55 protein-coding genes and 1 pseudogene (1 of these 56 only partly in view) are annotated in these 56739 nt (G+C 60.3%); 32 read left to right on the top strand and 24 right to left on the bottom strand.

What is annotated here, in order from left to right; all coding sequences use genetic code 11:
* Positions 1-29, bottom strand: a pseudogene (locus ASD32_RS30360) (DDE-type integrase/transposase/recombinase); its annotated part reaches 73 nt to the left of the window's first position; the annotation flags it as partial.
* 172 nt (positions 30-201) lie between these two features.
* Here ASD32_RS30360 and ASD32_RS22345 point away from each other — a divergent pair.
* On the top strand, positions 202-1194 hold the full coding sequence (locus ASD32_RS22345) for a tripartite tricarboxylate transporter substrate binding protein (RefSeq protein WP_082546887.1): 993 nt from the start codon (positions 202-204) through the stop codon (positions 1192-1194).
* 41 nt (positions 1195-1235) lie between these two features.
* Here the strand turns inward: ASD32_RS22345 and ASD32_RS22340 are convergent, their stop codons facing one another.
* From ASD32_RS22340 to aroQ, 10 genes are all read right to left on the bottom strand, one after another.
* A complete protein-coding gene (locus tag ASD32_RS22340) occupies positions 1236-1553 on the bottom strand; it encodes a hypothetical protein (protein ID WP_156383295.1) in 318 nt (105 codons plus the stop codon).
* Positions 1554-1685: 132 nt separating this feature from the next.
* Positions 1686-2093 (bottom strand): EamA family transporter, encoded by a 408-nt coding sequence (locus ASD32_RS22335; protein ID WP_156383294.1) that lies wholly within the window; start codon positions 2091-2093, stop codon positions 1686-1688.
* Complete coding sequence (locus ASD32_RS22330; protein WP_060640235.1) at positions 2090-2854, bottom strand: SDR family NAD(P)-dependent oxidoreductase; 765 nt, start codon at positions 2852-2854, stop codon at positions 2090-2092. Before ASD32_RS22330 ends, ASD32_RS22335 begins: the two co-directional genes overlap by 4 nt.
* 10 nt (positions 2855-2864) lie before the next feature.
* Positions 2865-3680 carry a TIM barrel protein gene (locus ASD32_RS22325; protein ID WP_060640234.1) on the bottom strand — a complete coding sequence of 272 codons (816 nt, stop codon included), beginning with the start codon at positions 3678-3680 and terminating at the stop codon, positions 2865-2867.
* A complete protein-coding gene (locus ASD32_RS22320; protein ID WP_060640269.1) occupies positions 3677-5347 on the bottom strand; it encodes an FAD-dependent oxidoreductase in 1671 nt (556 codons plus the stop codon). Before ASD32_RS22320 ends, ASD32_RS22325 begins: the two co-directional genes overlap by 4 nt.
* A 71-nt stretch (positions 5348-5418) precedes the next feature.
* On the bottom strand, positions 5419-6402 hold the full coding sequence (locus ASD32_RS22315) for a Gfo/Idh/MocA family oxidoreductase (protein WP_060640233.1): 984 nt from the start codon (positions 6400-6402) through the stop codon (positions 5419-5421).
* Positions 6403-6428: 26 nt separating this feature from the next.
* Positions 6429-6881: a nuclear transport factor 2 family protein gene (locus ASD32_RS22310; RefSeq protein ID WP_060640232.1), complete on the bottom strand. Its 453-nt coding sequence runs from the start codon at positions 6879-6881 to the stop codon at positions 6429-6431.
* Between the two features lie 171 nt (positions 6882-7052).
* Positions 7053-7994: a LysR family transcriptional regulator gene (locus ASD32_RS22305; RefSeq protein WP_060640231.1), complete on the bottom strand. Its 942-nt coding sequence runs from the start codon at positions 7992-7994 to the stop codon at positions 7053-7055.
* Between the two features lie 69 nt (positions 7995-8063).
* The gene (locus tag ASD32_RS22300) at positions 8064-9119 is read right to left on the bottom strand and encodes a Gfo/Idh/MocA family oxidoreductase (RefSeq protein ID WP_060640230.1); all 1056 of its coding nucleotides are present in this window, start codon (positions 9117-9119) and stop codon (positions 8064-8066) included.
* 72 nt (positions 9120-9191) lie between these two features.
* The gene (gene aroQ, locus ASD32_RS22295) at positions 9192-9653 is read right to left on the bottom strand and encodes a type II 3-dehydroquinate dehydratase (protein ID WP_060640229.1); all 462 of its coding nucleotides are present in this window, start codon (positions 9651-9653) and stop codon (positions 9192-9194) included.
* 255 nt (positions 9654-9908) lie between these two features.
* Between aroQ and ASD32_RS22290 the strand changes: the two genes are divergently transcribed.
* The 9 genes from ASD32_RS22290 (at position 9909) to pcaQ (ending at position 20395) form a co-directional block, all read left to right on the top strand.
* A complete protein-coding gene (locus tag ASD32_RS22290; protein WP_060640228.1) occupies positions 9909-10898 on the top strand; it encodes a tripartite tricarboxylate transporter substrate binding protein in 990 nt (329 codons plus the stop codon).
* A 24-nt stretch (positions 10899-10922) separates the two neighbouring features.
* Positions 10923-11720, top strand: a complete 798-nt coding sequence (locus ASD32_RS22285; RefSeq protein WP_162252696.1) for a TIM barrel protein — start codon at positions 10923-10925, stop codon at positions 11718-11720.
* Positions 11721-12875, top strand: a complete 1155-nt coding sequence (locus ASD32_RS22280) for an MFS transporter (RefSeq protein WP_082546884.1) — start codon at positions 11721-11723, stop codon at positions 12873-12875.
* Positions 12876-12997: 122 nt separating this feature from the next.
* Positions 12998-14506 (top strand): aldehyde dehydrogenase family protein, encoded by a 1509-nt coding sequence (locus ASD32_RS22275; RefSeq protein WP_082546883.1) that lies wholly within the window; start codon positions 12998-13000, stop codon positions 14504-14506.
* 20 nt (positions 14507-14526) lie between these two features.
* On the top strand, positions 14527-14973 hold the full coding sequence (locus ASD32_RS22270) for a tripartite tricarboxylate transporter TctB family protein (RefSeq protein ID WP_082546882.1): 447 nt from the start codon (positions 14527-14529) through the stop codon (positions 14971-14973).
* Between the two features lie 31 nt (positions 14974-15004).
* Positions 15005-16498 (top strand): tripartite tricarboxylate transporter permease, encoded by a 1494-nt coding sequence (locus ASD32_RS22265; RefSeq protein ID WP_060640224.1) that lies wholly within the window; start codon positions 15005-15007, stop codon positions 16496-16498.
* Positions 16499-16657: 159 nt separating this feature from the next.
* The gene (locus ASD32_RS22260; protein ID WP_060640223.1) at positions 16658-18469 is read left to right on the top strand and encodes a thiamine pyrophosphate-binding protein; all 1812 of its coding nucleotides are present in this window, start codon (positions 16658-16660) and stop codon (positions 18467-18469) included.
* Entirely contained in the window at positions 18466-19452 is a 987-nt protein-coding gene (locus ASD32_RS22255; protein ID WP_060640222.1) for an ABC transporter substrate-binding protein, read from the top strand. The genes ASD32_RS22260 and ASD32_RS22255 overlap by 4 nt, the downstream gene beginning before the upstream one ends.
* Positions 19453-19459: 7 nt before the next feature.
* Complete coding sequence (gene pcaQ / locus ASD32_RS22250) at positions 19460-20395, top strand: pca operon transcription factor PcaQ (RefSeq protein WP_060640221.1); 936 nt, start codon at positions 19460-19462, stop codon at positions 20393-20395.
* Between the two features lie 79 nt (positions 20396-20474).
* Here the strand turns inward: pcaQ and ASD32_RS22245 are convergent, their stop codons facing one another.
* From ASD32_RS22245 to ASD32_RS22235, 3 genes are all read right to left on the bottom strand, one after another.
* Positions 20475-21629, bottom strand: coding sequence for an AGE family epimerase/isomerase (locus ASD32_RS22245; protein ID WP_060640220.1), 1155 nt, complete (start codon positions 21627-21629; stop codon positions 20475-20477).
* Between the two features lie 31 nt (positions 21630-21660).
* Positions 21661-22680: a LacI family DNA-binding transcriptional regulator gene (locus ASD32_RS22240; RefSeq protein ID WP_060640219.1), complete on the bottom strand. Its 1020-nt coding sequence runs from the start codon at positions 22678-22680 to the stop codon at positions 21661-21663.
* Between the two features lie 78 nt (positions 22681-22758).
* Positions 22759-24486, bottom strand: a complete 1728-nt coding sequence (locus ASD32_RS22235; RefSeq protein ID WP_060640218.1) for a class I mannose-6-phosphate isomerase — start codon at positions 24484-24486, stop codon at positions 22759-22761.
* A 283-nt stretch (positions 24487-24769) separates the two neighbouring features.
* On the opposite strand from ASD32_RS22235, the gene ASD32_RS22230 reads away from it, so the two are divergent.
* The 6 genes from ASD32_RS22230 (at position 24770) to ugpC (ending at position 31496) form a co-directional block, all read left to right on the top strand.
* Positions 24770-26053: a sugar ABC transporter substrate-binding protein gene (locus ASD32_RS22230; RefSeq protein WP_060640217.1), complete on the top strand. Its 1284-nt coding sequence runs from the start codon at positions 24770-24772 to the stop codon at positions 26051-26053.
* Between the two features lie 82 nt (positions 26054-26135).
* Complete coding sequence (locus tag ASD32_RS22225) at positions 26136-26984, top strand: sugar ABC transporter permease (RefSeq protein ID WP_060640216.1); 849 nt, start codon at positions 26136-26138, stop codon at positions 26982-26984.
* The gene (locus ASD32_RS22220) at positions 26981-27805 is read left to right on the top strand and encodes a carbohydrate ABC transporter permease (protein WP_060640215.1); all 825 of its coding nucleotides are present in this window, start codon (positions 26981-26983) and stop codon (positions 27803-27805) included. The genes ASD32_RS22225 and ASD32_RS22220 overlap by 4 nt, the downstream gene beginning before the upstream one ends.
* A gap of 9 nt (positions 27806-27814) precedes the next feature.
* On the top strand, positions 27815-28894 hold the full coding sequence (locus tag ASD32_RS22215) for a hypothetical protein (protein ID WP_060640214.1): 1080 nt from the start codon (positions 27815-27817) through the stop codon (positions 28892-28894).
* Entirely contained in the window at positions 28891-30381 is a 1491-nt protein-coding gene (locus tag ASD32_RS22210; RefSeq protein ID WP_060640213.1) for an FGGY family carbohydrate kinase, read from the top strand. Before ASD32_RS22215 ends, ASD32_RS22210 begins: the two co-directional genes overlap by 4 nt.
* Positions 30382-30446: 65 nt before the next feature.
* A complete protein-coding gene (gene ugpC / locus ASD32_RS22205; protein ID WP_060640212.1) occupies positions 30447-31496 on the top strand; it encodes a sn-glycerol-3-phosphate ABC transporter ATP-binding protein UgpC in 1050 nt (349 codons plus the stop codon).
* A gap of 195 nt (positions 31497-31691) precedes the next feature.
* Here the strand turns inward: ugpC and ASD32_RS22200 are convergent, their stop codons facing one another.
* A complete protein-coding gene (locus ASD32_RS22200; protein ID WP_060640211.1) occupies positions 31692-32915 on the bottom strand; it encodes a LysR substrate-binding domain-containing protein in 1224 nt (407 codons plus the stop codon).
* 110 nt (positions 32916-33025) lie between these two features.
* On the opposite strand from ASD32_RS22200, the gene ASD32_RS22195 reads away from it, so the two are divergent.
* The 10 genes from ASD32_RS22195 (at position 33026) to ASD32_RS22155 (ending at position 41374) form a co-directional block, all read left to right on the top strand.
* Complete coding sequence (locus ASD32_RS22195) at positions 33026-33760, top strand: PIG-L deacetylase family protein (protein ID WP_060640267.1); 735 nt, start codon at positions 33026-33028, stop codon at positions 33758-33760.
* Positions 33757-34431 carry a 4-carboxy-4-hydroxy-2-oxoadipate aldolase/oxaloacetate decarboxylase gene (locus ASD32_RS22190; RefSeq protein ID WP_060640210.1) on the top strand — a complete coding sequence of 225 codons (675 nt, stop codon included), beginning with the start codon at positions 33757-33759 and terminating at the stop codon, positions 34429-34431. The genes ASD32_RS22195 and ASD32_RS22190 overlap by 4 nt, the downstream gene beginning before the upstream one ends.
* A gap of 47 nt (positions 34432-34478) precedes the next feature.
* A complete protein-coding gene (locus tag ASD32_RS22185) occupies positions 34479-35363 on the top strand; it encodes a DUF1932 domain-containing protein (protein ID WP_060640209.1) in 885 nt (294 codons plus the stop codon).
* Between the two features lies 1 nt (position 35364).
* Positions 35365-36885, top strand: coding sequence for a tripartite tricarboxylate transporter permease (locus ASD32_RS22180; RefSeq protein ID WP_060640208.1), 1521 nt, complete (start codon positions 35365-35367; stop codon positions 36883-36885).
* Between the two features lie 28 nt (positions 36886-36913).
* The gene (locus ASD32_RS22175; protein WP_060640207.1) at positions 36914-37903 is read left to right on the top strand and encodes a tripartite tricarboxylate transporter substrate binding protein; all 990 of its coding nucleotides are present in this window, start codon (positions 36914-36916) and stop codon (positions 37901-37903) included.
* A complete protein-coding gene (locus tag ASD32_RS22170; protein WP_060640206.1) occupies positions 37900-38406 on the top strand; it encodes a tripartite tricarboxylate transporter TctB family protein in 507 nt (168 codons plus the stop codon). The genes ASD32_RS22175 and ASD32_RS22170 overlap by 4 nt, the downstream gene beginning before the upstream one ends.
* Positions 38407-38436: 30 nt before the next feature.
* Positions 38437-39504: a 4-oxalomesaconate tautomerase gene (locus ASD32_RS22165; protein ID WP_060640205.1), complete on the top strand. Its 1068-nt coding sequence runs from the start codon at positions 38437-38439 to the stop codon at positions 39502-39504.
* A 578-nt stretch (positions 39505-40082) separates the two neighbouring features.
* Positions 40083-40289, top strand: coding sequence for a hypothetical protein (locus ASD32_RS30355; protein WP_200953633.1), 207 nt, complete (start codon positions 40083-40085; stop codon positions 40287-40289).
* 10 nt (positions 40290-40299) lie between these two features.
* Positions 40300-40560, top strand: coding sequence for an isochorismatase family protein (locus ASD32_RS30350; RefSeq protein ID WP_200953632.1), 261 nt, complete (start codon positions 40300-40302; stop codon positions 40558-40560).
* Positions 40561-40582: 22 nt separating this feature from the next.
* Positions 40583-41374 (top strand): SDR family oxidoreductase, encoded by a 792-nt coding sequence (locus tag ASD32_RS22155; protein WP_060640204.1) that lies wholly within the window; start codon positions 40583-40585, stop codon positions 41372-41374.
* Positions 41375-42230: 856 nt separating this feature from the next.
* On the opposite strand, the gene ASD32_RS22150 is transcribed toward ASD32_RS22155, so the two are convergent.
* Positions 42231-43121 carry a LysR substrate-binding domain-containing protein gene (locus ASD32_RS22150; RefSeq protein WP_060640203.1) on the bottom strand — a complete coding sequence of 297 codons (891 nt, stop codon included), beginning with the start codon at positions 43119-43121 and terminating at the stop codon, positions 42231-42233.
* 37 nt (positions 43122-43158) lie between these two features.
* The gene (locus tag ASD32_RS22145; RefSeq protein ID WP_060640202.1) at positions 43159-44058 is read right to left on the bottom strand and encodes a LysR substrate-binding domain-containing protein; all 900 of its coding nucleotides are present in this window, start codon (positions 44056-44058) and stop codon (positions 43159-43161) included.
* Between the two features lie 109 nt (positions 44059-44167).
* Between ASD32_RS22145 and ASD32_RS22140 the strand changes: the two genes are divergently transcribed.
* The 6 genes from ASD32_RS22140 (at position 44168) to ASD32_RS22115 (ending at position 48292) form a co-directional block, all read left to right on the top strand.
* Positions 44168-44842, top strand: coding sequence for an isochorismatase family cysteine hydrolase (locus tag ASD32_RS22140; RefSeq protein WP_060640201.1), 675 nt, complete (start codon positions 44168-44170; stop codon positions 44840-44842).
* Positions 44839-45147 carry a GYD domain-containing protein gene (locus ASD32_RS22135; protein ID WP_060640200.1) on the top strand — a complete coding sequence of 103 codons (309 nt, stop codon included), beginning with the start codon at positions 44839-44841 and terminating at the stop codon, positions 45145-45147. Before ASD32_RS22140 ends, ASD32_RS22135 begins: the two co-directional genes overlap by 4 nt.
* Positions 45148-45259: 112 nt before the next feature.
* Positions 45260-46099 carry a transporter substrate-binding domain-containing protein gene (locus ASD32_RS22130; RefSeq protein ID WP_082546881.1) on the top strand — a complete coding sequence of 280 codons (840 nt, stop codon included), beginning with the start codon at positions 45260-45262 and terminating at the stop codon, positions 46097-46099.
* A 16-nt stretch (positions 46100-46115) separates the two neighbouring features.
* A complete protein-coding gene (locus tag ASD32_RS22125) occupies positions 46116-46793 on the top strand; it encodes an amino acid ABC transporter permease (RefSeq protein ID WP_060640199.1) in 678 nt (225 codons plus the stop codon).
* Positions 46794-46817: 24 nt separating this feature from the next.
* Positions 46818-47558 (top strand): amino acid ABC transporter ATP-binding protein, encoded by a 741-nt coding sequence (locus ASD32_RS22120; RefSeq protein WP_156383292.1) that lies wholly within the window; start codon positions 46818-46820, stop codon positions 47556-47558.
* Positions 47555-48292, top strand: a complete 738-nt coding sequence (locus tag ASD32_RS22115; protein WP_200953631.1) for an MBL fold metallo-hydrolase — start codon at positions 47555-47557, stop codon at positions 48290-48292. The genes ASD32_RS22120 and ASD32_RS22115 overlap by 4 nt, the downstream gene beginning before the upstream one ends.
* A gap of 267 nt (positions 48293-48559) precedes the next feature.
* Here ASD32_RS22115 and ASD32_RS22110 read toward each other — a convergent pair whose 3' ends face one another.
* From ASD32_RS22110 to ASD32_RS22080, 7 genes are all read right to left on the bottom strand, one after another.
* The gene (locus ASD32_RS22110) at positions 48560-49303 is read right to left on the bottom strand and encodes an ATP-binding cassette domain-containing protein (protein ID WP_060640197.1); all 744 of its coding nucleotides are present in this window, start codon (positions 49301-49303) and stop codon (positions 48560-48562) included.
* Between the two features lie 4 nt (positions 49304-49307).
* A complete protein-coding gene (locus ASD32_RS22105; protein ID WP_060640196.1) occupies positions 49308-50507 on the bottom strand; it encodes an alanine racemase in 1200 nt (399 codons plus the stop codon).
* Positions 50508-50521: 14 nt separating this feature from the next.
* Positions 50522-51499 carry an ABC transporter permease gene (locus tag ASD32_RS22100; RefSeq protein WP_060640195.1) on the bottom strand — a complete coding sequence of 326 codons (978 nt, stop codon included), beginning with the start codon at positions 51497-51499 and terminating at the stop codon, positions 50522-50524.
* Positions 51500-51613: 114 nt separating this feature from the next.
* Positions 51614-52684, bottom strand: a complete 1071-nt coding sequence (locus ASD32_RS22095; RefSeq protein WP_060640194.1) for a substrate-binding domain-containing protein — start codon at positions 52682-52684, stop codon at positions 51614-51616.
* 61 nt (positions 52685-52745) lie between these two features.
* On the bottom strand, positions 52746-53801 hold the full coding sequence (locus ASD32_RS22090) for a substrate-binding domain-containing protein (RefSeq protein ID WP_060640193.1): 1056 nt from the start codon (positions 53799-53801) through the stop codon (positions 52746-52748).
* A 41-nt stretch (positions 53802-53842) separates the two neighbouring features.
* A complete protein-coding gene (locus ASD32_RS22085; RefSeq protein WP_060640192.1) occupies positions 53843-55102 on the bottom strand; it encodes a M20/M25/M40 family metallo-hydrolase in 1260 nt (419 codons plus the stop codon).
* Entirely contained in the window at positions 55099-56313 is a 1215-nt protein-coding gene (locus tag ASD32_RS22080; protein WP_060640191.1) for an ROK family transcriptional regulator, read from the bottom strand. The genes ASD32_RS22085 and ASD32_RS22080 overlap by 4 nt, the downstream gene beginning before the upstream one ends.
* Positions 56314-56739: the final 426 nt, after the last annotated feature.

The raw sequence follows: 56739 nt of genomic DNA, 5'->3' as shown, positions 1-56739 counted from the left end.
CGCCACAACCCATGTTTCTTGCCGACAATGTGCGTAGAAGAAATGAATGTTGGCGCCAAGCATGTAGCGTTCAGCAGCTGAAGATAATTGGTATTAGACTTGTCACAACACCTGCGATCAACCTGATGTTAGCCGCGAGTTCCGGGAGGGCGAGATCTGCGAATTGATCAGCGTGGCCAGCAACCTTCAGGGAGGAGTAACATGCAGAAACGATCAGTGACACGACGGGGATTTCTGGGCGCCGCGGCGTTGCTCGCGGCGACGCTCGGTGCGCCTTCGATCCTACGGGCAAAAAGCTATGCTAGGCATCCCGTGCGGCTGTTTGTCGGAACGGCCGCTGCCGGCAGCAACGATCTCGTTGCGCGGTTGATCGCGCAGCCGCTCTCCGACATGCTTGGCCAGCCCGTCGCCGTGGAGAACCGACCGGGCGGCGCGACTACCATGTCTGTAGGCCTTGTCGGCAATGCGCGACCCGACGGGCACACGCTGCTCGTCTCCAGTTCGGCAGCGGTCGCGACTTATATCGCCAGCGCCACCAAGCCGCCGAACTTGGTCGATGACCTGTCGCCGATCGGGATGATCTGCGACGGAGCGTTCATCTACGCGGTACACAAGGACGTGTCGGCAAAGTCTACGGCGGAATTCATCGCCTTGCTCAAATCGGAGCCCGGCAAGGTCCGTTTTGGCGCCACTGGAACAGGCGGGGGAATCCATCTCTCAGGTGCGCTTTTCCAACAGAAGACGGGCACGGAAATGACTGTGATCCAGTATGCCAATGCAGGAATGCGTCTTACCGAGCTTCTCGCCAACCAGACGCAGCTCGGCATCGCTGGTGCCGCAGTCTTGGCGCAACAAGTCAAGTTGGGCGCCCTGCGACCGCTGTTCGTGGCCGGATCCGAGAGAACCGCCCTGTTTCCGGACGTGCCGACAGGCGCGGAGGAAGGCGTCAGCGGGCTGGATGGCATCAGCAACTGGTTCGGGCTGCACGGACCGAAGGACCTTGATCCGCAGATCGCAGCAGATCTGAATGGGATGCTGCAGAAGGCCCTGACGAATGCCAAGGTCCAGGACGGGTTTGCCGCCAGCGGTCTTTTTGCCGTTCCGGGCAAGCCGGACGATCTTGTCGCGCGGATGAAGAAGGACGTCGTGGTGATGACCGAAGTGGTCAACACCGGCGGTATCCGGATCGAGTAGGCTGAGGGTCGGCCGGCGCGTGCCGCCGGTCTAAGACTGCCTCAGGCGTGATCGGTCGAGCAGATAGAGCACGGAAGCAATGACGACAGCCGCGCCGAAGAGCATGTGCAGGCGCGGCTGTCGCCGAAGATAACCAGTCCGAACAGCAATCCCCAGACGAGCTTGAGATACTGGGCGGGTGCGACGAGTGCTGCGGGTGCCATCCTCAGCGATTGGACCATCAGGAATTGCGCCCCTGCCATCGCCGTGCCACCGAGAAGGACGACCGGCAGATCGGCCGGATCCGGCAGCGTGGCCGTCAGCACCAACCCCGGCAGTCCGACGAGAAAATGGCCGAGCGCGACGGCGCCGACCAACATGAAGCGCGATCCCCGATTGGCCGAGCTACGCAGCAGCAGCGTCACGGTGATGCTGACGAAGGCGCATAGAAGTGCCGCGGCATGTCCGAGCGACAGGGCATGTCTTACCGGATCGATGACAATCAGTATCCCTCAAAAACCCAGCGCGATCGCGCCCCATTCCTTTCCCAGGATTTTTTCGCCAAGCAGGGGCGCGCTGACCGCCGTTACCATCAGGGGCGCGCAGAAGATGATCGCGTAAACATCAGCCAGCGGCAGCACCGAATAGGCGTAGAAACTTGCCAGGGCGCCTGCCGCCGCCAGTGTTCCGCGTAAGGCGAGGCCGCGCGGGTCGCTGATCGCCGACCGGCTGGCCTGGGCGGAGATCACGAGCGCGAGAGCGACGAGCGACCCGGACACCACGGCCTGCATCGAAATCACCTGATAGACGGAATAGGTGCTGGCCAGCCACTTCGCGCATGCGTCATGGATCGAGAAGATTGACTGCGCGGCAAAGCCGACGAGCACGCCGCGCAGGGTGAGGGACATGACGATGCTCACGGCATGTACGATCCGCCGGTCACGTCGAGGATGGCGCCGGTGACGAACCCCGCCGCGTCGGAGGCAAGATAGGCGACTGCGGCCGCGATATCCTCAGGCTTGCCGATGCGCCCCATCGGCGTCTCGTTCAGCGCCGCCTGCAGCGTTGCCTCGTTGCCGGGCAGGGCGCGGTTCAGTTCGGTATCGACCCGCGACGGGGCAATGCAGTTGACCGTGATGCCCTCGGGGCCAACTTCGCCGGCTAGAATGCGCGACAGTCCGAAAAGGCCGGCTTTCGAGGCGGAATAATGGGCGTTGCCGAAGGTGCGCATGCGGCCGGAGCGCGAGGAGATGGTAATGATTCGCCCCCAGCCTGCGCGGCGCATGGCTGGAAGGCAGGCCTGCGCCATGAGCATCGGGCCAGTGAGGTTGACGGCAAGGGTAGCGTTCCAGATATCGAGCGGCATATCGGCGACGGTGGGATTGCGGCCGTTGACGCGCGGCAGGATGCCGGCGCTGTTGACCAAAATGTCGATCCGCCCAAAGTCGCGCTCGACTGCGGCGACCGCCTCCTTGATCGATTGCGGATCGGCCACGTCCAGCCGGTAGCCGCTCGCATCGATGCCGCTTGCGCGAAGGCGGGCAGCGCTTTCCTCCGCGCCTTCCCGGTTGATGTCGGCAAGCGCCACGCGGACACCGTCCAGCGAGAGCCGCTCTGCCGCCGCATAACCAAGACCGCGCGCCGCCCCGGTGATCAGGGCCACTTTTGCCGGTACTGTCATAATGTCTCCTTCACAGCCATGCGACCGAGGCCGCGCCGATCCTTGCGCGCTCGCGCACGGGAATGCCGGCAAGGGCGGCCACCGGAATTTCGAGCGACATCGCGGTGCCGAGCGGTAGGGCGGCAATGATTGCCGCCAGCGGAACGACGCCTTCGCCGGGCAGCAGCCGTGCACCGCGTGCCTCGTCCGCAAGATCTTTTTGCGCCGGCGACACGGCGGAGGCGTCGCAGATCTGAAGGTGGGAAACGATGCCCGGTTTGAGCGCCGCAATATCCGACGATCCCGCCCCGGTTCGCTGCACATGCAAGGCGTCGAGAACGATGCCGGCATTCTGCGCGCCAGATCGCTCGACGATGTCCACGGCTGCTGCAAGACTGCCGATGGAACGGAAAGCCATGAATTCCACGCCGACACGAAGGCCGAACTGTGCGGCCAGCGTGCAGATTTCCGCTAGTTTTCCGGCGTCGCCTTCCGGCGGGATATCGCCCGGCCCATGGTCCGGTTCGAAACCGAGACAGGAAATGCGTGAGGCGCCGAGCATGGCCGCGGTTTCAAGGGTCTGCTTCAGCGCCTCCGGCTCTGGCAGATGACCGAGAACCAAGGCTTCGACATCGAAGACAGTGACGTCCGTGTCGCGGCAGGCGGCGACGATCTCGCGGACAAGCGGCGCATTCCCCACGATATCTACCTTCAGCTTTCGCAACGCGCCGGAGCGCAGCGGCAGCCCGACGGCGCCGAAGCCCGCGTCGGCCGCGGCCTCGATCAGCGCAATCGGTCCCTCGTCGTTCATGCCAAGCTGTGCAAGCGATAGATGGGCAGGGTTCATGACGGGTCTCCTTCGGCGATGGCGTTAGCGGCGATCCAGGCGAAGACTAGGGCCGGCCCGAGCGTGATGCCTGGGCCGGGATAGGCGCCGCCCATGATTGAGTGCATGTCGTTGCCGATGGCGTAAAGGCCGGCGACCGGTGCATCGGCTTTGTTCAACACACGGGCGTTGGCGTCCGTGCGCAACCCGCGTGCCGTGCCGAGATCGCCGCTGTAGACCGCCACCGCGTAAAACGGTGCCAGATCGATCGGTGCAAGACAGGGATTTGGCACGATGGTGGGATCGCCCAGCGCCCGGTTGTGGCCACTGTCGCCCTTGCCGAAGTCGGGATCCCGGCCGTTGCGTGCCGCCGCTGCATGAGACGCGATCGTCTCCGCCAACTGTTCGGCCGGCAGACCCAGTTTTCCGGCCAGTGCGATGATTGTGGGTGCTTCGATCAGATAACCGTCGCGGACCAGTTTGCCATTGCCCAGATGGGCGGGGAACGGCCGCGCAAGCCCCAACCCATAGCGCTTCAGCGCCCGCGCGTCGCATATCAGCCAAGCGGTGGGTTCGCCCGGTGCCAAGGATTTCAGGCGGCTGAGGGCCGTGCCGAAGCGATGATAGGAATCGGCTTCGTTGGTAAAACGACGCCCGTGGCGGTCCACGGCGATGACCCCGGGCTTTGCGCGGTCTAGCACCAGATGAGCGATGCGGGCAATTTCCGATTGTCGCCGACGATGAATGGAGACCGGCGCGCGAAAGAAAGTGCTGGAGCCGGTCTCGGCCAGCCGGCCGCCGACCGACTGCGCCAGTGCGATGCCGCCACCATCGGACGAGGCGCTTGCCATGCTGAGATGGGGAACGCTCGGGTCTCGATGTGCAAGCGACATTTTCGCATTGCCTGAAAATCCGCCGGTTGCAAGAATCACGGCCCTGCGGGCGTGGAGATGACCCGCAACGCCATCGATGTCGATCTGCGCGCCGGTCACCCGCCCATCGCATAGGGTCAACCGACGGACACCGACGCCAAGGAGTAACGGTATTCGCTGCCTGAAAACGGCATTCGCCAGCTGTCCGACCAGAGCGCTACCCACCACCAGCCGAGTGCCCCGCCGCCAGCCGGTCAACCTGTCGCCGAGATAGCGAGCGAGCAGCGAAAGACCGCGCCGGGTTGCACCGACGGTCCGGCCGAAGCCGAGCAGGGTCTGCACGTCCGCCCGGTTGACCATCATCCCGCCGAAGACGAGATGGCTGGCCAGCGGTTGTCGAAGTTGGCGCAAACGATGTCCGAGCGCCCGGCCGTCGAAGATATCGACATCCAGGACCCGGCCCGTGTCCGAGGCGCCGACAAGCTCCGGATGGTAATCCGGCGCAATCACCCGGGGCGTGTATCGCAGCGCGCCGCACTTATGAAAGAACGCGAGTGCCGTACCGGCGTTGCGTGTAAAGGCTTCCCGCCGCGGCCGGTCGTCGGGGTCGGCCAGCGCATCGAGATAGGTCAGTACCTTGCCTTCATCGTCATCGCTCGTGTCCTTGTCATGCAACGGGATCCAGATGGCAGCGCCGGAGAGCGCGGACGTGCCGCCGAAGACAGGTTCCTTTTCGAGGATGACGACCTCCAGTCCCATCTCCTTTGCAGCGACGGCAGCGGCGAGCCCGGCAGCCCCCGCGCCGATGACGATCACATCGGTTTCCGAAGGGCAATAGGCCTGACCTTTTGCCTGCTTAGCGGCTGGCGCTGCGGGTCCAAGCATGGTCAAGCGACCCGCTGCGCCACCCGGCCGGCTGGCGGGATGGCCACGGCGCGGCAATCCTCGATCAGTTTTTGCACGTCGTAATTGTCCTCGACCGTGACCCAGAGCGGCGTACCGTTCTCGATCGCGTCGACGAAATGCTCCAGTTCCTTGATGAACTGGTTGACACCGGCGACGCCCGGAAGCGTGACATCCTCGCCGTTCTTGCGATATCCTGTGGCGGTCAGGACGATCGACCCCTCATCCGTTTCGGCCTCGATGCGGAGCCGGCCAGCGTCGGTAATCATCAGGCCGTCGTCGCAGATCGGCGGGTTCGGCGACCAGCTGCTGAGGACCGTTGCGGTGACACCGGACGGCGAAACGAGCGAGGTGAAGAAGAGATCCTCGGTCGGCGCCTCGAAATGCACGTTGTCGAGCTGTGCAAAACGCGGCGTCAGCTTTTCGCCGGCGAACCATGTGGCCAGATCGATCTGGTGAATGGCGTTAACGAGAAGCGCGCCGCCAATGACTGGCGCGCTGCGCCAGCCCGCCATTGAAGGCTTGCGAACGTTGGTCGACAAATGCACCCGCCGCAGATTGCCCATGCCGCGCAACGCGTCGAGAAAGCCCCTGATATGCGGGTTGGTTCGCAGAAGGTAGCCCGGCATGATAGTAACCGGCACGGTCCGGGCAAACTCGACCAGGGCCAGAGCCTCCGTCGTGTCCGGCGCCATCGGCTTTTCGCACATGACGTGCTTCCCCGCCAGCGCCAGACGGCGCGTCAGGTTGGGATGCAGGTGCGGCGGCAGGGCAAGCGTTGCGGCGTCGATGCTGTCGAAGTCCAACTCGTCGAGGGATCTCAAAGCCTTCGCACCGACCTTTTCCGCCTGTGCGCCGCAGCCGGCGCCTGGGTCGATCAGGGCGACGATATCATGGCCCATCTCTGCAAGTGCGTTGACATGCCGCGACCCGGCCCAGCCGAGCGATCCGATAACTGCAAATCTCATGGTCTTCTCCTCCTAAAACACGCCGCTCAGGAACGCGGCAAAGTAGACAGTTCAATCGACTGGAAGCGCCAGCCCTCGGTCAGCCGCACGAAAGCGGCCCTGCAATCGCCGACGGCGCGCAAGAGACCGGCGCCCTCGCGCCAGTCGGTCAGCAGGATGAAGGAAATGCCGTCGACATAATCGCCATCCGTGCCAGGGGTCAGGACGATGTCGGTCTGCTGGTGACGCACCAGCCCGCGGAACATTTCGCGCCGGCCCCTGGCTAAGTCGAGCAGGGCTTCGTGCCCGACCGTCGAACCGGCTGGGTTTGCCGTCTTGCCGGGAACCGCAGCGCTCGCGTTCAAGCGGGTGAAGGTGCCATTAGGTGCAAAAAGCTCCACCCATTTTTCGGCCTCTCCATGATTGAAGTAGTGACAGTATAGCGCGTAAAGGCGGTGGATCCGGCGCTCGTCCTCCGCCGGAATGAAGTCGTTCAACATGGATATACTCCGCAAGACGGCTGCCGCCTGCGGCCGACGCATCGCGTCGTCCGCCTACAATCGCCGTGGTCTCCTCTGCGACTATCTAGGCGGCGCGGATGGCGCGGGTCCAATAGTGTCTCGGTTTTCGTGCGAAACCGCGATTGCTTGGCGGGAAAGATACCGGGGTTACTAATCCACCAGTTTCGGCGCCAGTCCCTCGCGCGGGTTAACCATTGGCTCGACCTTGCGCAGCGCGCTGCGGATATGGAGCTTAATCAGTTCGACCAGTTCGTCCTCGTGGATCAGTGGAACCCGCCGCGAGGAATGAACGAGGTAAAGCGTGCGCACCAGCTGTCCGTCCTCGATCTTGCGCCCAGTCAGCTCGCCGCGCTGCAATTCGCCGATGACGCTGCCATAGGGCATGATGCTCACGGCCGAGCCCTCGACGACAAGCGATTTCATGATGCTAACCGAAGAGGCTTCAAAGCCGATGATAGGCTCGATGCCCAGTTTCTCCGCCGCCTGCGTCACCAATTGATGAACATGGTCACGCTCTCCGGCCAGAACCATGGGTTGCTTCAGGACGTCGCGCAGGGCGATAGGTCCGGTTTCTGATCCATCCGCGGTTACGAAAAGCAATTCCTCGTCGAACAGCGGGACCCGTGCCAGCCCCGGACGTTCGGTCACTTCATAGGCCAAGGCGAGATGGACCTCGTCGCGCTCGATCGCATCGATCAAAACGAAGGACATTTCCTCGACAACACTCAGGCTGACGCCCTGCATGTCGTCGCGGACCCGTACCATCAGCCCGGCACCGAACAACTTCCCGAGGCCCGGCGTCAGACCCAGCGTGATGCTTTCGGCGGCGGTGCTGGTATGGGCCATGACCTCCTGCTTGATAGAATCCACCTGCCGAAGCACATCGCGGGCGCGATCGTAGAGCAGCTTGCCTGCCTCGGTCGCGGTAACGCCGCGCGAATGGCGGATCAGAAGCGGCACGCCAAGCTCTTCCTCGAGCTGACGGATCTGCAGGCCGAGTGCCGGCTGCGCGACGTAGAGCTGTTCGGCCGCGCGGGTGATGTTTCCCGCTTCGACCGTCTGGGCGAAGTAGCGTAGCTGACGCAAATTCATGGCGCATCGTCTCCTCTGGGCGCGAGGATAAGCAAGCGGCGATGCCGGAGCAAGCCCCGTCAGAGGCGCTCAGGCAAGCAGGTCTGCGATGCGGATCGCCGTTCCGCGTTTTGCCGACAGGGAGACTGCGAGCGTTGCGGCAAGCGTGCCAAGTGCCGAATTGACACCGACCAGCGGCGGCTCCTCGCGCCGGATTACCCGAACGAAATGGGCCATCTGGAGTTCCATCGATTCCGCCTCCACATGATAAAGCTTGCGGCGGATGAAGGTCGCGTCGCGACCGCCATTGGGGGAATTGGTCCAGGTTTCCAGCGTCGGGACCGACAATGAGCCTTCCGTGCCGCAGATGACGTAGCAATCCTCCGGCTGCCAGGCAAAGCGCGAATCCTCCTGCGAGGTCATTTCCCAGCACCAGGGTGCGACGACATTGTCGGAGATGACGAATGTGCCGAGCGCGCCGCTTTCAAAGCGCAGGAGCACGGCCGCGGTGTCCTCCACCGCAAAGCCGCGGGAGACCGATGAGGTCATTGCCTGCACGGTGTCGATCTCGCCGCAGATTGCGCGCAGGCTGTCGACGTCGTGGATGGCATTGATCAGAAGCGTGCCGCCGCCGAGCGCCGGATCCGTCTTCCAGGCCTCCTTGTAGTATTCGTCGGGCTTGCGACGCAGCCACATGCCGTTGAGCGCCAGCACGCGGCCGAGGCCACCGGCCTGCACATGGGCAGCGGCGGCCGCGATGATCGGGTTGTGACGGCGGTGATGGCCGACGAGGGCGGGCAGGTCGGTGCCCTTAAGAGCGTCGCGCAGCCGCAGGCCGGCATCCAGCGTGTCGGCGACCGGCTTTTCGATCAGGGGTACGGCGCCGGCTTCGACGCAATCGATTGCGGCCGGCGCGTGATAGGCGTTAGGGGTGGAGATCACCACGCCGTCTGGTTTGACCGCAGCCAGCATGTGCTTGTGGTCGACAAAGGTGGGGATCCCTTTGGCCGCCAGCGTCTCGCGGGTCTCAGGATTGAATTCGGCGACGCCGGCAATCTCGATCTCCGGATTGCGCTCGGCTACAGCAAGGTGATGGCGGCCCATGATACCGGCGCCGATAAATGCGATCCTGACGGGAGTGCCCATATGTATCCTCCAAGGCAAAAGGCGACGTTACGCGTTTCAATCGCGGTGTCGCAGGCTGTCGAACCCACGTCTTCACTTGGGGAAGGGCGGGTTAAGCAGATTGTTCATCGCCTCGACGGCGACGATGTAGCCGGCAGCGCCAAAGCCGAAAATAACGCCCGTCGCAACCGGCCGGACATGCGACAGATGACGGAAAGCGCGGTCAGCATGGCGATAGGAATTGTTGAAATGCAGTTCGATGATCGGCACCGTCAGGATCCGCAATGCATCGGCAATGGCGATCGACGTGTGGGTATAGGCGGCTGGATTGATGATGACACCATCGATGACGCCATGGGCCTGCTGGATCCAGGTGACCAGTTCGCCTTCAAAATTCGACTGCCTGAAATCGATCTCCATGCCGAGAGGTTCGGCCTTGGCGCGCACGGCGGCTTCCACATCGGCGAGCGTCGAGCGACCGTACAGTTCCGGTTCGCGGACACCCAGCATATTCAGGTTTGGCCCGTTCAGGCACAGGATCTTCGGCTGGGTCATGGCATTCCTCCCTCTGTCGACTGATCGGGCGCAGGCCCGGCTTGACGGTCTTGATAGGCGGGGCTCCCAAAACCGTCCAGAGTTAAAAGCCGTTGTCTGTCATATGTTTTCCTTGCATCGGGCGCGGTCGGCGTGATGGCTTGCGATCCAAGACAAATTGCTTCGGTCTGTCGAAGACAATTGCTATTTGTCGTGGACATGGCTGATCGCCAGTATGACTGCAACCCGTCTTCGGGACCGTATCGGGAGGATACCATGGACAACACGATCACCCGCCGTCACCTGCTTTGTGGCCTTGCCGCCGGAGCCGGACTGCTTGCCATGCCGCGCCTGTCATTCGCCACAACATGGCCCGCCCGTCCAATCACGGCCATTCTCGGCTTTCCCGCGGGCGGCGGCCTGGACGCCTATGTTCGGCTCCTGTCGCCTTTCCTGTCCGAAAAGCTTGGCACGCCAATCCTTGTCGAGAACCGCACGGGCGCCAACGGCAATATCGCCACGCAGAAAGTGGTCGATGCCAAGCCCGACGGCTACACCGTGCTGTTCAGCACCGCCTCGGCAATGGCGGCGGCATCCTACGCCTTTCCGGATCTCGCCTTTAATCCGATCACGGATCTCGATCACATCACGCTTGCGACCCAGTCGAGCTATGTGCTGCTGGTCAGCAAGGAAACGCCGGCCAATACATGGGACGAGTTCGTGGCGCTGGCCAAGACAGAACCCGGCAAGCTGGTCCATGCCTGCGCCGGCGTCGGGTCGGTCAATCATTTGCTAGGCGAGCTGCTCTCGCTGCGCGCTGGCATCAAGCTGAACACGGTCCAGTACAAGGGCGGCGCGCCTGCGATGACCGATCTTCTCGCCAATCAGGCGCAGTGCACCTTCATCTCAGTCGGCCAGGCAGAGCCTTACGTGAAGGCAGGCCAGTTGAAGGCCATTCTCAATTGCGCGCCGCAGCGGGCGCCGCAATTGCCAGATGTCCCAGCATCGACGGAATTCGGCCTCGCGGATGTCGACCAGATGTCGTTCTGGATCAGCGCCTCGGCGCCGAAGGGGACGCCGTCGGAGGTCATCCAAGCGCTGCAGAAGGCCATCGCGGACTGCTATCAGAACAAAGATCTGACGGATCGCATGGCGGTTGCGGGCCTCATGCCGGTCGCCTCGGCGCCGCAGGATTTCCTGGTCAAGCTCAATGCCGACCACACGCTCTACGGCAAGATCATCAAAGACGCCAATCTTACCTTCTGAGGCCCCATGATCAGCGTTTCTCACATGACGGCGCTCAACGCCGAGCCGGAGCGAATGGTCGATGCGGCCGCCAGGGGCGGCTTCGAGGGCGTCGGGCTGCGGATCTTTCCGCCGCGCCACGCGCCGGACCAATATCCCGTCACCGGCGACTGGCCGCGCATTCGCAGCCTGCGGGCGCGGGCCGAGGATCAGGGCATCCGGATTTTCGAAGCGGAATCCTTCGGGATCGGGGCCGACTTCAAGCGCGACGATTTTGCCCGTGCGCTGGAGGCGGCGGCAGCGTTGAACGCGGGCGTGATTGTCTCTGCCGGAATCGACGACGATCTGGGACGGCTAGCGGAAAACTACGGCTGGCTCGCCGAGGCATCGGCTAGCCACGGCATTCGCATGGCAATGGAATTCATGCCGTATCGCGGCATGAAGACGCTCGCCGCTGCGCTGTCGGTTCATGCGAAGGTCAATCATCCTAATGCGCGGCTGCTGATCGACGCGGTCCACCTCAGTCGCAGCGGCGCCGGCATCGCCGACCTCGTCGCAATGCCCGATCGCTCGATCATCGGGCATTTCCATATCTGCGACGCGCCGGCAGCGATTCCCGAAACCGAGGCCGAAAAAATGGTAGAGAGCCGCGAGGCGCGGCTTTATCCGGGGCAGGGCGGCCTGCCGCTTCGAGACATGCTGGCGCTCCTGCCAAAGGATTGCTCTGTTTCGCTCGAAGCGCCGCATCGCGACCAGCAGGACTGGTCTGTCGAAGATCGCATAGCGGCGGCAGGACAGGTGACGCTCGACTTCCTGCGCACGACCGATCTCGCGGCGCAGTAGGTGCGAAGACCGGGACTTGTCCGGCGGCTGGCGCGTCCCGTGCTCGCCGTTGCCTTCCTGGCGCAGCTCATCGTGCCGCTGGCACGGATCGCGACCAGCTATCGGGCAACAGAAGGCGGGTTGTCACCGGCGCAGGTTCTCGTGCTTTCCTCCGCCTTCGCACTGCTGCCTGCATTTCTCGCCATCAGCATGGGACGGCACAATGATCGTCGTGGCGGCGGCACGGCCGCCATCGCTGGCGCGGTTTTGATGGCCGGCGGTTGCATCGCGATGACCCTCCCTATCGCCAACATGTTTTGGCTCATCATAGCGTCCGCCCTGTTGGGCATGGGCCAGACCCTGCAATTGACCGCGCTGCAGGCTGAAATCGGTGCGCTCCGTCTTCAAGCACATCGCGAGAGGATGGTGGGCGGTCTCATGCTCTGGCAGGCCGTCGGACAAGTCGGCGCGCCGCTGATGCTGAGCATCGTAGCTTTGGCGGGCGGCGAACTGTCGCGCAATCTTGCGCTAGTCGCTGCGGGTCTTGCCGTTGCCGGTGCCGTGACCAGTCTGCTGCTGTACAGAAATGCGGCTCTGCCCCGCCCGGTCGAAACACCGGCCTCTCTGCGTTCCATCATTCGTGTTCCTGGCCTGCCGTGGATCATCGTTGGCGGCAGCCTCTGCGTCGCGGTGCAGGATCTGACGCTGGTCTATCTACCGGTTGTCGGCAACGCACGGGATGTTCCTCCGCCAGTGATTGGGCTGGTTCTCACGCTGTTTGCCGCCGCGCAAATGCTGGCGCGCGCCGTTTACGCCCGCGCATCGCAGCGATGGGGCCAGAACGTCCTGATGTGGGGATCGGTGCTGGGAACCGGTCTTGCAACGGCAGCGCTGGCTTTGCCGCTCGGTGCCGTCGCCATCGCCGTCGCTCTGTCGATTTCCGGCGTCTGCCTTGGCTTTGCGATCACGGCATCCGTGGCGCTGACCATGCGCCTCGCCCCACCGGATGCTCGATCCACAAGCCTCGGGTTGCGGCTTGCGATCAACCGGGTCGGACAGTTCTCCATCCCCTTGATCGCCGGGCTGATCGCAACGGCGCAGGCCGGCGCCGTGTTTCTGCTTCTCGGACTTGCCGTAGCCGGGACCGGCGTCGCCGGCTTGCGGCAAAAGCGCTGACGCGGGCATTGTCGCTATCACGCACGTTGCCAGACCATTCCGCTATGGCTGTACCAAACAGGCAGTTTTGGACGAGGCTTCGCGACTGGCCTACCTCAGAAAGACTGACGAGGAGGAAACCAATGGGACATGTGACAGCGATCAAGGACGTGCCGGCAATCGACCCGGCTTCGGTCCTGCCAAAACGCCGTGGCCTCTTTTACGGCGGTGCCTGGCATGATGCGCAAGACGGCCGCACCTTCTGCGTGACCAGCCCTGGCAACGGCCAGTCGCTCGGCACGGTTGCGGACGCGTCCGAAGCCGATGTCGACGCCGCCGTTGCAGCAGCCCGAACTGCGTTTCCGGGGTGGCGGGACACGGCACCTCTGGAGCGCGCCCGGATGTTGCGTCGCATGGCGCAGGTCGTTCGCGATAATGCACGCGAACTGGCGCTGCTCGATGCGCTAGATTGCGGCAATCCGGCGGCCGCCATGGTCGGCGATGCGGCAATTGCCGCCGCGCAGATCGACTTCTTCGCCGGCCTTGTCACCGAAATGAAAGGCGCGTCGATCCCGATGGGCCCCGACCGCCTGAACACATCGGTTCGCGAGCCGCTCGGTGTCGTCGCTCGGATCGTTCCGTTCAACCATCCTTTCATGTTCGCCGCGGGAAAGTCGGCCGCACCTCTGGCCGCAGGCAACACGGTTGTCCTCAAACCGCCGGAACAGGCGCCGCTATCCGCGCTTCGCCTTGCCGAATTGCTTGAGGATGTCCTGCCGCCGGGGGTCTTCAATGTCGTCACAGGCGCCGGCCGTGAAACCGGTCAGGCGCTGGTCGCCCACCCGCACACCGACAGCGTGGCGCTGATCGGATCCGTCGGCGCAGGGCAGGGCGTGATGCGCAGTGCGGCCGAACGTGTGAAGCCGCTACTTCTGGAGCTGGGAGGCAAGAATGCCCTGATCGCCTTCCCCGATGCCGACCCCGGCGAAGTCGCCGATGCGATGATCGCAGGCATGAATTTCGCGTGGTGCGGACAATCCTGCGGATCGACCAGCCGGGCGTTTCTGCACCAAAGGCTGCATGATAGGGTCATCGAGGCGCTGTTGCAGAAGATCGGTCGTTTTCGTCCCGGCCGGCCCGAGGATTGGTCGACGACGATGGGTGCAATCATTTCTGCTCCGCAACACGCGCGTATCCTCCGCTATATCGAAACGGCGAAGGCCGAAGGCGCGACGCTGGTCACCGGCGGCAAGGTGCCTTCCGGCGACGACACCAAGGATGGTTTCTTCGTCGAGCCCACGGTCTTTACAGGGGTCACCCAGAACATGACCATTGCCCGAGAGGAAATCTTCGGGCCTGTCCTGTCGGTGCTGGCCTGGTCGGACGAAGCTGCGATGCTGCGGGACGTCAATGCGGTTGATGTGGGCCTGACATGCGCGATCTGGACCAACGATCTTGCCGCCGCGTTGCGCATCTCCGCGTGTGTCGATGTCGGCTATATCTGGGTCAACGAGGTCAGCCGCCACTTTCTCGGCGCTCCGTTTGGCGGCGTGAAACTGTCGGGGCTGGGGCGCGAGGAGTGCCTTGCGGAATTGTTGAGTTTCACGCGGGAAAAGAACATCCATATTCGTTACGGCAAGCGCGCCGTCTGACGGAAACGGGGAGGAACGACATGCAATCGAGACTGGAGACTATCCGCTGGGACGTGGTGGCCGGAGGGGCGATGATCGCCGTCGCCGTCGTCTTCCTCGGCATTGGTGCGCAATTGACGTTCGGGTCGCTGACCCGGATGGGCCCGGGCTTTTTGCCGGTCTGCGCCGCCATCGGCCTTGCCGCACTCGGTGGGGTCATCGTAATTGAGGGATTGAAGGGCACGTCCGCAGTGCCGGACTTTCCCAAATTGCGGCCTTTCCTCGTCGTCATCGCCTGCCCGATCGTATTTTCGATGATGATCGAATGGGCCGGAATGGTGCCCACCGTTCTCGTGACGGCCGTGATCGCCCGCATGGCTGAACCGGTCAAATGGGGCTGGGATCTGGTGCTGGTTCCCGTCGGGCTCGCCGCCATGGGCGTCTTCATCTTCATCGACTTCCTCGGAGTCGCAATCCCGGCCTTCTGACCGGACAGAAGCAGCATTGGGAGGAACACCTATGCAAGATACCATCCTTTACGGCTTCAGCCTGGCCGGGACATGGCAGAATCTCGGTTTCGCGCTTGTCGGCTGTCTGCTCGGCACGCTGATAGGCGTCCTGCCGGGCGTCGGGCCGCTCGCGACCATTTCCATGCTGTTGTCGATGACGATCTATCTCGATCCGCTGTCGTCGCTCGTCATGCTGGCTGGCATCTTTTATGGCGCCCAATATGGCGGCTCCACCACCGCGATCCTGTGCAATCTTCCCGGCGAGGCATCTGCCGTCGTCACGGTTCTCGACGGTCACCAGATGGCGCGAAAGGGCAGGGCCGGGTCGGCGCTGGCCATCGCGGCGCTTTCCTCCCTGTTTGCCGGCGTTTGCGCGACCGTCGTCATCGCGCTGTTCGCGCCGATCCTTTCGAGTTTCGCGCTGCGGTTCAACGCGCCCGAATATTTCGCCTTGATGCTTCTCGGACTGATGGCCGCGGTGGTTTTCTCCGGTGCGAAAATGTCCAAGGCGCTCGCCATGGCCTGTTTCGGGATCCTGCTCGGGTCTGTCGGCACGGATGTGGAGACCGGGGCGGCGCGCTTCACCTTCGGCCTGCCGGAGCTGAGCGAGGGGATCGGCATGGTGGCGCTGTCGATGGGCCTGTTCGGCCTGTCGGAGATCATCATGAACATCTCGAAATCTGACAGCCGCGAAGTCATGCAAGCCAAGATCGGCCGCCTCTGGCCGTCACGCGAAGAGGCCAAAAGGGCCGCTCCCGCGGCGGCACGCGGCACGGTGATCGGCTCGCTTCTCGGCGTCCTGCCCGGCGGCGGCGTGGTTCTGTCCACCTTTGTCGCCTACATGTTCGAGCAGAAGATATCCAAGACCCCGGAGATTTTCGGCAAGGGAGCCGTCGAAGGTCTGGCGGCGCCGGAGGCGGCCAACAACGCTGCAGCTCAGACGTCGTTCATTCCGCTGCTGACTCTCGGCATTCCCACCACGCCAACGCTGGCTCTGATGCTGGGCGCGATGGTCATGCAGGGTATCCAGCCGGGGCCGGAGGTCATGGTCGCCCGTCCGGATCTGTTTTGGGGCCTGATTGCCTCCATGCTGATCGGAAACGTCATGCTGGTGATCATTAACCTGCCGCTCATCGGGCTCTGGGTGCAATTGCTGCGGGTGCCCTATCGGATCCTGTTTCCGGTCATCCTGACGATTTGCTGCATCGGGGCCTATTCACTCGAATTTTCCGCGGTGGATCTGATGGCCTTGTCGGCGTTTGCCGGAGCCGGTGTGCTCTTAGTCGCCTTCGGATTTCCACCGGTGCCACTTCTGCTTGGCTACATCCTTGGGCCGCTTGCCGAAGAAAATTTGCGGCGCGCCATGGCGATCTCGGGCGGAGACGCGACGGTATTTTTCACCAGGCCGATCTCTTTGGCGATCATGTTGCTGATTGTAGCGCTGATCGCAGTCGTCGCCTTGCCGACATTCCGCCGCAACCGCGAGGTTTTCGACGAGCAATAGAAACGGCCGCCTACCCTTGCGGCAATGGGGCGTGATGCGCCCTTTCGCCGGCATGGCCAGCTCAAAGCAAACGCTACCGCTCGTCCAAGCCAACGGTATTTGATCTCGCCGCCTGCGCGGCGGACATACAAGACGAAGAGTTCAGAAGGAAAGCCTGATATGAAGGATTCGACCACAAGCCTGCAGGGATCGCCCGCCGATGTCGAACAGCCTGTTTTGCAGGATCGTTTCGACGCGATCTTCGGAAGCGACGTGATGGCCGACGCGATCCGTGCTCTGGATATCCGCTATGTCGCGCTGAATCCCGGCGCGAGCTACAGGGGCCTCCATGACAGCCTCGTCAACTATCTCGGCAACAAGGGGCCGCAGATGCTGCTCTGCCTGCACGAGGAACATGCCGTGGCGATCGCCCATGGCTGGGCCAAGGTGACCGGAAAGGCGATGGCGGCGATCGCGCACTCAAATGTCGGGCTGATGCATGCGACGATGGCCATCTTCAACGCCTGGTGCGACCGCATGCCGGTCGTGGTGCTTGGCGCCACCGGCCCGGTGGATGCCTCCAAGCGCCGGCCTTGGATCGAATGGATCCATACGTCCCGTGACCAAGGCGCACTAGTGCGCGACTATACCAAATGGGACGACCAGCCCGGCTCTGCGCTCGCCTCGCGGGAATCGATCCTGCGGGCCGACTGGATCGCCAACACCTCTCCCAAGGGCCCGGTCTATGTCAATCTCGACGCCGGACTTCAGGAGGCTGAACTCGTCAATCCGACATCGGAAATCGATGCGGCACGATATCGCCCCTCCGTCAGCGCCGGTGCCGATGCGTTACAACTGGCCGAAATCGCGGCGATCCTTTCGGGCGCCAGGACGCCGGTCATCCTCGCCGGTCGTGCCTCGCGCGACCCTGGAGCCTGGGCACTGCGGGTCGCCCTTGCGGAAAAGCTGGGCGCCAAGGTCGTCACCGACCTGAAGATCGGCGCCAGTTTCCCGACAGACCATCTGCTGCATGCGGGATCGCCCGGCATCTATGCCGTTCCGGAAGCCCGTACGGCGATCGCCGCGGCGGACGTCATCCTGTCGCTGGACTGGGTCGATCTCGGTGGCACTTTGGACGCCGCCTTCGAGGGTAGCTCGCCTACGGCCAGGATCATCCAGGTGTCGCAGGACCACATGCTGCATCGCGGCTGGAACATGGATTACCAGGCCCTTCCTGCCATCGACGTCATGCTTTCGGCCGATCCCGACCAGATCCTTGCCGGCCTCTGCGGAGCACTCGGTGCGGCATCCGCGACAGACACGACTCGGACGTCACAGCCCTTGCCGGACTATCCCGCCCTCACCGCCGGGCCGATCGTCATGGGACAACTTGCGCATGCGTTGGCTCGGGTGACGGCGCAGCACGATGTTTCTTTCGTTCATCTTCCTCTTGGCTGGGATGGTTCGTTCTGGCATTTCCGCCATCCACTGGATTTCCTCGGCTCCGACGGCGGCGGCGGTATAGGCGGCGGTCCCGGTATCGCGGTCGGCGCGGCGCTTGCCTTAAAGGACATGGACCGCTTGCCGGTCTGTATCGGGGGCGATGGCGATTTCCTCATGGGGGTGACCGCGATCTGGACCGCCGTGCATTATCGCATTCCTTTGCTCTACATTGTTGCCAATAACCAGTCCTTCTTCAACGACGAGGTTCATCAGGAACGCGTGGCGCGGATGCGTGGCCGGCCGGTAGAAAACAAGTGGATAGGTATGCGCATGGACGATCCGGAAATCAGCATAGTAGGTATAGCGCAAGCACAAGGCGCGGTAGGCTTTGGCCCGGTAAAGTCGGCAGATCAGCTTGTCGAAGTGTTTGTAAATGCCCTTGCCCATGTCGAGTCAGGGGGTGTGGCGGTCGTCGATGTTCGAGTGGAACCGGGCTACACGCCAGCGATGACTGCCTCGCTGAACCGCCATGCAGGAGAAAAGAAATGATACAGCTTTCCGTCGCCATCGGTGACTATGATCGCAACCGCCCGTTAATTGATGGCCATGCGAGGATTGATGGTGTCGATCCAATTATCATGACGCTAACGCCTGAGGAAATGTTCTTCCGCGCCATGCGGCACGAGGCATTCGACATCTGTGAATTGTCTTTGTCCTCGCACACGTTGCGCACCTCGCGAGGTGACGCGCCCTATGTCGCCATACCTGCCTTCGTGTCACGCGCATTTCGGCATACCGGCATCATCGTGCGCTCTGATAGTGGAATTACCGAACCCGCACAGCTCAAAGGACGTCGCGTCGGTATTCCTGAATGGCAATTGACCGCCAATGTCTGGATCCGCGCCTTGCTCCAAGACCAGTACGGTGTTGATCCGCAGGATATCAAATGGGTTCGAGGCGGTCTGGAGCAGCCAGGCCGTGTCGAAAAGGTCAAGCTGGACCTACCCGAAGGTGTTGAGATCGAGGAAATCGCTCCGGCCGATACTTTGCGTGATATGTTGGCAGACGGCCGTATCGACGCCTTCATGGGGCCGCGCGCTCCCACAAGCTTCGTGCCTTCTAATACAGCGCTACGCTGGATTTTCAACGATCCGACAGCCGAGGCGATGGCATATTACGATAAAACCAAGATCTTCCCGATCATGCACGTTATTGGGATACGTAAGACACTGGCCGAACAGCATCCCTGGTTGCCCATGGCAGTCTACAAGGCATTTGTGCAGTCAAAGCAGTTAGCCATCGAGCATCTTTCTGAGACATCCGCCACAAAGATCACTTTACCTTTTGTCGAAGAGCAGTTGCGCCGCGCGGTGTCTTTGATGGGGCAGGATTTTTGGCCCTACGGCATCGGCCCCAACAGGCACGTATTGGAATATTTCACGGCCGCCCACCACAAGCAGGGGCTGTCAAAGCGTCAAGTCGCGATAGAAGAGCTTTTCCATCCGTCAACTCTGGAGAACTATGTAATCTGAGATCCCGATGTTAGACGCCCGCGTGAAAATTCGACATTTGCAAACGTTCGTGGAGGTTGCCCGCCAGAAGAGCGTGGGCAGAGCTGCGCACAATTTGCATGTCAGCCAGCCTGCCGTCACCAAAACGATTAGAGAACTTGAGCTTCTGCTGGGGGTTGCCGTCTTTCAAAAGGACGGACGCGGCATAAGGATCACCCGACAAGGTGACGTTTTCTTAAGGCACGCGGGCGCCGCGCTGACCGCTGTTACGCAGGGACTGGATGCTGTTTCGCAAGAACGATTGAAAGAGGTGCCAGTGATCCGGATCGGCGCACTTCCAACCGTGTCCACTCAAATAATGCCGCACGTCGTACATTTGTTTCTCAAGAAGAAAATCCCGAGCCGCGTCACAGTTATCACGGGTGAAAATACGACGCTGTTGGAGCAGCTGCGTGTCGGGGATCTCGATCTAGTTGTCGGTCGTCTTGCGGGTACCAACAAGATGACCGGTTTCTCTTTCGAGCATCTTTACTCCGAGCAGGTGGCTTTTGCCGTCCGCAGCGAACATCCGTTGTTGGGCCGGAAGGCGTCACTGTTTTCCAGCCTGCCCGACTTTACGATCCTAATGCCGACGCGCGACTCGATCATCCGGCCTCTTGTCGACAATCTCCTGATTAGCAACGGCGTGGGCCGCCTCCCTGACCAGATCGAGACTCTCTCAGAAGCCTTCGGGAGAGCATTTGTCCAGATTACTGACGCGGTCTGGATCATTTCCGCCGGTGTGGTCGCCAGCGATATTAGAAGCGGCCTTTTAGCGAAGCTCCAGATCGATACACGCGAAACAAGAGGGCCAGTCGGGCTGACCACGCACGCCGATGTCATCCCCTCCCTGGCGGTCTCTATCCTGATCCAGACGATTCGAGAAGCCGTATCGATTGTTGATGCCGAGAAGCACGGAGTTTGAAGTTACACGGTAGAATACCAGGCTCAAGATGCGGTACGGGTTCGCGGTTCGATTGCTTTCAAGGCGATGAGTTTTTGCTTTAGAAACTTGTTACCTTGAATCCGTTGGTGCCTGCTAATACTTCGGGCATTAACGTCCAGAGGTGGTATAGCGAACTTGCCGGGATTGTCGCAGCACTGAATTGACCGTCGAGCAAAAAGCTGTCACGCCAACATCCTTTCGGAGCATGCGCAAGGTATGACGTGAAAAGCTCATTCTCGACTGAGGCGGCTTTATGAAGATAGGATGCATGTCCCGTCGCGCGATACTGCATGACGTGCGCTTTTAACAGTTCCGCTTGTGGCCAGAGGCGGCGGGTCGGTTTCAATGCCTTGCCTTCAAATGAGGCCTCGTCGACCAGAAACGAATTGCCGCTGTCTGCGCTGATGGCAAGGGCTGTCGACAGAAGATGCTCACAGAGCAGGTCTTCGTTATTTCCGCTGAGCTTTGCGTATCGGCGAAGCAGCCAGACCCATTCGGCCATATGGCCAGGGTCGAGCCGCTCTGATTGGTAATCGGCGGAAACCTCCCATGCAGATCCGAAAAATTCCCGAAGTGGTCCCGTTGAGGACGCCAGAAACTTTGTCTTGAACAGCTCGATGATCTTTTCTGCGCACTCGACGGCACGGGAAGACCCAGCAGTCTCCCAAAGGGCGAGGCAAGCCTCCAGATAATGCATATGGGGATTCTGGCGACGCGGCAGTGTGCCCAGATTGTCCTCCGCCCATCCACCTGACGGCGCCGCAAGCGTCCGGTCGATGGCGTCCATCGTTGTTTCGATGTGACCCAGATATTCCGGCCTGCCGCTTGCCTTGCTCAACCAAGCAAGCGCCAAAAGCACACAGGCATGATCATAAAGGTCACGGACCGGGTCGGTGATCGCACCAGTAAAGCGGTTGAATGCGCGCGCATAACCTTGGCTGCTGCCGCCTATCCAGGCCACGGCATGAAGCTGGCGAAACGCGGTTTCGGCTTTTTCAAGAGCACCCTTGGGCCCTGCACCCAGGAAGGATGCCTGTGCGAAAACATAAATTTGCCGCGCCGCCGTACGAGTGCGCACAATACCAGTCCGTTCCGGCGTGCCGTCCAGTTGCAACGCTTCGATGAAATGTCCGTTTTCGGCATCAAATGCGACATCTGCCCATACGGGAAGAGCATCTTCGATGAAAAATTTCGTCAGACGTTCAAGAGGCAAGTGGTATCTCCCTTGGCTTCAACCAAGTGGGTCATCGATTCTGCACGGCTGCGGTTGACGCACGGATGATCAGCTTCGGACGGATGAATATGGATTGCAACGATGCGTCGGGCTGGTTGATCCGGCGCAAAAGCAGTCGTGCAGATTCATTGCCGAGTGCGCGGGGCGTGACGGATATGGTCGTCATAGCCGGATCCCATTCCGCCGACATCGAGATATCGTCGAAGCCGACAATGGACACTTCGCGGCCCGGCTCCAGCAAAAGTTTGCGTAGACCGATCGTCACGCCGAACGCAACGATATCCTGATGACAGACGATTCCTGTGACATCCGGCCGCCGTTTCAGCACGCGCCGCACGGCCTCGGACCCCTCGGCAATGGTTGCACCGCATGGCTCGATGAGATCGTCGCCGACCTCGATCCCTTCTTCGGACAAAACTTGTCGCCAGCCGTTGATGCGGGCTTCGCGGGATGTCGAAGTCGATGTTCCGCCAATATAGGCGATCGTGCGATGGCCGAGTTCGATCAAATGTTGCGCCGCCGCCATACTGCCCTCGACGTTATCGACGCCGACGAAATCGAACAGGGCCGCTTTGGGCGGGCGCAGCACCATGACGCAATGCGACACGGCGGCCTTCCATTCGGCAAGCATCTTCGGCGTCGTATCAGGGGCGACGCAGAGGACAGCGCCTGCGCACATATTTTCGCGCAGCGACGTGCCGAAGCGTTGCTGTCGAACGAGATTGTCCTCGACATTGACGATCATCGGGAAGAAGCCGGCGTCCTCGAGCGTCTCGGCAGCGCCTGAAACGAGTTCCGCAAAGAAAGGATTGGACAATGAGCTGACGCCGATGCCGACCGTCGTCGATTGCCCCGCACGCAGGTTGGCAGCTGCGCGGTTGTAGACGTAGCCCAATGACTGCGCGACTTTCATCACCTGCTCGCGGGTCTCGGGCGATATGCGTCCAGCATTGCGCAAAACCTGCGACACCGTCGCCTTGGAAACGCCCGCGGCTTGCGCGATATCATCGATGTTGATGCGCTGGTTCATGACATCCGATCCATCTCCTCAAGCGTGACGCTCCGGCAATATCCCCGAATGATGGAGACATGCAAGCCGAGCAAAATTCTATGATCTGACCGACGCTCTAATTGTTGCATGAGGCCGGGTGGGATCGACAGGTCTGATCGTATAGGCCTCGACTCCGGCCGGTACGATGAACGTTTCCGCGTATCCTGCCCTAAAGGGCTTGAAAGTGCCCGCCGGGCTCTCGACGATGATCCCGTCACCTTCAACAAGGTTGAGAACATGCACGCTGCCCTCCGTGAAATGTTCTACTCTCTCCGTAAACCAGTGGCGTCGCGTTTCGATGAATTCAAGCGGGTGCAGTCCCGTCCGCTCTTCCCGAACACCATCTTTATCCGACAAAACCTCGATATGATCGATAACCTCGCGCTCGGCCCATGTAGTGTCCCGATCTTCTCGAAGAACTGCCTTGCCATGATCGATATGGACAGGGCGTGGTAGGCCATCGAGCCCAAGCCGTCCCCAGTCCCAGAGCTTGAAGGTGAAAATATAGGGTGTGGCGCTAATTTCGAGAACGACCGAACCGCTGCCCGAGCAATGGATCGTTCCGGCCGGTATGGAAAAGTGATCATGTTTGGCCGCTGGCCATTTGTTGACGAATTTTTCGACATCCAGCGGCAAACCGCCAGATTGCGCAGCTGTAAGTTCGGAAAAGAAATCGTCTGCGCGCACGCCGTCTTTCATGCCGAGATAGACGCAGGCATCCGGTCGGGCCTCTAGAATGTAATAGCTTTCATCTTGGGTGTAGGAAATTCCGAATTGATCACGGGCGTAACCGGCCAGCGGATGGACCTGAAGAGACAGATTCCCGCCGCCGATCGTGTCGAGAAAGTCGAAGCGGATGGGGAATTCAGGCCCGAAACGCGAATAAACACGTGCCCCGAGTAACTGTTCGGGTTGCCGAAGAACGAGATTGATCGACGGAATCTCGAACTCCATACCATCGAAATCAAGCACAAGGCTGTTTTCCTCGGGTACGCAGTCGAAACCCCAGGCATAATTGGCCGGGCCATCCGGCAACTCGAACTTGTCCTTCATCCAATTACCGCCCCAGACGCCAGGGTCGAAGTATGGCACAACGCGGAACGGGCGCGTGACGGTGTGCTGCAAGGCGGCACGCATCGTTTCGCCGTCAATCGATCGGGGATCGTCTGGTATGGTCGTGTCGAGGAACGTGTGCACGCGGTCGAAAAGCGACATTTTCCACCGATCGGCTGCACGCCACTCGATGAAATAGCCGCGCTTGTATTTGACCAGAATATCTTCGCGCGGGTTATCGATTGTCAAATTCCGCTGGCCGGCGCGCATACGCTTCTGGATCTCCCAACGGGGCATATCGGCATAAACGAGAAGAGCGCTCTCCAACACCAGCCCCGCACCGCAGCCTATAATGAGAACGCGCCTGCCACTGCCCTGTGCCTCAACCGCTTTTGCCTTGGCTTTCAGGATTTTCTCGGGATCGAAAAACTCCGACATCTGAAATGGTGCCATGTAACCGAACACACGATCGTCAGTCAGGAAGCGGTCAAGCATGGTGGAGAGTTTGGTTTCGGGCAGCATAAGTTCGGCAGCACGGATGACCAGTACGTTGTCCATAGCTGTTACAAACTGCTCCTCGATCTCCGCTAAATCGACGCCCGGATAGGTTTCCAGGCAGATCGCGACATCGGAAGTAGCGCTGAGAATTTCGTCCATGATTGACGGCCATCCGCGGACGACCGGCTTTTCGCCACTGTCGAATTTTACGCTTGGTCGTTTGTCGTAGCTCACCGTAGGTCCTCCCAAAATCCGGCACGAAGAAACCAATCGATACCCGTCTTATGGTATAACGATATATCAATTTGACGCAACATTTTTATCTCTCCCTACCCTCCATCGAATTGACATTCTCGTTTAAGTGCCCAGAAATTTCGGCAAAGCAGTGTCTATTATCAATAATCATGAAAAATTCTTATGACCAGCACTCAATATCCGGGTCTTTTCGTTTGACGCTACCAAAATATAGGTATATCGAAATATCAGCCCTATCGGTTGGGAGGCTTGGGAGGAAACCATGAAGCGTCGCAATTTTCTAATGGCCACGGGTGCAGCTTTGGCTGCACCCTATCTTTTGCGCAGTGCATATGCGCAATCCAGTTTTGACTGGAAGCAGCATTCCGGAAAGACGATCAGCGTCGCCATGGCCCGCCATCCTTGGCAGGAGGCAATCGAGCCGATGATCAACGAATTTCAGGACCTGACAGGCATCACAGTCAAGCTAACGAAATTGCCGGAAGCGCAGTATCTGACCAAGATCGTCGCAGATCTGACTGGGGGCGTGTTCAGTCAGGACGTCTTCATGACGCAATATTACGATGCGCCCTCCTATCAAGAGAAGGGCTGGACGCGCGATATCGCTCCCTATCTCGACAATGCAAAGCTGACTGACAAGGCCGCCTATGACTGGGATGACTTCTTCCCGGCGGCTCGCGACGTTTCGAAGATCGGCGGTAAATATGCAGACCGCGTCGCTATCACCGCCGAGGCGCAGACGCTCGTCTACAATACCGAATTGCTGAAAGCCGCCGGCGTTGAACCGCCAAAGACGGTTGCGGAAACCATCGCTGCGGCTGCCAAGATTTCTGAAGGCGGCACTGTCTCGGGCATGACCATGCGCGGCGGCAATGACAACTGGTGGCCGTTCTATGGTTTCGTGCGTTCTTTTGGTGGCGAATATGTCGATGGCAACCTGAAGCCTTTGATCAATTCGGGCGAAGCAAAACAGGCTCTCGAAGCCTATGTGAAACTGGCGAGTTATTGCCCCCCGGGAATGACCAGTTACGGCTGGGACGAGATCAATACCGCGATGCTTTCGGGTCAGGCAGCCATGTTCCTGGACTCGTCTGTAATCTACAGTCGTCTGCAGGACAAGGAATCGTCTACGATCGTCGGCAAGGTTGGCGTTGCGCCATTCGTCGAAGGTCCGGGCGGTCGCCATGGGCACTCCCATTTCTGGACAATTTCGCTCGCCAGCAACGCGCCTGAGCCGGAAGCCGGCTGGCTGTTCCTTCAATGGGCAACATCCAAGGACCTGCAGGCAAAGATCGCCATGAAGGGTGTCCTTGCTCCGCGCGCCTCTGCCTGGAAGCTCGAAGGATTGTCGAGCGTCTTCCCGGACGAGTTCCTGGAGGCTGTCCGCACATCACTGGAAACTGCCGTTGTCTCTCCGGCCAACCTCAAGTTCTTCGAACTCATGGACCCGTTGCGCGCGCAGGTCCAAGAGGCCATTCTGGGCAACGTGCAGGCGAGCGAGGCACTCGACAAGGTGCAGTCCGAATGGGAAAAAATCCTGGTTTGAGGTTAAGCACGATGTAATTTCGACCTTTATCGTGCCCCCTTCCAGGGGCACGATTCACGAATTGACTATCGGAGTTCTGCCGATGCTTCTGCGACGTTCCAAGTTCGCTTACATGCTCACGCTGCCTGTCGCTGTTACGCTTCTGTCGCTGCTGATCTACCCCACCATCATCACCTTGAAAAATGCCTTCTGGGGCGCCGACGGACTGACGCTGTCCAACTTCGGATCCATGGCATCGCTTGACGGGTTCTGGGCGGTGGTTCGCAACACTCTGGTCTTCACCATCGGATCCACCGTCATCAGCATGTTCCTCGGTTTTCTGTTCGCCTACAGTCTCGAGTTCGTGACGGTCGGACGGCGGTTTTTCTCCTCCATCCTGATCATTCCGCTTGCAATGATGCCTGTCGTTTCTAGCCTGACCTTCGGCATGATGCTTAATCCTGCATTGGGTGTCGTCAATTCCGTGTTGAAGATGGTGGGGATCGCCGGCCCGGGCTGGGCAACGGGAACATCGACGGCGCTTGCCACGGTCATGATGGTCGATATCTGGCAGTGGACGCCATTCTGCTTTGCCATTCTGCATGCCGGCTTTCGTTCTCTGCCTGGCGATGTCATGGAGGCTGCCCGTATTGACGGTGCGAATGCCCGTCAGGAACTCTTCAAGATTTCCATACCACTTCTTCGCGACGTGATGCTCGTCACATTCGTGTTTCGTTTCATGGAAGCGTTCAAGGCTTTCGACGCGATTTACGTCATGACGCAGGGCGGCCCGGGGCGTTCGTCCGAGACCATGGTGATCAGAGCCTACAAGGAAGCGTTTCAGTTTTTCAAGCCGGAAACGGCAGCAACCATCGGTGTCGTGCTGCTCGTGGTCACGCTGATCTGCGCGCGCCCCATCGGCCGCGCGCTGCTCAAGGAGGGCTCCTCATGAAGCATTCCGTTTTTGCCCGCACACTCGCCTATCTCTGGCTGGTCATCGGCAATGCCATCATCCTTGCTCCGGTTGCCTGGATGATCCTACAGTCGCTGAAGGGAAAACTCGATACGATCGCTTTTCCACCCAAGTTCATATTCGTCCCGACCCTGGCCAATTATACGGAAGTGCTGCGCTCTTCCGGCTTCAGGCAAGCCATGCTCGACAGTTTCACCGTCGCCACCGGCTCGGTGCTGATCGGCATGCTGATCGGCGTTCCATTTGCCTATGCGTTGTCTCGATCGAGCATGCGCGGGCGGTTCGAGCTGGCGGAATTCATTCTCTCAACAAAGATGCTGCCGGCCATCGTGATCGTCGTGCCGTTGCTGCAGGTCTATAAGCAACTTGGTCTCATCGATACGAGGGCAGGGCTCATTCTCGCCCATGTCCTGGTCGTTCTTGCACTCATCGTTTGGGTGATGCGCAGCTTCATCGATGCGCTTCCTATAGAAGTTGAGGAGGCGGCGTATGTGGACGGGGCGTCCAAATTGAGAACCTTGCTGCAGATCGTTCTGCCATCGGCGGCTCCCGGGTTGGTGACGGTTGCGGCGCTTGCTTTCATCCTCTCATGGAACGAGTTGTTCTTCTCCATCACGCTGACCAGCATCAATGTGCGGACCTTACCGGTTTTCATGGGAACGGAATATGTCGGCTTCCTGGCTGTGGACTGGGGTAAGCTCTCCGCGGCCGGCTTGATCGCAACGTTCCCGGTTGTCGTTCTTGTCATCACCCTTCAGAAATATCTCGTCCGGGGCCTGAGCCTCGGCGCGCTGAAGTAGGGAGCCGGGATGGATCAGGTATCGCTTCATTTTGGCGCGGGTGCCCTTGGGCGCGGGCTTATCCTGCCGATGCTCGCCGCAAGAAAAGTGCCCTTGGCTATTGCCGACACGAATATTGCGCTGGTTGATCAGATCAGTGACAGAAGCGGCTACCCCATCGCCGTTTTGGAGAACGGCACGCGTCAGGATATCTTCGTCCCGGTTGTGCATGCTTTTGCGATTGGCCGGGACGATGACGATCTGAACGCGTTTATCGCCAAAACTAATTTCGTCACAACCTCGGTGCAGGTTAGCAATCTTCCCACAGTCGCCGCCCGTCTGACCGCGATCTGGGAAGACAGCCCGCTTTCGCCGCGCACCGTTGTCGGTTGTGAAAATCTTCGCAAGGTCGGTGCGCATATCAAGGCGTTGTTTGCGGATATTGATGCTGGGCTAGCAGGCAGCATATCATGCCCAGATTGCGTGGTGGACCGCATCTGCGCAGCCTCTCCATCTGATATCCTTGTCGAAACCGAATCCTATACGGAATGGGTTGCCGAGTTTGAGGGGGCCCCCTGGTTCACTGGCCCCGATGTCGCGCCGGATGTTGACCGGCTGTTTTTCCGGAAGCGTTACCTCGTCAACACGCTCGCAGATGCCATGTCTTTCCTCGGCAAGGCGAAAGGATATTCCTACCTTCATCAAGCGATCAACGATCGCGATATCCTACAACGTCTCGAGCCGGTACTGACGCTGCTGCGACATCATCTCGTTCGCGTGTTCGGCTTTGATGCGCAGGAATTGGCGGATTATCAGGCCCTGAACATCCGGAGGTTGGGAAACCCCGCAATTTCCCGCCGGATCGAAACCGTTGCGCGCGATCCGTGGCGTAAATTCGCGCCGGAAGAACGTTTCATGGAGCCCGTGCTGACGGAATTCGACGCCGGGCAAGACATCGATGGGGCAATTCCAGTTCTTTCCGCCATCATCGCCAGCGCCGAACCCGACGCAAGACGTGCAGCGGCACACCTGCAGAACGCCTGGACAACACATGTCTCGCACCCGGTTTTCCGCCGGTTAGCCTCATCGCTCGAACGGGTCGATCCATGAGCAACACGATCATTGCCGCGGATATCGGTACATCGTCGCTTAAGGCTGCTCTCGTCGATGATACGGGTGTGGTGCTTGCCACTGCGCGGCAGGGTTACGGGACCAGGGTTTCGCCACAGGGATGGACCGAGCAGGATCCGGCGGATTGGCTCCGAGCGCTGATAGAGGCATTGCAGACCCTTGGCCAGAAACTTTCTCTCGCCAATGCGAAGGGCCTCGTCTTCACCGGTCAGATGTCTGCGGGGCTGATTGTCGACAGGGCGTTCGATCCCTTGCGGCCTTGTATTATCTGGTCCGATCAGCGCGCAGAAAAGGAGGCGAAATCTGCATCGGATACGGCCGGAGCCGACAGGCTCTATGCGGTGACCGGCAACCCGGCCACTGCAACTTACACGGCGCCGAAACTGGCATGGCTTCACCGGAACGAACCCCACTTGATGCGCCAGGCCCACGCGTTCATTCAGCCGAAAGACTGGATCGTCGCTAAGCTCACCGGCCGATTGGCGACGGACCTCTCGGATGCCTCCTGCACCGGCCTAATCGACCTTCGAAAGGGCGGGTGGGCCAATGATCTCCTTGCCTTGTACGGGATCGACGAGAGGCTCGCTCCCGAAATTCTATCGTCGACCACCATTGCGGGTCCATTGTCGCAGGATATGGCGACGCTCCTTGGGCTTTCTGCAGGATTGCCGGTCGTCATGGGCGGCGGCGATGGACCGGCGACAGCCGCTGGCGCCGGTGCCCTTCTTCAAGGGGATGCTTATGCGGCCCTCGGGACCAGTGCCTGGATTTCCTTCACCTCCGCCGATCCCGTCGTCGATGCGGATCGGCGTCTGGCAACGTTTGCGCATATTATTCCCGGTCTCTACGTCGAGACGGGATCGATGCAGGCGGCAGGCGCCTCCATCGAATGGGTTGCCAGGCTCCTGGGCAAATCGCCACGTGAAATTGCCGATATCGCTTTGGCGGAAGGACAGCCCGAGGGCAGGGAGCCCTGCTTCCTGCCGTATCTGCAAGGAGAGCGGACGCCGTATTGGACAGCGCTTCCTGCGGGAACCTTCTTTGGCCTCAATCGCGATCACGGACCGAACGACATGGCCAATGCGGTGATGGAAGGTGTCTGTTTTCAGATGCGGCTCATCCTCGATGTTTTCCGCAGCCTCGGGCGCACAATCAGCCCGCTGACGATCACAGGCGGGTTCGGCCAGAGTGGATTGTTTCAACAGAGGTTTGCCGACGCAGTTGGCCAACCGACACGCACTTTGCTGAACGCCGAACATTCGACAGCGATCGGGGCGGCGATCGCCGGATTTCTGGGGCTCGGGATCATCGGCTCTGCGGATGATGCAAAATATTGGCCGAAGTTCCAAAGCGAAACGCGACCCGGAGGAAACCAGGGGGCGATCGCCGCTCGCTTTAACCTGTTTCGTGACAGCTGGCCGCCAGCCGAAATGCTGGCGAAATCCATAAACGCATTGGAAGTTTGACGCACTCGCACTCGCACTCGCACTCCACGTAGACGCGCAGGTGTAGGAGAGAAAGGTATAAAGCCATGGCTTCTATCGAAATGGTCAAGACAACAAAAAAATATGGCGCCGTCACGGGCGTCGATGCCGTCGATCTGACGATCGCGGACGGAGAGTTTGTCGTTCTTCTCGGACCCTCCGGCTGTGGCAAGTCGACATTGCTGCGCATGGTCGCGGGACTTGAAGAAATATCATCGGGAGAGATCCGTTTCGATGGTGTCGCGGTCAACGATGTCACGACGCAAAAGCGCAATGTCGCGATGGTTTTTCAAAACTATGCGCTTTACCCCCATATGAGTGTGAAAGAGAACATGTCCTTCGGGCTGAGGATTAACGGCGCCCAGGAAAATCAGATCGAGGGAAAAGTCCAAAAGGCCGCAAAGATCCTCGGGATTTCAGACTACTTGTCACGCAAGCCCAGACAACTGTCCGGCGGACAGCGGCAGCGTGTCGCTATGGGGCGATCGATCGTTCGCGAGCCTGTCGCATTCCTGTTTGATGAACCGCTTTCCAATCTTGACGCGAAACTGCGCGGGCAGATGCGACTTGAAATCAAACAGTTGCAGAAGACGCTGAAGACGACGGCACTTTACGTGACCCATGACCAGGTCGAAGCGATGACTCTTGCGGACCGTGTGGTGGTGTTGAACAAAGGGCGGATCGAACAGGTCGCGACACCGCTTGAACTTTACAGCCGGCCAGCATCGCTGTTCGTCGCAGATTTCGTCGGAACCTATCCGATGAATTTTCTGCGCGGAACAACGTCTGGAGCCGATGTCGACCTGGCGTCTGGCGCCCGGATCGCTTCCAATACGAAAATTACTGATCCAACATCTGTGGTTATTGGGCTAAGGCCCGAGCAACTACGGATCGATCCGAGCGGCGCGATCGAATTCGTGCCAAAAATTATCGAGCCTCTAGGGTCGGATACGATGATCCATGGAGAAGTGGCAGGCCAGCCGTTCTTGATGCGAGTCGATCCAACACTGACCGTCACGCAAGACGAAAAAATTCGCGTCTCCATCAACAGCCAAGATGTTCATGTGTTCGATGCGAGTTCCGAGAAGAGGCTTTGATTCCAGGCATATTTCCTTTTTTCGCCGAGAAAGACCTCGAATTTGTGACCCGTGTGGGAAAACGGGTCTACGGTCAACTCTGTTCAAGAGCAGCCATACAATCACGGTTCGACAAAAGGTGTTTATCAAACTCGACACAGGCGGAACGTTGCTGAATGCGCATCCGCCGTCGGGCCATGAGAACATGACAGCGTTCTATGACGCCGCCGCCAAACGAATGTGATCAAGGAAGATGGATTGCAGCCTGCTGGGCAGCCAAGTTTCACGCACGGTGATGCCGATGGTGCGTGTGCCGAGACGCTCTAGCACTTCCTGTGTAACGGGCACGCAGGCCAAAAGCCCTTCGCGTTCCTCGACAGCAATCTGACGGCGCGAAAGCATCGAAAGGCGGTCGCTTTCCAGGATGATGGCGCGGGTAAGAACAAGCGAGCTAGTCTCGATGCTAGCGCGCGGCAACGCGGGGCATATCTTAAACAGGGCGTCGAAGGCGGCGCGTATGGGCGTTCCCGGCCGCTGAGCGACCCATTCCTGCCGTGCGAGGTCATCAAGCGATGCGGGCAAACCGCTCGCCGCAAGCGGGTGCCGCGGCCGACCGACGATCGCATATGGGTCGTCGAACAACGCCTCCGTTCTCAGACCCGCCAGATCACTTCCCGAGCGCAGTGCGCCGATCAATATATCGCTCGCCCCCACGCGCAACTGCTGCGACAGAAGCTCGTAGGAGCCATCCATCACTTCGATGCGGGCATTCGGATGGGCGGCCAGCAGCGGATTGAGCGCGCGTGCCAGAAGCAGGGTACGGGCAAGCGGCAGGCTGGCGATCTTGATCCGTCCCTCCATGCGGCCTTCGAGTTCCTTCAGCTCGTCGACGGCCTGTTCGATCTCGGTAAGGGCAACCTGCCACCGCATGGCGAGGCGGCGGCCCAAAGTGTTCGGCGTCACGCCGCTCGGGCTGCGAACGAGAATTGCCTTGCCGACATTGGCTTGCAATTCGTGCAGCGTTCTATGCAGCGCCGCCGCCGAGCCGCCTCCGGCGCGTGCCGCCTCGGTGATCGACCCGCCGCCGGCCAACGCAATCAGCGCCTCGATTTGGCGAAAGCCGATCCGAGCGAGGGTCTTGGAGATCAGCGCGGGGTCGCGCTGCGTGCTGGCGCCAAGCGTTTGGCCGAGTGCCGAGGCGAGCTGGTTCTCCATGCGGCGCAACCGCGCGAGAAGCACCTCGCCGGCGGTTGTCGGCTGGCTGCCGGCGGCATAGCGAGTAAGGAGCTTTGCGGCAAAACGCGTCTCGATGCCCGCAAGTGCGACCGAGACGGAGGGCTGCGAGACATTCAGCTCTGCGGCTGCCCGGTTTAGGCTGCCCGTTTCGCAGACCTGTATGAAAGCTCGCAGGTGACGAAGATTGAGGTCGGTCGTGATCATTTCTGTCTAACAAACTGATTCGCAAAAAACTATAACACGGCGCGGCTTTCATATTAGCGCCGAGTGCCCGATCGGTGCGAGTGTGCCCTCGAAAATGGAGGAGCATGGATATGCATCAGAAAACCGGACTCGTCGTCAGCGCCCATTCCGCCGACTTCGTCTGGAGGGCCGGCGGCGCGATCGCGGCCCACGCAAAGCAGGGCTATGACGTCACCGTTGTGTGTCTGACGTTCGGCGAGCGCGGCGAATCCGCCAAGCTGTGGCGCAAGGCCGGCATGACGCTCGAAGCCGTAAAGGCCGATCGCAAGCGCGAGGCGGAAAATGCCGCCAGGGCCCTCGGGGTTTATGATATACAGTTCTACGATCTAGGCGATTATCCCATGCAGATGACGCCCGAGGCGTTTGATCGGTTGGTCGATCTCTATCGCGAGATCCGCCCGGAATTCATGCTGACCCACTCCCGCCAGGACCCCTATAATTTCGACCATCCGATGGCGACCGAGGTCGCGCAACATGCGCGGGTCATCGCGCAGGCGCACGGCCACAAGCCGGACGTTCCTGTTCTCGGTGCGCCGCCGGTCTATCTCTTCGAGCCACACCAGCCGGAACAGTGCAACTGGAAGCCCAATTTCCTTCTCGACATTACCGATATCTGGGAGAAGAAGTTGGCGGCCATCAAGTGCATGGAAGGCCAGGAACATCTTTGGGAATATTATACCCGCGTCGCCCTTCAGCGCGGCGTGCAGGCTGCGCGGAATTCCGATTACAAGGTTACCTATGGCGAGGCCTATGAAGCGGTATTCCCGCATGTCACCGGCACGCTCGGCCATGGAGCGCGGGCATGAACGTCGTACACCGGTCTATCGAGCGGCCGCCGCTCGACATCGTCGATGGACTGGCGGAATGCGGTGCGGCGACCGTGCATGAAGCCATGGGCCGCGTCGGCCTGATGCAGTCTCATATGCGGCCGATCTACTGCGGCGCCCGCGTGGCAGGCACCGCGGTGACGGTCTCGATCCCGCCGGCGGACAACTGGATGCTGCATGTGGCGGTGGAACAATGCCAGGAGGGTGACATTCTCGTCGTCGCTCCGACCTCGTTGTGCGATGCCGGCTATTTCGGCGAGTTGCTCGCGACATCGCTCAAGGTGCGTGGCGTGCGCGGACTGGTGATCGAAGCTGGCGTTCGCGACATTGCGGAACTTGAGGAGATGGGCTTTCCCGTCTGGTCGCGTTTCGTCTCCGCGCAAGGCACTGTCAAGGCGACGCTCGGCTCCGTCAACGTTCCGATCGTCTGTGCCGGTGCGAGTATCGCGCCCGGCGACGTCATCGTCGCGGATGACGACGGCGTGATGGTCGTGCCGAAGGCCAAGGCCGAAACTGCACTTCAGGCATCCAGGGCGCGGCTGGAAAAGGAACGGCAGACGCGTGAGCGGCTTGCTGCGGGCGAACTGGGTCTCGACATCTACAAGATGCGCGAGGCGCTCGCCGCCAAGGGGCTGAACTACATCGATTGATCGAAAGCCGGGGAAGGTGGAGGAACCTTTTCCGCACGGGAGGAAGAATGACCACGATTGCTTTCATCGGCTTCGGCGAGGCGGCGCAATCCATCGCCGGCGGCCTCAATGGCCGCAACGCCGTGCGGCTTGCCGCCTACGACCTGCGCTTCCGGGATCCGGCGGCCTCGGCTGGCCTGCGCGGCATCGCAGCCGAGCGGGGCGTGCAGCCGCTCGACGACATTGCGGATATCGCTTCGGCGGATGTCGTGCTGTCGCTCGTCGTCGGTGCGGCGACCAAGGCTGTTGCCGCCTCGGCAGCCCCCTATCTTTCGGCAAACGCCATCTTCATCGATCTCAACTCCGTCGGTCCCGATACCAAGGCGCTTGCTGCGAAGGAAATCGAGACCGGCAAGGGCAGTTTCGTCGAAGGCGCCGTCATGGCGCGGGTGCCGCCCTATGCGGAAAAAGTACCGATCCTGGTTGCCGGCAAGCGGGCGGGCGAGGCGGCCGAGCGGCTGAACGCGCTCGGCATGAATCTTGAGGCCGTCGGCGACACGCCCGGCCAGGCCTCCTCGCTGAAGATGATTCGTTCGGTAATGATCAAGGGCGTGGAAGCGTTGCTGATCGAGGCGCTTTCCTCGGCGGAACGGGCTGGCGTCACCGAACGCATCCTCGATTCCGTTGGGGAAACCTTTCCGGGGCTCGACTGGCGGCAGATCGCGGACTACTACCTGTCGCGAACCTTCGAACATGGCGCGCGTCGCGTGACCGAGATGACCGAGGCGGCTGAAACCATTGAGTCGCTGGGGCTGAAGGCTTCCATGTCGCGGGCCGCCTGCGAGACGATCGCCAGCGCCCATGCGGCGATGAAGGATCAGGGCCTCGCCGTGACCGACGGATATCGCGGTTTCGTGCCCGTGCTGGCACGCCGCCTGGCAAAGGACCTCTGACATGGATGGCATTATCCAGTCGCTCGGCGTCATCTTCTCTTTTTCGGGCCTGGCGGTCCTCATAATTGGCGCTCTGCTCGGCATCGTCATCGGCGCGCTGCCGGGCCTCGGCCCGTCGATCGGGCTGAGCCTGCTCATCCCCTTCACCTACAATCTCGGCCCCGAGCTCAGCATGCTGATGATGATCTCGCTCTACACCTCGGCCGAATATGGCGGATCGATCAGTGCGATCCTGCTCTCGACGCCCGGCACGGCGGCGGCGGCGGCCACCGCGATCGACGGATACGCCATGGCGCGCAAGGGCAAGGCGAACGAGGCGATCTCGATCTCGCTGACTGCATCGACCGTTGGCGGCGTCTTCGGTGGCCTGGCCCTGCTGCTGCTGGCCATGCCGCTGGCGTCGCTCGCCCTGAAGTTCGGCCCGGCAGGTTATTTTGCCGTCGGCGTGTTCGGGCTCACCTCCGTTGCAGCACTCTCCGGCGGCTCGCTGGTCAAGGGCCTCGTCTGCGCGGCCTTTGGCCTGGCGCTCGCGACGATCGGCATCGATCCCATTGCCGGCACGCCGCGCTTCACCTTCGGCCTTTTCGAGCTTTATGAAGGCGTGCCGTTCCTCGCCGCGCTCATCGGCCTCTTCGCCGTGTCGGAAGCGCTGGTGATGATCGAGAACCGCGTGGCGGCAGCGCCTGTCATCAAGGACAAGGTCGGCCACGTCTTCATGTCGGGGGCACTGTGGAAGGAAACCTGGCGGTCCATGCTGTCCGGCTCGGTCATCGGCACCCTGCTCGGTATTCTGCCCGGCGTCGGCGGCAATATCGCATGTTGGGTCGCCCGCGACTATGCCCGATCGCGCGATCCGCATCCGGAAGAGTACGGCAAAGGGTCGGCAAACGGCATTGCCGCACCCGAGGCTGCGAACAATGCGACCGTCGGCGGTGCGCTCGTTCCGCTTCTCGCCCTCGGCGTGCCGGGTTCGCCGACGACCGCCATCATGGTTGGCGCATTGATCATGCATGGCCTGCATCCCGGCCCGCAGCTCTTCACCGAGGCGCCCTCGTTGGTCTACGCGATCCTTTTCGGCACGATCATCGCGTCGCTGGTGCAATATGCCGCGGGCTCGCTGTTTCTGCCGCTGATGGCGCGGGTGATGCGCCTGCCGGATGCGGTGATCGCGGTCGGTATCATGGCGTTTGCCGTGCTCGGCGCCTTCGCAATCCGCAACCTGATGTTCGACGTTTATCTGATGCTCGGCTTCGGCGTCGTCGGCTATCTCATGAAGAAGCTGCGCTTCCCGGTTGCGCCCATCGTTCTCGCCATGGTGCTCGGCTACCTCGTGGAATCCAACTACCGCACGGCGCTCGTTTCTTCGCAGGGCGACTACATGATTTTCATCACCGATCCGGTGAGCCTGCTGTTCCTCGTGCTCAGCCTCGTCAGCCTGCTAACGCCGCTGTGGCGAGGGCTCCAGGCCCGCCGCAGGCGCCGGGTGGATGCCGATGAAGCGGCGAACGGCGCTGCCCGCTGATCAAAAGTTCAACAGGAGGAGAAGACACATGACGATCAACAGAAGAACATTCGGCACTCGCATGACAGGGGCAGCCCTGGGACTGGCGCTCGCCCTGTCGAGCGTCGCCTTGCCAGCGCCCGCCATGGCGGCCGGCTTCCCGGAAAAGAGCGTGACGCTCGTGGTCTGGGCGGGTGCCGGGGGAGCGCTTGACGTCTATGGCCGCAAGCTTGCCGAACTTCTCGAAAAGGAGTCCGGTTGGTCCGTGAAGGTCGACAATCGGCCGGGCGGTAGCGGTGCTGTCGGCGTTTCACAAATCATGACGCAGCCGGCGGACGGCTACAACATTCTCGTCTTCACGGGAACGCTGACCTTCGGCATCGCCCAGGGCCTCATTCCCTTCGAGCTCAAGGACTTCCGCATGCTGCGCGCCATGCAGTCGGAGCCCTCATCGCTGGCCGTGCTGTCCGAGAGCCAGTTCAAGACGGTCGACGATTTCGTGAAATACATGAAGGAAAACCCGAGCGGCCAGAAGGTCGGTGGCCATGCGCCCGGTGGCTTCCACCAGTACATGCTGTATCAGCTCATGAAAACCGGCGGGTTCGAAAGCGGCTGGATCCCGCATGATGCTTCCGGCAAGGTGACGCTCGCTTTGCTTGGCAAACATATCGACGCCGCGATGATGACGCCATCGACTGGCCTGGCGCAGGTGAAGAACGGCGACATCAAGTTGCTTGGCGTTTCCACCGACAAGCGCAGCGAATTCCTGCCCGACGTGCCGACCTTCAAGGAGCAAGGCTACGACATCGAAGGCGCGGTCTGGCGCGGCATCGCCGTGAAGGCCGGAACGCCCGACGATGTGGTCGATTCCATCCAGGCCGCGGTCGACAAGGTGACGGCTTCGGCAGACTGGAAGAAGTTCCAGACCGAGCAGTTTCAGGACAGCCCGGACTGGAAGGAAGAGGAATTCACCAAGCGGGCGGAAAGCGATCTCACCAACCAGCTCGAATTCCTGAAAGCGAATGGATACGCCCAATGAAGACCCAGGCTTCGGCTGTCTCCGGTTCTAACCTCTCCCCCGCAGCGGGCGGAGAGGCCACCGGCAAGCACTTCTGGCAGAACCTCGTCGCCGCTTGCATTTCCATCGCCTGGAATGCCAGCTTCCTCATTATGAGCCTTGCACTGCCGGCCGGCCATTCGCGCGGCGATGTCGGGCCGGGTTCACTGCCGATGCAGGTCTCGGTCTTTGGCCTTATCGTCTCGGCAATCTATCTGATCCAGGTCCTGCGCGGCATCGACCTCGGCGGCTCGAGCGACAGGATCGACGTGCCGCGTGTTGCCGGCCTGCTCGGCCTCTTCGTTGCCGTGGCGCTCAGCGCGAACTGGGTCGGCCTGGCACTCTGCCTCGGCGTCGGCACGGGCGTGGCGACGCTGCTCTTTCCCGGAGAAAAGCCGTTTATCCGCGCAATCGCGACGGGTGTGGGCTTCTGGGCGATTGCCTATGGGCTGTTCAGCAAGCTGCTTGAACTGCCGCTTCCCTAATTTGAATTTGGACCGAGAGGAGTGACTGACATGACGCCGGATGGCATCGCGTGCATGATGATGAGGGGCGGCACGTCGAAGGGGGCCTATTTCCTCGCCGATGACCTGCCGTCCGACCAGGCCGAGCGGGACCAGCTTCTGCTGCGCATCATGGGCTCGCCCGATCTGCGCCAGATCGACGGTGTAGGCGGCGCCGATCCGTTGACCAGCAAGGTCGCCATCGTACGTGCATCGACCCGGCCGGGTTTCGACGTCGACTATCTGTTTCTCCAAGTCTACGTTGATCAGGCGCTCGTGAGCGACAGCCAGAACTGCGGTAACATCCTTGCTGGCATCGGCGCGTTTGCAATCGAGCGCGGCCTCGTGAAGGCCGGCGAAGGCGAGACCGCCATCCGCATCTTCATGGAGAACACCGCACAATCCGCCGTGGCGCGGATACGCACGGAGAACGGCCGGCCGGTTTATGCCGGCGAAGCGCATATCGATGGCGTGCCGGGATCGGCAGCGCCCGTCTACCTCGCCTTCACCGATGCCGCAGGTTCCAGCTGCGGCGCGTTGCTGCCGACCGGTTCGGCCGCAACCGAGATCGATGGCGTGACGTGCACGCTGATCGACAATGGCATGCCGGTTGTCGTCATGCGCGCCACGGATTTCGGCCTGACGGGTTATGAAAGCCGAGAGGAGTTGGAAGCGAACGAAACGGTCAAGGTGCGCATCGAGCGCATCCGGCTTGCCGCAGGTCCTCTGATGAACCTCGGCGACGTCGAGAAGAAATCCGTGCCCAAGATGACGCTCGTCGCCCCGCCGACCGGCGGCGGCGCCATCATGACCCGCAGCCTCATTCCCCACCGCGTGCACGCCTCCATCGGCGTCTTCGGCGCGCTGAGCGTGGCGACGGCCTGCATGTTTCCCGAAAGCCCGGCGGCCTCCATGGCGATGCTTCCGGCGGGCGAGGATAAGACGGTCGCCGTGGAGCATCCGACCGGTAGGATGGAAATCCTGCTGCAACTCGACAAGGATGCGCCAGGCGGGCTCGGGGAATGCTCGTTCCTACGCACCGCCCGCAAGCTTTTCGATGGGCAGGTATTTGCAAAGTGAGCTGACCGAATACGGCTTCGCATAGCAACTTAGGGGTTTTAAACACTGAGAAAAGCGGTTGTAGTGGGTTCGATTCCCATTAAGGCGACGATAATGATCATGCGAGCACAGGCGGCCCCGGTTTCCGTCAACGAGCAACGGCATGTATCGAGGTAAGCCGACCGAACATTAGACAAACGCCGAGCCTGTCGGCAAGGCCGTCATTTGGCTTAAAGACTAAGATCCTTTCGCCGGTTATCGTGCCACCATTTAAACGTGTGCTTCGCCGAAAGCGAATTCGCCATCATCGGCTTCACGGTAAACCGAAGCCGCTAGCACTGCCGTATAAAGAACAGCAACCGCACCTAAGACTCCCCATCCGCTCACAGTGTTGATTACCACATAAGTTTAACCAATTTTTCCATTTCGCCGTGATCCAGTTAGACCAAGAAAAGCTATGTCCGATCAATTTATCGTACGAGGTTTAGTGGGCCAGCGCGAAATGGAAAACTGGCTCAAATCGTAGTGAAACTCAACACATCATAGACTTCCAGACCGTCCAGGTGTCTTCCATCGCCTCCCGGTCGAAGCGTGAGCCCGTGGCCAACATCACGGCGCTGGCGCGGATTGCAAAGCTCTTCGAGATGCCGATCATCGTTTCGACGGTGAACGTACAGACGGGCCGCAACCAGCCGACCATCCAGATCACCGACGCCCTCTCAGACGTGAAGCCGATCGACCGTACTTCCATCAATCCCTGGGAGAACGAGGATTTCAATCGCGCGGTGAAGGGCCGCGGACCGTAACAAGTTGATCATGGCGGCCCTGTGGACCAAGGTCTGCCTCGTGCATCCTGCTCTCGACGCGATCAACGAGGGGTTCGAAGTCTACCCGGTCGTCGACTGCATCGGCGGAACGTCGCTCGAAGCTCATGAGGCGGGCCTGACAAGGCTGGTCCAGGCCGGCGGCAAACCAGTCTCGTGGGTGCAGTTGATCTGCGAACTGCAACGGGACTGGAACAGGGAGGAGACCGTCCCCGGGTTCGCAGATATACTTTTCAAAATCGAAGGCCACTGAACTCAGGTAGGAGCACCGGGAAATGCAGATCGACCTTACAGGCAAGACGGCATTGGTGACGGGATCGACCGAGGGCATTGGCTACGCAATCGCCCGACAGCTTGCGAAGGCCGGCGCGGATACTATCATCAACGGCCGGTCCGAAGACAAGACCGCAAGGGCCGTAGAACGGCTCAAGGGCGAGGGGATCACCGGAAGTATGACTGGGGTGGCCGCCGACCTGTCAACAGCAGAGGGATGCAAGGCACTCGTCGCCAAGGTTCCCCATGCGGACATCCTGATCAACAATGCCGGCATCTTCCAGCCTATCGACTTCTTTGACGCGGACGACGAGGTTTGGGACCGGCACTGGCAGGTCAACGTCATGTCGGCCGTCAGATTGTCTCGAGCATATCTGCCAGGCATGCAAAAGCTGAACTGGGGACGCGTGATCTTCCTCGCGTCGGAGTCCGGCTTCAACATCCCGGTCGAGATGATCCACTATGGCGTCAGCAAGACCGCCGACATCGCCGTTGCCCGGGGTCTGGCGAAGCGGATGGCCGGCACTGGCGTCACCGTCAACTCGGTCCTTCCAGGCCCTACGCTGTCGGAGGGTGTCCAGGCCATGCTTGCGGGTGAACAGCAAAAGACCGGCCTACCGATTGAGGATCTGGCTGCGGCGTTCGTCAAACAGCATCGCAGCACTTCGATCATCCAGAGAGCGGCAAGTGTCGAAGAGGTCGCGAATATTGTGACCTATTTGGCGTCGCCGCTTGCGTCGGCCACGACAGGAGCCTCCGTACGAGTCGATGGTGGGGTGATCGATACTCTCTAGGCAAAATATAACGCAAAGAACGCGGCGGCATCCATTGGTGCCTGCCCTACAGCAAGCGTTGCGTAGTGACCCCTGTCGCCAACGTTCTCTGTTTGCGCCTTCGCATGGCTTTCGCCGGTTCCCGTGCAATTGCCCTTGCCGCAAGAGGAAAAGCATTGAGGTGGAGATTGTGAACCTCCCGCCGCCGCGTTCGGATAAAGTACGAACCCGCCCGCCAGCCGCCCCTTGCCGTTCAGGAGGATGCTGTTTCGGTAGGCAAACCCGAGGAAAAGGTTCGCCGACAGTTCCCCAAGAGATCCAGCCACAAGGTGGCACACCGACGATGGTGAAGCCATCGCGCATGTTGTCGGAGAACGTTCTTGACGACCCCCGTAGTCGTAAGGCGAGAAAGTGTGAACTGTTACGTAGTATTGCTGTGTCCTAACCGCCTGTCAGAAGGCACGAGTAGGCTTATTTTCCTAGCTCAAAAAAGGACAGCATTCATGGCACTTAAACCAGGACCGAAGCCGATAGCGAAATCGACAGGGAAGCCGGATCAGCGCCGCCGTAATAATAAAAGCACACCAGGGAATACACGGTCCCTCAAACCTAGCAAGTCCACTAAATAAGGCACATAAAAGAGGGGCTCTCGCTGATTTGCACTTCTACCCCGGCATTCGATTGAACCTGCGCGAAATACCGCGAGAACTGCGTGCCTGTCGGATGTTGGATGTCAGCTTTCTCAAATTTCCCCGCCGATATCGATCAGTCCGATAAAACGGCCCATTGCGGACATGACGGTGTCCTTAGATCTCGCCTATAGTTGCACAAGCCTCTCCCAGATCTCGAGTGTTTTTTCTCGAATTCATGTCGGCATCTAAGGTATTGCGGCCTCCTCGATTAGCCAATTAATGAACGAGGTCACTTCGGCAGTCTCCCGTCTTGTTTCCGCGCAAATGCAATAATAATTGTGAAGGGCAGGGACACTGAGTTGAAGCGGTTGAACAAGGCGTCCTTCATTGAGATCGCGCGCGGAAACGACCTCATCGCTGAGCGCCACGCCAAAGCCGTCTCGGGCGGCCTGGAGCACTATGCCGAAGTCGTCAAAGTGCACGTCGGACTCACCGGCGTAAGGAATGCCGGCTTCAGCCTGCCAACGCCGCCATTGCGAACCGTCGTCCTCATGCAGCAGTCGATGATACGCGAGATCGGAGGGGTGGCGGATGGCGTTCGCTCCACGCAATAGCTGGGGGCTGCAAACTGGAGTCATGCGGATTCCGTGAAGCAGCCGCCACCAGAAGCCCGGCCACGGTGGCATGCCATAAACGATCGCAACATCGGTCTTGCGCCAATCGACATCGTGAAAGCGGCTGGAGGTGAGCACCTTCAACTGGAAATTGGGGCTTTCCTCCATGAAGGTAAAAAGTCTGGTGGCAAGCCAGGCAACGCCATGAACTTGCGGGATGGAAATGGTGAGTGCCTGCTTTGGTGCTCCGCCATATCTATGCGTTGAGAGCTGACGCACCCCGGTGTGAATAGCGTCCATGGCACTTGCCACGGAGCGCTGGAGCTGGCTTCCGCTTGGCGTCAACGCCAATTGCCTGCCGCGTTTCTGAAAAAGATTGACGCCAAGCGTCACTTGGAGAGCGCGGATTTGCTGGCTGACAGCACCAGGCGTCACATGAAGCTCCGCCGCGGCGGCACTGACATTGCCGAGCCGCGCGACGCTCTCAAAGACACGAAATGCATGAAGGGGTGGCAGCGACATCGAAATCTTCCTCAAGCATTTTAACGGATCAAGCTTTCTAATCTCGGACTGGACGCAACTGCTCGACCACGCGATCCGCCAGCGTTCGCAGGACCGGGTCGTTCGCGCGGCCAACCGGGCAGACAATATAATATTCCCGTTCCGCATTGATCGTAGTGGAGAACGGCTGGATAAGCCGTCCTTCGCTCAGGAAGTTTCGCGTCAGCACATCCGACACTAGCGCCACGCCGCGGCCCTGAACGGCGGACGCAATCGCCTGGGCCACTGAATTCACCCGGACTCGAGTATTGCCCTCAAGGGCGATCCGGGCCGCAACAGACCATTTCGCCCATTCCCCACCGTCGTCTTCATGCAGCAGCGCGACGGAGCTCAGCTTTCCGTCGCGATTGCGCAGGTCGAGCCGGGGGAACAAGGTCGGCGAGCAAACGGCACAGAGCCGGACTTCGCTCAGCGAGCGCCAATATTTTCCGGCGAAAGGCGGGTTATCGTAGACGATCGCTAGGTCGTTGTTTTCCCAATCCACCTCTGCGGCGGTGATCGCCTCGTTGATGGTGAGGTCGGAAATGCCGTGCGCCTGAGCAAAATCAACGAGGGTCGCTGTGAGCCATGCGATCCCGAGCGCAGTCGGTACGGAAACCGACAGCGAAGTGGGTTGGTCGCCGGCGGTCAGTTTCCGCGATACCCGCGTCGCCGTATCGAGCTGACCGAGGGAAATGGCGACGGCCTGCGAAAAATCTCTGCCTGCCTGAGTGAGGGCGACATTCCGGCCCGACTTCTGTAACAGGGTAATGCCCGTCACATCGCTCAGCTTCTTCAGCTGCAACGAAATCGCGCTCGGGCTGAGGTTGAGTTCCTCCGCGGCAAGCCGCACTCCGCCGAGGCGCGCGGTCGCTTCGAATGCCGGAAGATATTGAAGGTAGGGCGGCAGGCGGCTCATCTGGATATCCAACTAATCGTTTAGCTTTATAGAACGATATTGGTGATTTTAAATTGATTTTTTCAAACTGTTAAGAGTGTTATCCCATCGACAAAGAGGAGCCCATTTCATGATCTCGGCAACACCATTCGACTACCCCTATGATGGCAATCTCGATGCGCGCAAGACGGCACTTGTTATCATCGATCTCCAAGAAGACTTCCTCTCCACTACGGGTTATTTCGCCCTGCAGGGTTACGATCCCGCGCCCCTTCGTGCGATCCTCCCTGCGGTGAACCAGCTCATTGCCGTCTGCCGCGAGGCCGGCATCCACATCATCCACACGCGGCAGGGCTATCGCGCAGACCTTGCCGACATGACCCCTTATGAAAAATGGCGCCGGCAGCGGTCTGGCCTTGAGGGCACCACTGCTCTTCTACGCTCCAGCCCCGGTTTCCAGATTGTCCCGGAACTCGACGTGCGCCCGCAGGACATCATTGTCGACAAGACCTGCAACAGCGCCTTCACCTACACCGATTTCGAGCATGTTTTGCGCGCGCGGGGCATCACCCACCTGCTGTTTACCGGCTGCACGACGGATGTCTGCGTTCACACGACGCTGCGCGAAGCCTGCGACCGGAATTTCCAGTGCCTGACGATCTCCGACGCCTGCGCCAGTGGCGACCAATATGCCCACGAGGCCGCACTGCATATGGTCACCGTCGAGAACGGCATTTTTGGCGCGCTGACCGACACCGCGGCGGTACTCGAAGGCTTGAAAAATCTCGGAAAATCCACGAAATGAGCGAGACCCAAAAATACGTTTCCCTGATGCGCCTTACGCAGAAAGGGCTCTCTGAACTGACCGACAGCGCCAGGCGCCGCAAGGTCAGCGAGGATCGCGTCGCAGCGCTCGGGGGGAAATCGATCGCCTTCTACGCCTTGCTTGGGACCTATGATTTCATGCAGGTTTTCGAGATGCCGAGCAATGAAGCGATGATGCAATACGTGCTCACCGCACGCCGCGATGGCCATGTCGAACCGCTCATCCTCCCAGCCTTTGATACCGGCGCATATGGCCAGATCCTCGACGCGATGAGTGATCAATAGTTTAGTTTTCCTGCGGTTTTTCGGCGAAAACATTTAGCTTGTCTGCAGAAGGCCTTCGTATACGACTTCACAAAACGTCAATTCAAGAAGCCAAAAATAAGGGAACATGACAATGACGAAAGCAATACTGGGCACGAACACGTCTCGTCTGGCATGCGGCGTCCTCGCCGTCCTGCTCGGCGCAGGTACTGCATTTTCCGCCGACCGAAAACCGGATTTCGTATCGGCTGGCGTCCTGAAGGTGTGCACCAGCGGCGAATTCCCGCCGATGGAATATTACCAAAATCCCGGCGACAAGGACCTCGTGGGCTTTGAGATCGACGTCATCGACGCCATCGCCAAGGGATGGGGCGCAAAGGCGGAATATGTCGTCGGCGACTTCAAGGGCCTGCTGCCTTCGCTCGATTCCAAGCGCTGCGACTTGGTCGCCAGCGGCATCCTGATCACGCCAGCCCGCCTGGAAAAATACGATGGCATTCCGTATTTCGGGTCGCACATCGTGATGGTCACGGCGGCGAATGACACGGAGACGACCGTCCCGGCCGATGTCAGCGGTAAGGTTATGGCGATCGAGGCCGGCACGTCCTACGAAAAGATGGTCGCCGATCTCAATGCCGAACTCGAAGCTGCCGGCAAAGAGCCGATCCAGGTGCAGACCTATCCCTCCGCCTCCGGCGTCATCGAGCAGATCCTCGTCGGTCGCGCCACTGCGACGATCACGCAGGATACGACGGCCGCTTATCGCATGCTTCAGGTGCCCGGCCGGTTGGCGATTCCTTACACCTACGAGCAAAGCGAAAACTACGGCATCTACCTACGTAAGAGCGATGGCGACCGGCAGATTTTGAAGGACGCGATCGAGGCATTGCAAGCGAGCGGCGAGATGAAGACGCTGCTCCAGAAATGGAAGCTGCCAGAAACGGCAACCGACGTTTCTCACGACGTCAACTGACGATAGGCGGTCTCCGTTGTTCCAGCTCGACCTCTTTCTGCAGGCTATCTTCAGTGTCCCCCTTTTCAAGGGGGCACTTCTGACGATCGGCCTTTCAATATGTGTTATGGCCGTCTCTCTCGTGCTCGGCATGGGGCTAGGCTCCATGGCGGGCTCACCGCGGCGCTCAGTCCGGTGGTTGGTCACGCTCTATGTCTGGCTGTTTCGCGGCGCACCCGCACTGCTCGTGTTGCTGTTCGTGTGGAATGGCCTGCCGCAAATCTCCGAAGTCTTTCGCGCCGGCTGGTTCACGCCCTTCGTCGCGGCCTTCCTGGCGCTATCGCTGATTCAGATCGCCTATTTGGCGGAAGTTCTGCGCAGCGCCTTTTCAGCCGTGGGGCGTGGGCAGCAGGAGGGAGCCGCCGCGCTTGGCATGCATCGCTGGCAGATTTTCCTGGTCATCACCATGCCGCAGGCGCTCCGGATTGCGGTTCCCTCGTTGATGAACGAGTTTATCTCGCTATTGAAAACCACGTCGCTGGCGACTGTGATCTCGCTCAAGGAATTGATGACAGTCTCGCAATTCGCGATCGCCACGAGCTTCCGGTTCCTCGAATGGTATGGCGCAGCCCTGGTCTATTACCTCATCATCGTCTCGGTGCTGACACTTGCCCAAAACCGCATCGAACATGTGCTTTCGCGCGGCTATCGCTGATCGCCGCAAACCAATGGGTTGGATATGAATACGCAAACCGCAATTCAGGTTGCCGGCGTCAGCAAATGGTACGGCGCCTTCCAGGTCCTCAAGGGCATTGATCTTTCCGTGCACAAGGGGGAGCGCATCGTCATCTGCGGGCCGTCCGGGTCCGGCAAGTCGACGCTGATCCGCTGCATGAACCGTCTGGAAGTGCACCAGGAAGGCTCGATCGTCGTCAACGGTATCGAGCTCACCAACCAGCTCAAGCGGATTGATCGCGTTCGAAGCGACGTCGGAATGGTCTTCCAGCACTTCAACCTCTTCCCGCATCTGACGGTTCTGGAAAACTGCACGGTCGCCCAGCGCTGGGTGCGCAAGCTGCCGAAGAGGCAGGCGACCGAGATTGCCATGAAATACCTGGAGCGCGTGCACATTCCGGAAAAGGCCAATAAATATCCGGGCCAGCTTTCCGGCGGCCAGCAGCAGCGTGTCGCTATCGCGCGCGCCCTTTGTATGAACCCAAGCGTCATGCTGTTCGACGAGCCAACGTCGGCGCTTGACCCTGAAATGGTCAAGGAAGTGCTGGACACGATGATCTCGCTTGCCGACGATGGTATGACGATGGTTTGCGTTACACACGAAATGAATTTTGCGCGCGAGGTCGCCAGCGAAGTGGTCTTCATGGATGGTGGTCAGATCATTGAGCGCGACAAGCCCGACGTCCTGTTTTCTGCGCCGACGCACGAGCGCACGAAGCGTTTTCTCGGCAAGCTGCTGCATTGAGCGAGGTCATCGTGAACCATACTGGCTGGTTTTCAAAGGAAGCGATCTCGGATCGGTTGACCCTGATCTGTGAGCCACATGTCCATAAATTCTTTCGGGCCAACATATTTCACGTCGTCGGCAAGGATGCCGACCTCGTTATTGATTTCGGCTTGGGCCTTGTTAACCTTAGAAACGAGTTGCGTATCCCTTCGGGCAAACCCGTGTTTGCGGTGGCGACCCACGTTCATGTCGATCATGTCGGCTCGTTCCACGAATTCGAGACCCGGCTGGGCCACGAGGCCGAGGCCGAGGCCTTTGCACTCATGCCGGATGGCGATACACTTGCCGCCTATTTTCGCACCCAGCCAGATGCCATGACTGCGGCGGTGCCCACAGGCGTGACGCCGGACGCCTACACAATCTCACCGGCAGCGCTCACCACGGTCCTGGTGGAGAACGACGTCATCGACATCGGCGACGCGTGTTACACGGTTCTGCATCTTCCCGGCCATTCTCCAGGTTCAATTGGTCTGCTCGACCAGACGACGGGGGAGTTCTTTAGCGGGGACGCCATATACCAGGGCGGCCTTGTGGATGATTTGCCGGGATGTAACATCGAAGCTTACAAAGGCACCATGAAACGCTTGGCAGAGCTTGACGTCGAACTCGTTCATGGCGGACACGGAACGAGGTTTGGTAAAGACCGGCTGCGCGAGATCGCCGTGAGCTACTTGCATTCGAAAGGATGCTGACAAGCGGTTGGATGACCACTCTCGCGTTCTCTACTCCAAGAGCAGGCAGTCCGGAGACGGCCCCAAATAGGCCGCTAACTAGGGCACAGCTGGCTAACCAGGGATGTTCTGCGCGAGCAGACGAAGGGGTCGGCAGTTCGAGTCTCTTCAAGGCGGCAGGTCAAAACGTTTCACGTCGACCTGCTAAGACGAACAAGGCGCCCAATAACGGTGTCAAAGCTAAGGGGCTAGCGCAAAAAGCTTGGGTTGTCAGCGAGCCGGCCGCGCTCAGTTCACCCCCGTGATCATCGAAACAATCTCGTTCTTACTGGTCTCGGAAGTCTTGCGGATTCCGATCTGCTTGCCGCGTCTAAGAACACAGATTCGATCCGACAACTTGAACACCTGATCAAGACTGTGGCTAATGATCAATACGCCAATATTGCGCGACTTCAGCGATTCTACAATCTCCTCTACCTTTGCCGTCTCGGCAACACCGAGCGCTGCGGTCGGCTCGTCGAGCAGGATAAGCTTCTTCGCCCAACGGGTGGCGCGGGCAATCGCCACGCCCTGCCGCTGGCCGCCGGAGAGATCACGGATCGTCGCGTGTGCCGAAGGAATGCGCACATCGAGTTCCTTCACCAGCTTTTCCGTCTCGGAAATCATCGTCTTGCGGTCAAGCAGGCCGATGCCGTTGGTGAGTTCGCGGCCAAGGAACATGTTCATGTAGACCGTCTGCTGGTCGGCCAGCGCCAGGTCCTGATAGACCACCTCGATGCCGTGCGAACGGGCCATGGTGGCGCTAGACATGGCGACGGTCTCGCCTTCGATGGTAATCGTCCCGGAGGACGGGCCATAGACGCCGGAGACAATCTTGATCAGGGTGGATTTGCCAGCGCCGTTATCGCCGACCAGAGCGACGATCTCGCCGGGATAGATATCGAGCGAAAAATTCTCGATGGCGACGACCGCGTCGAAATTCTTGCGGATGTCCTTGAGCTGCAGCACAGGGGCCTGAGTGTTCATGGTCATTCTCCTATACCGGCCATGCTTGAGGTTCGCCGAAACCGTTCTCGATGCTTTCGACTTTCGGCATGCCCTTGGAAATTCCGGAGACGCCAACAACGTAGGCGCGGGTCACAAACGCCTGTCCACGGAACCCGAAGACGGCAGTATCACCCGGCTTTGGCGTATTCGGCCCATCGGCATCGATCATCGCGTAATAATCGATGGCCGAAGGTGGCGGCACTTCGACGCTGCGCAGCGCCGATGCCGCGACCGTCGGCTCGTCCGAGACGATCGCCTTGACGTCATAGTCCGGAAAGATCGGGTCGATGTAAAAGCCGCCGCCGAAGCAGTAAGCCTTGCCACCAGAGAGATGCGAAACCTCGGTGAGGTAGCAGGCGGCCGGAAGCTCGGGCAGGTCTTCCACCACATGCAGCGCCGTCGTGCCATGCAGGCCATTTCCGGGTTCGCATTGCGTCGCGCCGGCATCGGCCAGCCCCTGCAGCAGAACCGAGGATGTCGTGCCCGGCGCGTTAACCTCAATGCCGGTCCGTCCGGCCTTCGCCAACGTCTCGGCAGCTTTGGTCAGCGTCGCCAGATTGTGCGTCGGCAAAACCTTGCGGCTCTTGTGATCGAACAGCAGTGCCGGAAACGTGGTGATCCCGGCGAAACGTCCGCCATCCAGCGCATCGAATGCATCGGCAATAGCAGCGACATCTGCAGCGTCGAAGCCGCCTTCATGGCCGCGATAGAAAGTATCTCCTTCCGCCCTGATGCGGGCAAGGAGGTTCTGCACATAACCCGCCGCTCTGGCGCCTTCAGCGGCTTCGCTCGCCTTGTCATCGTTGAAGACGGTCCAGTAATCCGGCCGGAAGATCGCCGCAGCGCCCTTGGCCTCGTGGCGGGCCACCTGCTGCAGATGACCGAGATGGCCGACGCGAAGGCCTGCCCGGTGGGTAGCGCGGGCGCAGGCCATGTCGACCGCCACGGAACGATTGATACCGCCCCGCTGCACGGCGGCACAGAACGAGCTGGCGCGGCCGACCTGCTTGGTCATCGCGAAGATCTTCAGGCCGAGCCGGTCGGCTTCGGTTTTCAGCACGCGGGCATTGGCCTCTACGGCATCGAGATCCAACACATAGGCATTGGCCGGGATCTTGCCCTGTCGGTGCAGCACGATTGCTGCTTCGAGGAATTTCGGGTTGCGGCGGCGCAGAACGTCGAGAAACATGAGATATCCTTTCTTCAGCGCAGCTTTTCGCGCAGCGATACGGCGACTGCGGCGAGAATGATGAGACCGCGGACAATCATCTGGTCGGACACGGAAAGCCCCATCAGGATCAGCCCGTTGTTGAGCATGCCCATCATGAGTGAGCCGACGAGAGCGCCGATGATCGAGCCTTTGCCACCGTTCAGGAGCGTGCCGCCGACGATGACAGCGGCGATCACCGTCATCAGGTCGGTTTCGCCGAGCGTATACTTCGCGGCCTGCAGGCGGCCGGCATAGAGCAGACCGGCAAGACCGGCGAGCGCGCCACTGATCACCAGCACGGCGAGGCGGATGCGCGGCACGGGAATACCGGAGACGCTGGCGGCGCGGGCATTGTCACCGGTTGCCAGCACATGGGCGCCGAAGCGCGTTTGGCGAAAGATCAGGTGTCCGGCTGCAATCGCAATGACCGTCCACCAGATCAGCGAGGGAATGCCTAGCAGCGAGCCGGAGCCGAAGAAGCCGGTAAACGTGCTGTCGGTGACGGGAATGGAGCGCAGATTGGTGAGTGAGCGGGCCACTCCGGCAAACAGCCCGAGCGTTGCCAGTGTCACCAGGAAAGATGGCAGCCGGACATAGGCGACCAGCAAGCCGTTCACCAGCCCGATGGCGACCCCTGCGCCGATGCCAGCAGCAATACCCGCAATCATGCCATAGGCATTCATCGTCACGGCGGCACAAAGTGCAGCAACCGCGACGGTCGAACCGATCGAGAGGTCGATCTCGCCGGCCGACAGCACGAAAACCATGCCGATCGCCATGATCGTGATCGGTGCGGTCTGCAGCACGATGTTGGAAAGATTACGCACCGTCAGGAAGCCGCTGTCCTTCAGCACGATAGCGAAAAACAGGAAGATCGCCAGAAAGCCAACATAGACGACATATTGTTGGATATTGATGCGGCTAATCATGCTCATCGCCGGGTTGGCGGCATTGCTTGGGGCGCTGGACATAGCGGTTCCTCCGAAGAGCGGGGGTACGGGCGGGAGCTCCTGGCTCCCGCCGGGTAGCGGCGCAATCGTGAGCGACCGCTGCGACGATTTCAATCGGCGCCGGAGCGCGGATAGTTACTTGATGGCTTCGGCAATGGTGGCCGGCACATCCTTGTTGAGCGACTTCTTCCAGCCGTCCTTGACCGTGTCCTTGGTGACCGCAAGAGAATCGACCACCAGGAACGGCTCGGCCTGTTTACCGACCAGCGATCCAGCCGCCGCACGGGCAGCCGTCACGCCGATATTGTAGGCTTCGTCGGCAACGAGCGCTGCAACGGCGCCGCCCTTGACCATGTCGAGTGCTGCCGGTTCGTTGAGATCGAGCGTGATGATCTTGGTATGGGTGTTTCCGGCAGAACGCAGGGTAGAGAGCACGCTCAGCGCAGGTTCCGCCCAGGTCACGTAGATACCATCAAGATCGGGGTTTTGGGTCACCATCGCCTGGGCGATCTCTTCCGCACGGGCCGGATCGGCCATGCCGGCCTCGGCGGTGATTTTCATGTCGGGATAATCCTGCTCGATCGTCGACTTGAAGGCCTGGTCGCGCTGGTTGGTGACGTAGAAATCGGCATCATGGAAGATGTAGCCGACCTTGCCCTTTTTCCCGAGTGCCTCAGCCATAGCGACGCCTGCCTTGTGACCCATCTGGAACAGGTCGTCCGAGACGATCGTCACATAGTCCTTACCCTGCACATAGCCCAGCGGCGAGTTGTCGACGAAGGCGAGTTTGACACCGGCCTTCAGCGCCGGGTCATAGATCGGCCCCGCTGTTGCCGGATCGACCGGCAGCGACAGGATGATTGACGGCTTCTTGGCAAGCACCGTCTCGACATCAGCCTTCTGACGCGCGGCATCAAAACCAGCGTCCGTCTGGGCGACGACTTCGACGCTTAGACGCTTGAATTCTTCCTGCGCGCCGCTGTTTACGGCATTGGTGTATTCGCTCATCTCGTGCCAGACGAGGGCGGCGGTGAACTTGCCGTCCTTGATCTTCGTTTCTTCCTCCGGCGTCAGCGTGAAGCGGGCGGCCGGTGTTGGCTTTTCACCATGTGGACCGGTAGTCGCGCCATCGGCGGCAAAAGCATGCGTGGACAGAAGCGCGGCAACCAGTCCTGCGGGGATCATCGACAGCTTGTTCATCATCATTCCTCCAGAATCTCGGGTTGATGCGCGCCGGGCGGCTGTTCGCACAGCCCGGCGCAGCGGATCATTTCGCGGCGTCGAGAACCGACTGAGGCGCATCGCGGTTGAGCGACTGCCTCCAGCCTTCGGACACATCGGCCTTGGTCACGGTCAGTGCCGGGGCGACAATAAAGGCAGGGGTCTCCTGACCGAGCAGCGCCTTCAGGCCGGTGGCCGCCATCGTCTGGCCGAGCTCGTAGGCCTTGTCGGCTACCAGCGCGACAACGTTACCGCCCTTGACCATGTCGAGTGCTGCCGGTTCCGACAGATCGAGCGTCACGATCTTCGTATGAGTATTGCCAGCGCCGCGCAGAGCCGAGAGAACGCCTTCGGCCGGTTCGGCCCAGGTCACATAGATGCCGTCGAGATCAGGGTTCTGGAGCAGCATAGCATTGGCCAGCTCCTCGGCGCGGGCCGGATCGGAAATGCCCTGCTCAGCAACGATCTTGATATCCGGATAGTCCTTTTCGATAGTCGTCTTGAAGGCCTGGTCGCGCTGGTTGGTGACGTAGTAGCTTGCATCATGGAAGATGTAGCCGACCTTGCCCTTACCGCCGATCGATTTCGCCAGCGCATCGGCCGCCCGCTTGCCCATCTGGAACAGATCGTCGGTGACGATCGCCGCGTAGTCGGTGCCATGCTTGTAGCCGGCCGGCAAGTTGGAGAGGAAGACTAGCTTGGTGCCATCGGTCACAGCTTGCTTGAAGGCTTCGGCCGAGGTCGTCGGGTCAAGCGGAAGGGCGATGATGACGTTCGGCTTGGCGGCCAGCGCCGTCTCGATATCGCTGCGCTGGCGGGCGGCATCGAAACCTGCATCCGTCGTCACCACAACCTCGACTCCCGCCTTGGCAAATTCGGCCTTGGCACCGGCGGAAACCGCATTGATGAAGTCGGACGACGTGTGCCAGAGCAAAGCCGCCTTGTAGCCCTTGCCCTTCAAGGCGGTGATGTCGCTGTCGGAAAGCTTGATTTCAGCGCTCGGCGTCGCGGTTTCGCCGGCCGGGCCGACTGTCTGGGCGTGGGCTGCGGTGATCATCGCGCCGGTCAGAAGCGCGGCATTCAACAAAGTCCTGATAAGCATCTTTCTGTTCCCTTATTTCAAATTATCGATGGTTCAGTTGTTCATTCCACCATGTCGCAATAGCGCGTCATGAAGGTGGCGAAAGCCACGATTCCGGCGAGATACTCCTCGACATCGACATGCTCCTCGAAAGTGTGGCAGTTGCGGATATCGCCCGGCGCGCAATAGACGGCAGGAACGCCGAGCCGATTGACGAAGAATGGCGATTCCGACCAGAACGGCGCGCCTTGGATATTGCCCCGCCCGGCCATCGCGTCGCCGACGGCAGCGCAAAGCATCGACACTTCCGGTAGAACCTGATCGATTTCCGCCGCCGAACCGCCCAGCGCATGGTCTCGTCCTGCCGGATAGGAAATCTCGATCTTGATCTGCGGATCGGCCACTGCACCACGGATGACGCTTTCCAGCTCGGCCGCCGCCGTATCGAGCGATTCCCCGGGCAAAAGCTTGCGGATCAATGAGAGCGTGCACTCTTCCGGCACGGCGATGAAACCGCCTCCGGAAAGCCCGGTTATCAGCAGGAACCCACGTCCGATCAGCGGGTGCTCGGCCCGCGCTGAGATCGCATCGGAATGCGCCCACAGCGCCGACATCACCGCATGGCTTGCTTTCAGCGCGTCGCATCCAAGCTCCGGAACGCCGAAATAGGCGGATTTGCCGGTGATCTTGATATCCGTGATGAAGAAGCCGATCTGCGCCGGATAGACCGCAAGCTGGGTCGGCTCGACATAGACGGTGAAATCCGGCTTTGCCACCGCGCCAGCCTCGATGTTGGCGGTGTAATCCTTGATCCCTGCGGACACGCCGGAACCCGGTTGGCCGCTTTCTTCGTCACCGACAAAGGCAAAGGCAACGTCGCCCTTCAGCTTGATTCCGGCCTTGTCGAGCAAACCCAGCGCTGCCAGTGAACTGCAAATCCCCGCTTTCAGGTCTCCGGCACCCCGGCCCCAAATCTGCCCGTCGATAACCGGCGCGCCAAACGGGTTTTCCCGCTCGGTGCCAGCCCAATGTTCCCGCCAGCCATCGACATGCACCGTGTCGGTATGGCCGATGAACAGCAGTCGCTTGCCACTGCCATCGCCCTTGCGCTCGCCGCGAATGTTCGGCCGGCCCGGTAGGAAATCAGAGACATGGATGCTGCCGATTCCGCGCGCCCGCATCTGGCTTTCAAGAAAGCCGACGAAATTCGCCTCGTTGCCGGTTATGCTCTCGGCTCCGATCGCGCCGCGCAGCAGCTCGACCGCGTCATCACGGTCGAGCGCTGCGCGCAGTTTTTCCGTCAGGACGTTCGACGCGCTCATCGCAGGGCCTCCCGGAAGGTTACCGTTTCTGCCGGCGGCAGGGACATACGGCTGTCGGGGGCATCGGCGCCGAACAGCGCATTGTGGAGATGGCTAAGGCCGATTGCCGCCGCACCAACGATGGCCGCGCGCGGCCCGAGCTGACTTGCCTCGATCTCGACGGGATATGGAAAACACGTCGGCAGGAACTTGCGGATACGCTCGATCAACTCCGGGCGAAGACCGATCGAACCACCCATTATGACCTTTTCCGGATTGGCAATCGCCGCAATCGCGCTGATGCCGCGCGCCAGATATTTCGCCGTCTCGTCGAGGGTGGCGCTCGCATGCACATCGCCGCCTGCGGCCCGCTCGAAAATCGCCGGAACGGTCGCCGTTTCGCCGGAAGCGGCCGCATAATGCTCCATGATACCGATTGAGGCAGTGACCCGCTCGAAGGCGCCGGTGCGCAGCGATTCCGGATCGAAGGGATCAGCGCCGAACGGCAGGAAGCCCAGTTCGCCCGCGGCATTCATCGCACCACGCACCAACTGTCCACCAACCATCAAGCCGCCGCCGATACCGGTTCCGACCGCAATGAAGGCGAGATTGTCGATGCCCTGACCCTGGCCGAGCCAGTTTTCGCCAAGCACCGCCAGATTGACGTCGTTCTCGAGGATGACATCAATGCCGAGCGCTTTTTCGAAGGCGGCCGCGACGTTCATCGTATCGAAATCGGCAATGTTTGGCGCCAGCAGGATGCGGCCGGTCCTGGCGTCCGGCGCGCCGGGCGCGCCAATCACGGCCATGCGGATACGTTCCCGCGGAATGTTCAGATGTTCTACCGCCTGCGCGCAAAGTTCGGCGATCTGGGCGACGACGAACTGGCCGCCGCGCCGGTCGGTGGCAACGACCTCCTCGGCAAAGACCTGGCAGGAGAGATTGGCAATCGCCAGCCTGATCTTGGTACCGCCGAGATCGACCGCAGCAATATAAGCCGCATCCGGCACTAGTTCATAGGTAAGCGCCGTGCGCCCGACATGACCGCTGGTGCGGCCCGTCTCACGCACCCAGTCGTCCAGCTCCAGCTGACGGACGATTTCCGAGATGGTCTGTTTGGACAGTCCCGTTTGCTTGGAAATCGAGGCGCGGGAGATCGGTCCGTTCTGGATGATCGCCTCCATCACGGCCCTTTGGGAAAACTTCCGGGAGATGCGCAGGGTTTCGCTCACAGTCACCTCAATTAATTCGTTCTGAAACCGAACTATTGTTCGGAACAAAGTGTGAGTCAACTGGGAAAATGAAATGCCCACGGAGCGACGGTCGGTTAGTCTTTTGCGCCGTGATCTTCTGACAAGGGGTTTGGTATGCGTATCCGCGATGTTGCCGAAGACGCCGACAATCCCCGCATGCAGATCGATATCATTGATTAATATGTCAATTCATAAGTCATTGTTATCACACGCGATTGAAATCTGCGGTTGACGGTCGGATTCCATCACGCCAATAGAAGGACATCCCATCTTGTTCCGCACCCTCTCGCTGGTTATACTGTTTTTGAAAAACAGTATAACTCGGAGTCGAGCGAATGAAATCCATCGACCTCATGTACCAGACGATGCTCGCCGAGCTCGGCCAGCGTTCGCTCGACGCCGCGT

Origin of the sequence: Rhizobium sp. Root483D2 (assembly GCF_001426685.1) — a bacterium.
Lineage (GTDB): Bacteria > Pseudomonadota > Alphaproteobacteria > Rhizobiales > Rhizobiaceae > Pararhizobium > Pararhizobium qamdonense.
Note: the sequence above shows the minus strand (reverse complement) of the source record. Positions and strands in the feature narration are given on the sequence as shown.

Coding starts and splice junctions, on each gene's coding strand:
- ASD32_RS22130 (WP_082546881.1), top strand. CDS start 45,260: ATGACGAAAGCAATACTGGGCACGAACACGTCTCGTCTGGCATGCGGC.
- ugpC (WP_060640212.1), top strand. CDS start 30,447: ATGGCTTCTATCGAAATGGTCAAGACAACAAAAAAATATGGCGCCGTC.
- ASD32_RS22095 (WP_060640194.1), bottom strand. CDS start 52,684: ATGATGATGAACAAGCTGTCGATGATCCCCGCAGGACTGGTTGCCGCG.
- ASD32_RS22305 (WP_060640231.1), bottom strand. CDS start 7,994: ATGAATTTGCGTCAGCTACGCTACTTCGCCCAGACGGTCGAAGCGGGA.
- ASD32_RS22175 (WP_060640207.1), top strand. CDS start 36,914: ATGACGATCAACAGAAGAACATTCGGCACTCGCATGACAGGGGCAGCC.
- ASD32_RS22150 (WP_060640203.1), bottom strand. CDS start 43,121: ATGTCGCTGCCACCCCTTCATGCATTTCGTGTCTTTGAGAGCGTCGCG.
- ASD32_RS22180 (WP_060640208.1), top strand. CDS start 35,365: ATGGATGGCATTATCCAGTCGCTCGGCGTCATCTTCTCTTTTTCGGGC.
- ASD32_RS22170 (WP_060640206.1), top strand. CDS start 37,900: ATGAAGACCCAGGCTTCGGCTGTCTCCGGTTCTAACCTCTCCCCCGCA.
- ASD32_RS22345 (WP_082546887.1), top strand. CDS start 202: ATGCAGAAACGATCAGTGACACGACGGGGATTTCTGGGCGCCGCGGCG.
- ASD32_RS22195 (WP_060640267.1), top strand. CDS start 33,026: ATGCATCAGAAAACCGGACTCGTCGTCAGCGCCCATTCCGCCGACTTC.
- ASD32_RS22200 (WP_060640211.1), bottom strand. CDS start 32,915: ATGATCACGACCGACCTCAATCTTCGTCACCTGCGAGCTTTCATACAG.
- ASD32_RS22310 (WP_060640232.1), bottom strand. CDS start 6,881: ATGTTGAACGACTTCATTCCGGCGGAGGACGAGCGCCGGATCCACCGC.
- ASD32_RS22230 (WP_060640217.1), top strand. CDS start 24,770: ATGAAGCGTCGCAATTTTCTAATGGCCACGGGTGCAGCTTTGGCTGCA.
- ASD32_RS22110 (WP_060640197.1), bottom strand. CDS start 49,303: ATGACCATGAACACTCAGGCCCCTGTGCTGCAGCTCAAGGACATCCGC.
- ASD32_RS22220 (WP_060640215.1), top strand. CDS start 26,981: ATGAAGCATTCCGTTTTTGCCCGCACACTCGCCTATCTCTGGCTGGTC.
- ASD32_RS22185 (WP_060640209.1), top strand. CDS start 34,479: ATGACCACGATTGCTTTCATCGGCTTCGGCGAGGCGGCGCAATCCATC.
- ASD32_RS22210 (WP_060640213.1), top strand. CDS start 28,891: ATGAGCAACACGATCATTGCCGCGGATATCGGTACATCGTCGCTTAAG.
- ASD32_RS30350 (WP_200953632.1), top strand. CDS start 40,300: ATGGCGGCCCTGTGGACCAAGGTCTGCCTCGTGCATCCTGCTCTCGAC.
- ASD32_RS22325 (WP_060640234.1), bottom strand. CDS start 3,680: ATGAACCCTGCCCATCTATCGCTTGCACAGCTTGGCATGAACGACGAG.
- ASD32_RS22290 (WP_060640228.1), top strand. CDS start 9,909: ATGGACAACACGATCACCCGCCGTCACCTGCTTTGTGGCCTTGCCGCC.
- ASD32_RS22270 (WP_082546882.1), top strand. CDS start 14,527: ATGCAATCGAGACTGGAGACTATCCGCTGGGACGTGGTGGCCGGAGGG.
- ASD32_RS22155 (WP_060640204.1), top strand. CDS start 40,583: ATGCAGATCGACCTTACAGGCAAGACGGCATTGGTGACGGGATCGACC.
- ASD32_RS22300 (WP_060640230.1), bottom strand. CDS start 9,119: ATGGGCACTCCCGTCAGGATCGCATTTATCGGCGCCGGTATCATGGGC.
- ASD32_RS22165 (WP_060640205.1), top strand. CDS start 38,437: ATGACGCCGGATGGCATCGCGTGCATGATGATGAGGGGCGGCACGTCG.
- ASD32_RS22260 (WP_060640223.1), top strand. CDS start 16,658: ATGAAGGATTCGACCACAAGCCTGCAGGGATCGCCCGCCGATGTCGAA.
- pcaQ (WP_060640221.1), top strand. CDS start 19,460: ATGTTAGACGCCCGCGTGAAAATTCGACATTTGCAAACGTTCGTGGAG.
- ASD32_RS22215 (WP_060640214.1), top strand. CDS start 27,815: ATGGATCAGGTATCGCTTCATTTTGGCGCGGGTGCCCTTGGGCGCGGG.
- ASD32_RS22145 (WP_060640202.1), bottom strand. CDS start 44,058: ATGAGCCGCCTGCCGCCCTACCTTCAATATCTTCCGGCATTCGAAGCG.
- ASD32_RS22330 (WP_060640235.1), bottom strand. CDS start 2,854: ATGACAGTACCGGCAAAAGTGGCCCTGATCACCGGGGCGGCGCGCGGT.
- ASD32_RS22100 (WP_060640195.1), bottom strand. CDS start 51,499: ATGTCCAGCGCCCCAAGCAATGCCGCCAACCCGGCGATGAGCATGATT.
- ASD32_RS22275 (WP_082546883.1), top strand. CDS start 12,998: ATGGGACATGTGACAGCGATCAAGGACGTGCCGGCAATCGACCCGGCT.
- ASD32_RS22340 (WP_156383295.1), bottom strand. CDS start 1,553: ATGTTGGTCGGCGCCGTCGCGCTCGGCCATTTTCTCGTCGGACTGCCG.
- ASD32_RS22240 (WP_060640219.1), bottom strand. CDS start 22,680: ATGAACCAGCGCATCAACATCGATGATATCGCGCAAGCCGCGGGCGTT.
- ASD32_RS22085 (WP_060640192.1), bottom strand. CDS start 55,102: ATGAGCGCGTCGAACGTCCTGACGGAAAAACTGCGCGCAGCGCTCGAC.
- ASD32_RS22285 (WP_162252696.1), top strand. CDS start 10,923: ATGACGGCGCTCAACGCCGAGCCGGAGCGAATGGTCGATGCGGCCGCC.
- ASD32_RS22225 (WP_060640216.1), top strand. CDS start 26,136: ATGCTTCTGCGACGTTCCAAGTTCGCTTACATGCTCACGCTGCCTGTC.
- ASD32_RS22120 (WP_156383292.1), top strand. CDS start 46,818: ATGAATACGCAAACCGCAATTCAGGTTGCCGGCGTCAGCAAATGGTAC.
- ASD32_RS22105 (WP_060640196.1), bottom strand. CDS start 50,507: ATGTTTCTCGACGTTCTGCGCCGCCGCAACCCGAAATTCCTCGAAGCA.
- ASD32_RS22255 (WP_060640222.1), top strand. CDS start 18,466: ATGATACAGCTTTCCGTCGCCATCGGTGACTATGATCGCAACCGCCCG.
- ASD32_RS22090 (WP_060640193.1), bottom strand. CDS start 53,801: ATGCTTATCAGGACTTTGTTGAATGCCGCGCTTCTGACCGGCGCGATG.
- aroQ (WP_060640229.1), bottom strand. CDS start 9,653: ATGACCCAGCCGAAGATCCTGTGCCTGAACGGGCCAAACCTGAATATG.
- ASD32_RS22190 (WP_060640210.1), top strand. CDS start 33,757: ATGAACGTCGTACACCGGTCTATCGAGCGGCCGCCGCTCGACATCGTC.
- ASD32_RS22135 (WP_060640200.1), top strand. CDS start 44,839: ATGAGCGAGACCCAAAAATACGTTTCCCTGATGCGCCTTACGCAGAAA.
- ASD32_RS22265 (WP_060640224.1), top strand. CDS start 15,005: ATGCAAGATACCATCCTTTACGGCTTCAGCCTGGCCGGGACATGGCAG.
- ASD32_RS22315 (WP_060640233.1), bottom strand. CDS start 6,402: ATGAGATTTGCAGTTATCGGATCGCTCGGCTGGGCCGGGTCGCGGCAT.
- ASD32_RS22140 (WP_060640201.1), top strand. CDS start 44,168: ATGATCTCGGCAACACCATTCGACTACCCCTATGATGGCAATCTCGAT.